Here is a 54800-nt window from a genome sequence, read left to right on the forward strand (position 1 = left end):
GTGGTTGGCCTTAAGCTGCCGTGGACGGCTACACTCATGCGCGGAATCAAGGCCGAAGGCCGCCGCGCATCGCCGGGCCGCCCCCCGGCACGGCGATTTCGCTGCAACCTGCTCTGCGCTCTGATGTTTTTCGGATTTGGCTGAAATAAAGCGCTATAAAACTGTGGTTGGATCGCCGCACCGCGGCCCGTCGATGCGCGGCTCACGGCAACGGCAGCTTCAGGCCAAAACCGCCTCGGCTGACAGGCTTGTGACATGACATTTCAGGCGACCCGGTTACCTTGACCGCGATGTGACACGACCGGAGCCGCCATGCGCCTGATCCCGTTTCTTCTGGCCCTGCTCTGGGCCGCGCATGCGCTTGCGGTGGCCCCCGAAGAGGCCGCCTGTCACGCGGACATTCCCTGCCCGCTTGGAGCGCGATCCTATCATGTCAAGGAACCCGACGATTGGGATGGCACCTCGCCCTTGCCGGTGCTGCTGCACTTTCATGGCTGGATGCGGCAGGGCACGCTGATCGTCAAGCATGGCCGGATCTCCGGGGCGACGCGGCGGCGCGGTGTGCTGCTGCTGGCCCCCAACGGAGAGGGCAAGACCTGGGATTTCTGGAGCGACCGGACCGATGACGTCGCCTTTGCCGCCGCCGTGATCGAGGATGCCGCGAAACGCTATCCCATCGACCGCAGCCGGATCTTTGTCTCGGGCTATTCCTACGGCTCGGCGATGGCCTGGCGCTATGCCTGCGAGAACGGCGACGGGGTCGCGGCGCTTCTCGCCGTTTCCGGCACTCTGCGCCAGTCGGAAACCTGCCCGCAGGCCCCGGCCATGGTGCGTCATGTCCACGGCACCTCTGACAGGGTGATGGATTTCCCCTTCGGCCCGGACGGCCAGACGACTTGGCCGGTCAAGCTCTGGCGCGACCGGATGGGCTGTGCGGGGCGCGGCGCCGGGGCGGGGCAATGGAGCATCACCCGGCATGACACGTTTACCCGTACCACATGGGCCTGTGCCGAGGGCGATGTGACCCTCGACGTGCATCCGCGCGGTCATTTCATCCCGCGCGGCTGGATCGCACGGCAACTTGATGAGTTGCTCGGGCGGGACCCGTCCTATCCCTGAGACATGGCAGGACTCCGGTTCAGATCAGCGCGAAGATGCGCGCCGGGCCGCCGGTGCCGCCGCGATGCTTGGGCGCGCCGATGACCACGGTCGCCCCTGCTGCGGGAACCTTGTCGAGATTGGCCATGCATTCGATGCCGAACCGCCCCGTCGGCAGCCAGGCGTAATGCGTGGCGAAATCTGCCGAGGGTCCGTGGTCGAGCGACAGCGTGTCAGAGGCGATGGAGCGCGCGCCGGTCTCCTCGATCAGCATCAGCGCGGCCTCGACGTGGAAGCCCGGATAATGCTGCGCCTCGCCGTCAAAACCGCGAAAGGCGTCGCCGCCGGTCTTGGCCCCCCAGCCGGAATAGAGCGCCACGCAGGCGCCGTCGGGAATGTCGCCATTGGCCGAAATCCATGCCTTGAGATCGTCGGGGGTGAGCCGCGTATCGGCATCCTCGGCGGCGCGCGCGGCGATATCGACGACACAGAGCGGGGCCACGAGATCACCCACCGGGATTTCATCGACCGAAGCGCCATCGGCGGAGAAATGCAGCGGCGCATCGACATGGGTGCCGGTATGTTCGTTGACCGTCAGCGTGAGCAGGTTGAAGCCGTGATCGGCAAAGTTGAAATTCTGCTCGGTCGAGATGCCGGGCGCACCGAAATAGGTGGGAAAGTCGGCGTCATAGGCGTGGGTCAGATCCTCGACCGTGCTATGGCCATGCGCCATCGCAGGCGATGCGCCCAAGGGCGAGAGCGCAGTGGCGGCCCCGGCCCCGGCGGCGGTGCCAAAGAAGGCGCGGCGCGACAGCATCCTGTCCTTGACCGCATTGATTACGCAGGCGTCACACATGGCATGTCCTTTCCGGTTTCCGTGCATATGGGGTGCAGCCTAGCATGATTCTGCGCTATGCAGGGGTGCGGCTTTGGTCGGTGGACCGGAAATGGGAGAGGGTGGATGCTGGCATTGATGCGATTGCTGATCTTCGGGCTGATCGCTCTGACGGCGCTCTATCTCGGGATTTCCTGGTATTCACGATCCGTGCGGCGCAAGAAAATGGAGCAGGATTGGGAAGAGGCGGGTCGCCCCGGCGACCGGGATGCCTATATAGAGGCTGGGATGGTGCAATATGAGCAATCGTTGCGCAAACGGCTGATCTGGCTGGTCTATATCATTCCGGTGACGCTGATCGGCGTCACCATCTATGTCACGAATTTCATGTAAGGGGGCCACGCATGGTCTATGTCAAATGGGTGTTCTGGGGCGTGTTCTGGACGGTGTTGATCGCCTTTCTGCACTATACTTTGCCGCAGCATGACGTGGTGCGGATCACCGACACCTATGAAAAACGGGTCAATCCGGGCGATAATTCTTTGTTCTGGTCGAATGCCGATACCGGTGAAGACCCCACGGCGACCGAGCGTGACGTGTTCTTCATCCAGACCTTTCGGGCCAATGACAAGCCGATGATCTATCGTAACGAGGATACCGGCTGGGGCTGGCCGCCGTATTTCAAGTTCGACACCGCCAATCTGCAGGCCGAGGCGTCGGACATGATGTCAAAAAAGAACGCCGAGACCGCGCAATGGGTGGTCGTGCGTCATTACGGCTGGCGCAATGAGCTGTTCTCGATCTATCCCAATGCGGTGAGTATCCGTGCAGCCACCGGGCCGGACGAGCAGATCATTCCGTGGGTCAAGATCGTGGTGCTGGTACTGCTGGCGGCGCTGTTCTGGGCCATTCGGGTGCGCTGGATCCGGTTTCGCGAGCGCCGGATCGAGCCGATGGTGGATGAATGGAGTGAGGGCGCCCGGTAGCGCGAGGCGGGCTGATGGCTAGCGTTGCGTGACGGAATTTTTAAAAAATTCCGATCAAGAAAGTTTTGAACTTTCTTGGTCTGAAGCTTGGCCGTCGGTAGACATCCTTGAGGCGCAGGCACCGGTTGTCCGGTCCGGTTCAATCACCACCGCGCAGTCATGCGCGCGGGGTCTCTGCCGCTTGCTCCGCTTCGATGCGCTGCCGTTCGGCATCGCTTTCATAGCTGGCCCAAGGCCGGTCGGTGCCGGTGGGCGGCAGGTCAGCGGGCTTGTGCAGAAGGTGCAGATGCGTCTTGGCGATGAAATGGCCGGTGATGGGTGCTGTCAGGAACAGAAACAGCGTGATCATCAATTCGTGGAACGAGAAATTCCCGACAACAAAGTAGAAGTAAAGCATCGATGCGATCAGCGCGCCACCCACCCCGAGAGTCGTCGCCTTGGTCGGCGCATGCAGACGCATCATCGGATCGGGCAGCTTGATCAGGCCAAACGAGCCCACCAGCCCGAATATGCCGCTGATCACCAGAAAGACGGAAATGAGGATGTCGATGAGCATGATCTTTCCCCCTTATTCGATGATGTCGCCACGCAGCAAAAAGCGCGTGTAGGAGACGGTGGAGATGAAGCCGGTCATGGCGATGATCATCGAGGCTTCGAAATAGACCGTCGTGCCCTTGTGGATGCCATAGAGCGCCAGCAGCGCGATGGCGTTCACCACCATCGTGTCGAGCGCAAGGATACGGTCGCCCACGGCAGGCGCGCTGATCACCCGGTAGATGTTCATCAACAGGCCAAGGCCAAAACAGGCGAAGGCGAAATAGAGCGCATACTCGATCATTCGAAAATCTCCTTCAGCCGGGCCTCGTAGCGCGCCTTGATCTCATCGCGCACCGCGTCCGGGTCTGGCGCGTCGAGGCAATGCACCAGAAGGCTACGCCCGTCGGCGGCGACGTCGCTCGATACGGTGCCGGGGGTCATGGTGATGGTGCCCGCCAGCACGGTGATCGCCTCGGGGGTGCGCAACTCGAGCGGGATAGAAATCCACGCTGGCTTGGTGTTGGCGTTGGTCTTGAACAGGATCACATAGGCGACCTGCACATTGGCCACGCAGATATCCCACAGCACGACCAGCACGTATTCCACGATGCGCGGCGCGCTGCGCAGCTTGGGCCGGTTGGGCCAGTAGGGCGAGGTGATGACCGGGATGATCAGCGCAAGGATGGTGCCGAGCAGCAGGTTGCCGAGGGTCAGCTTGTTGACCAGCATCTGCCAGACCACGATCAGCGTGAGCGTGAGGAAGGGATGGGGCAGCAGTTTGCGGAGCATCGTCTTGTCCCTCCTCAGTTGGTGCCAAGCACGGCGGCGATATAGCCGTCTGGTGCATGCAGTTGCGTGGCCGTGGCCTCGATATAGCCCATCATCGGCCCGGCAAAGACCGAGAGCGCAATGACCGCCCCCAGCATCGCGCAGACCGCCACAATCGGCAATGCGGGCTGCGGGGCGGAGGCCTCTTGCGGGGTGTCATCCGTCACCGGGGCGAGTTTCCAGAACACCATGCTGCCAGCCTGCGCAAATCCCAGCACCGCGACGAGCGAGGTGGCGAGGATCACCGTCCAGATCAGCCAGACCTCCTGCATCTCACGCACCGCGTCGAGCACCAAGAGCTTGCCGATGAAGCCCGAGAGCGGCGGCATGCCCGCCGATGCAATCGCCGCGCCAAAGAACAGCGCCGCGATCAGCCCGTGCTGTGCCATTTTCGGGCCGGGTTGGATCGCGCCGCCCATCTCGCCGCGCCGTTCGCGCACCAGATCGACCACAAGGAACAGAAGCGCCGCCGCAAAAGTGGAATGCAGCATGTAATAGATCGCCGCCGCCGTTGTCTCGGGGCGAAAGCCCGCGATGGCAATCAGCAGCGTGCCCATCGAGCCGATGGAGGCGAAGGCCGCGAGCCGCCCGAGACGCTTGGCGCCCAGAATGCCGATCATCCCCGCCGCGATGGTGATGAGGGCCGCATAGATCATCATATTGTCGATCAGGTCGGCCGTGGCCCCCAGATCGGGGCCGAAGACCAGCGTGTACATCCGCAGGATCGCGTAGGCGCCGACCTTGGTCATGATGGCAAAGAGCGCGGCCACCGGGGCGGGGGCCTCGGCATAGGTTTCGGGCAGCCAGAAATGCAGCGGCAAAAGCGCGGCCTTGATCGCGAAGACCAGGAACAGCAGCATCGCGCCAACGCGCAGGAGTGCGCTGTCCTCGACCGGGATTTCCGCCGCGCGCACCGCCAGATCGGCCATGTTGAGCGTGCCGGTCACCGCATAAAGCGTGCCGAGCGCAAAGAGAAAGAGCGTGGAGCCGAGCAGGTTGTAAATGACATATTGCACCCCCGCCTTGAGCCTGCGCGCCCCGCCTGCGTGGATCATCAGCCCGTAGGAGGCGATCAGCAGCACCTCGAAGAACACAAAGAGGTTGAAGGCGTCGCCGGTCAGGAACGCGCCGAAGATGCCCATCAGTTGGAACTGGAACAGCGCGTGGAAATTGTTGCCGCGCTGATCCCAGCCCGAGCCGATGGCGTAGAGCAGCACCAGCCCGGCAAGCACCGCCGTCAGCAGCACCATCAGCGCCGACAGCCGGTCGAGCACCAGCACGATGCCAAAGGGGGCGGGCCAGTTGCCCAACTCATAGACCTCGATGGCACCCGTGGCCGCGTGCAGCATAAGGCCAAGCGCCACCGCCAGCACCGCCAGCACGCCCGCCAGAGAGAACACCCGCTGCAACAGCGGATGATGCCGCATCGTCAGCGTCAGCACCGCCGCGAGCACCGCCGGGAGGACCACAGGGGCGATAATCCAGTGGTTCATGCCTCATTCTCCTGATCGGGCGCGGTGCCGTCTTCCATGTTCACGCTGTCCTCGCGGCCCGAGAGATAGGCCCCGAGTGCCAGCATCACCACCACAGCCGTCATCCCGAAGGAAATCACGATAGCGGTCAGCACCAGCGCCTGCGGCAGCGGGTCGGTATAGGTCTCGACCCCCTTGCGCAGCACCGGGGGCAGGTTGATCGCCAGCCGCCCCGCGCCGAAGAGAAAAAGGTTGACCGCGTAGGTCAGCAGCGAAATCCCGATGATCACCGGAAAGCTGCGCAGCCGCAGCACGAGGTAGATGCCCGCAGCGGTCAGAAGCCCGATGGCGGTTGCGAACAGAAGTTCCATATCAGACCTCTCCCTCTTTCGGCGCGTCCTCGCGCGCGGGGTTGATATCCATCGGGAAGACGTTGACCGTCTCGCCCGAGCGGCGCGCCATGCTCGACAGGCTGTTGAGCGCCAGCATGACCGCGCCCACCACCGTCAGGAACACGCCCACGTCAAAGGCCATGGCGGTGGCCCATTCGAATTCCTCGATGGGCGGGAAATGCAGATAGCCGTAATCCGAGGTCAGGAACGGCCGCCCGTTCAGCCACGCACCTATGCCCGTGACGGAGGCGACCAGCACACCGAGGCCGATGGTGGCGTGATAGGTCACACGCTGCCGGTCCTCGGCCCAGGCAAAGCCCGAGGCCATGTATTGCATCAGGAACGCGATGGCCACGATCAGACCGGCGATGAAACCGCCACCGGGCTCGTTATGGCCACGCAGGAAGATGAAGGCCCCGACCATCAGCGCAATCGGCATCATCACGCGGGTCGCGACCACCATCATCAGCGGGTGCCGGTCGCCCGCCTCGGCATAGCGATGCGCGTCCCAATTGGCGAGCCAGCGCCCGCCCGGCCCCTTGAGCACGGTCTCGGTCAGCGCGTAGATGACCAGCGCCGCGATGCCCAGAACGATAATCTCGCCATAGGTATCAAAGCCCCGGAAATCCACGAGGATCACGTTGACCACATTGGTGCCGCCGCCGCCCTTGTAGGAATTGGCGAGGTGGAAGGCGGAGATGCTTTCCTGCGCAAAGTCACGCACGAGGATGGCATAGGTCAGGCCGGTGACCGCCACGCCGCCGACAATGGCGATGCCCGCATCACGCAGACGGCGCGCCGGGCTGCTTTCGGCAGGCGTCTCGCGCGGCAGGAAGTTGAGCGCCAGCAACAGAAGGATGATCGTCACGACCTCGACCGAGATCTGCGTGAGCGCGAGATCGGGGGCCGAGAAGTAGACGAAGCCAAGCGAGACCATCAGACCGACGATCCCCATCAGCACCAGCGCGAGGAAGCGGTTGCGGTGGAAGGCCACGAGACAGATCGTCGCCAGCACCAGCAGCAGCCAGCCAATGGCCGGAATGATCGTGATCGGCAGCGCCTCGCGCGTCGGGCCGAGTGCGCTGCCGCCAGACCATGCCAAGGCACCGGCGGCGATCACCGCGACCGAGAAGACGGCGGCGTTGCGCGTCAGCGCGCCGTTGTGGATGCCATCGGTCAGCGTGGTGGACAGGGATGTGGCGGCACGGGTCACCGCGTCGAACATCACCTTGGCCTCTGGGCGCGGCGTGGCGTTCCACATCCGCATCAACGGGCCATGCAAGGCCAGCAGCAACGCACCGCCCAGAACCGCGATCACCGACATCCAGAAGGCGGGCACCAGCCCGTGCCAGTGGTAGATCTTGACGTAAGGATCGGCCTGCGTCACCGCCTGCGCCGTCACCTTCACCAGATCGCCCGCGAAAGTCATCGGCATGAACCCGATCAGCACCACCAGCACGGTCAGGAAGGCAGGCGCCGCCCACATGCCAAAGCCGGGGTCATGCGGCTTGGCGGGGTAATCGTTGCGTTCCTTGCCGAGGAACACATGCGCGATGTAGCGGAACGAATAGGCCACCGAGAAGAGCGCACCAAGCGTCGCCACCGCACCCATCAGCCAATGCGGCCCGATCCAGTGGGTATGCGCCACCTCTTCCAGCATCATTTCCTTGGAGAGGAACCCGTTGAGCGGCGGGATACCCGCCATCGACAGCGCCGCTATGGTGGCGATCGTGAAGGTGATCGGCATCAGGTGGCGCAGCCCGCCCAACCGCTTGATATCGCGGGTATGCGCCTCGTGGTCAATAATGCCCGCGGTCATGAAGAGCGCGGCCTTGAAGGTGGCGTGGTTGATGATGTGGAAGACCGCCACCACCGCCGCCGCCTTGGTGCCAAGGCCAAGGAGCATGGTGATGAGCCCGAGGTGACTGACCGTCGAGAAGGCCAAGAGCGCCTTCAGATCATCCTTGAAGAGCGCGATCTTGGCGGCCATCACCATGGTGATCAGGCCAGTGGACGCCACGATCCAGAACCATTCCGGCGTGCCCGCCAGCACCGGCCACATGCGTGCCATCAGGAACAGCCCCGCCTTCACCATCGTCGCCGAATGCAGATAGGCCGAAACCGGCGTGGGCGCGGCCATCGCATGCGGCAGCCAGAAATGGAACGGGAACTGCGCCGATTTCGTGAAGCAGCCCAAGAGGATCAGGATCAGCGCAGGCAGATAGAGCGGGCTGGCCTGAATCGCCTCCTTCTGCGTCAGGATCACGCTGAGGTCATAGCTACCCGCGATATTGCCGAGGATCAGCATGCCCCCGATCATGGCAAGACCGCCGAGGCCGGTGACGGTAAGCGCCATGCGCGCGCCCTGCCGCCCTTCGGGCAGGTGCTTCCAATACCCGATCAGCAGGAACGAGGACAGCGAGGTCAGTTCCCAGAAGACCAGCAAAAGCAGGATGTTGTCGGAAAGGACGATCCCCACCATCGCGCCCTGAAACAGGAGAAGGTAAGTGTAGAACTGCCCCATCGGGTCCTCTCGCGAGAGATAGAACCGTGCATAGAGGATGATCAAAAGGCCGATCCCGAGGATCAGCCCTGCAAAGAGAAGCCCCAGCCCATCCAGCATGAAATTGACGTTGAGCCCGAGCGAGGGCAGCCAGTCGATGCCAAAGGTCAGCACCTCGCCGCGCATCACGGTGGGGACGCAGAGCAGCAGCAGGATCAGGGCAAGGATGGTGGCCGAAGCCGTAAACGCCGCGCATGTGTTGCGGCCCGCCTGGATCATCAACCCCGGAAAGAGCGCGCCCAAGAATGGCAATGCCGCGATGATCGGCAAAAAGATTGCGGCACTGTCCATGCGTGTTCTGCCCCCTGTCCCGTCCCTGTGTCCCGGTTTGCACCGCCCCCATCACTGGGCACAGGCCGGGCCATCTCGATTAACCATCGGTAATATATTGATGCCCCTGCCCGCAACAACCCGAATCCGGTCGATTTCCGGTTTATGCCTTGCAAAACGCATGCCGATTGCGTGGTCAGCGGGTTTGAGGCTCGCAGGACCCGCCGCTGTAACAGGTTTCGACCCGGCGCAGGCTTTCGGGGGAGGGGTCGGCAAAGCCCATGCCGCCACACGGGTCGAGCGCCAGTAGATAGCCATCCTCGGTACGCTTCAGAAAGGCGAGATAGGAGGTGCCTGGCGCGGCCCCCGCGCACCACGGCCCAAAGCATTGCGCATCGAGGGTGATCGGGCGATCGAACGGCAGGTCGAACCCGGTTTTGGTCAGGGCCTGCCCGGTCATCCGCGCCGGGATCAGGGTATGCGGCGGGGTGGCCGCCTGATCCTGCCAATCGGTGCGGGGCAGGGCGGCGGCGTCGAACTCCAGCCGGGCATGCACCACGATATAGGCCTCTTCCGCCTCGGCGGCCTGCTGATAGGTGCGGGCCACATCCGGGGGCAGACAGGACAGCGCGAGCGCAGGACTGGTGAGCGTGCAAAGCAGTATGATGAGGCCCGCGCGGATCACAACAACGCCCCGAATTCGTCAAGCACGGCACTATAGACGGCGCGCTTGAACGGCACGATACTCGCCACCAGATCAGCGGGCGGCAGCCATCGCCATTCGGAAAATTCCGGGTGATCTGTGGCGATGTTCACGTCATCGTCCTGCCCCAGAAAGCGCATCAGCACCCATTTTTGCTGCTGCCCCCGGTAACGCCCCTTCCAGATGCGCGGCACAAGGTCATGCGGCAGATCGTAGTAAAGCCATCCCTCGGTCTCGGCCTCGATCCGGACCTTGTCGGCGGGGATGCCGGTCTCTTCCCAGAGCTCGCGCAGGGCGGCCTGTTGCGCGGTCTCGCCGGGGTCTATTCCGCCCTGCGGCATCTGCCAGGCGGGGGCGTCATTGTCGATGCGCTGCCCGACAAAGACATGGCCCGCGCGGTTCACGAGCATCACGCCGACACAGGCGCGGTAGGGAAGTTTGGTGATCTCTTCGGGGGTCATGGCGGGCCTTTCATGAACATGCGAACCTTGCGTCGCGTGGCGCGGCGCGTCAAGCCGGTCGCGAGGTGGGTCATGCGATTATCGGGGCGTTCAGGACGGGTTCGAGGTGATGCAACGGCTTGAAACCTTTGTCAAAACGAGCCTCGCCTGGGACAGGGCCGCGTCAGTCGCGTTCGCGGCTGCGCCCGGTCAGGCGACCGATCAGGAAGGACGTGCGCGGCGACCAGATATAGGCGGTGCGGGTCTCGGCGCCGGGGCGCATGCGCATGCGGACAAGGCCGAAAATAACCAATACAGCATGGCCCGCGGCGATCATCACGAACATCGCTGCGGGGCCGTAAACCTCGATCAGGGTGGAGGCCATGAGGGGGGCGGCGATGGCGCCGACGGCGAAGAAGAACATCAGCGCCGCAGACAGCTCCACCCGCTCTGACGCATCGGCGAAATCATGGGCGTGGGCGGCGCTGACCGAGTAGATCGGAAAGGTGGTCATGCCGAAGAAGAACGCCGTCATCAGGATGCCGAAGGTCTCGAGGTTGTGGGTCATGGCGGTGGTGAGGCTCGACAGGATCGCGGCGAGCGACAGGCCGATCAGAACCCACCGGCGATCATAGCGGTCGGCAAGCCAGCCGACGGGGTATTGCGCGACCGCGCCGCCCAGCACGAAGACCGCCAGAAACCCCGCGATCTGGTCGACGGCGAGGCCGACCTGACCGCCGTAGAGCGGCCCCACCATGCGGAACGAGGCCGAGGACAAAGCGGCCACCAGAACGCCTGCCGCAGCGAGGGGCGAACAGGCGATCAGGAGCATCGGGCGCAGGCGCGGGGCGGCGGGGGTTTCGGGCTCTCTGAGGCGCGAGAGGGTGAGCGGCAGAAGCGCCGCGCAGCACAAGAGGGCCAGCAGGTTGTAGGAGACGTAAGACGCTGGTGCCAATACGGAAATCAGCATTTGTGCGGCCAATGAGGCCCCCATGTCCACCACCCGGTAGACGCCCATGGTGCGGCCGCGCGTCTCGTTGGTGACCTTGGCCTGCAACCAGGCCTCGATCACCGTGTAACAGCCCGCCACGCAGAGGCCCGAGGCGACCCGCATCAGCGACCAGGCATAGGGGTCGATCACCAGCATATGGGCCAGCAGACCGATCGCGCCCATGGCGGTGAAGGCGGCAAAGGCGCGGCTGTGACCGATCGAGCCCATGAGGCGCGGGGCGACCCAGCAACCGATGAAAAACCCTACAAAATGGGCCGATCCGAGCAGGCCGATCTGCGCTGTGGAGAAGTCGAGGGCAAGGCCCGAGAGGGCATCGAGCGGGCCCACCCCGCCGGTGGAAAGCTGGAGCAGAATGACCGACAGGAAGAGGGCCGCGAAGGAAATCATCAGGCGCATGGTGCGGCCAGAATGGCAGGATGCGGGGGGCGGGACCACATGTTTTCGACATGGCGGTGTCGGTTTCGGGCCAGGCGCCGCGAATCACGGTTAACGCCCGGAAATCACGGGGTTTTGACGGGCTGTATCACGTCGGTATCGCGTCGGTATTCCGTCGGTGCGGATTTCGGGAGGTGGTGGGGTTAATGGGGCGTGCGGTGGGGGTGGGTTTTCGTGGCCAGACGGGCTTGAGTTCATCAGTCTCGGTTAGGTTACAAGATCAAGTGGCAAGTCGGATATGTCTCTGAGGCGCTTGCCCTCGATCATGGTATCGAGAAGGTCCAGTGTCTCCTCCCGCTCTTGGTCGACGAGTGCCGCGCGCAATTCGTAGAGCGCGAAATGGTAGACGCAATCAATGTCCCCGGTTCCAAGCGCCAGTGAGGCGACGCGACCGGGCGTCGGCTCTCCGGTGATGACGGCGATATGCGGCAGGTGGCCTTTGCGGTTCCGGACGAGGTTGAGCCCTTCGGAGCGGGCATTCTGCGCGCGGTCGCTGCGCAAGGTCCATTTGCAGCTGATCGAAGCGTGCAGGATGTCGAGGGGCTGATTGACCGCACGCAGGCTGGACAGGTGCGCTGTCTCGGCGTCCACCAATGGGCCGTTGGCATTGATCGTCGCGTCGCTCTCGGGTGCGCGGGTGACGACGATATCAGGCTTGATCAGGTAATCCGACCCGATGGCGGTTGCGATTTCACGATTGGCCTTGGCGATAGCTTCAAGCTCATCGAGATGCGCGTACTGATCGAACATCGCGATGCCGCCGCCCTTGTTCACCCGGAAGGTGCCGGGGCGGAGATGGGTCATTCTTTCGAAACACACGCGAACAAAGCTGGCGCAGACGCCTTCGAAATCGGCCCCGGCGGTCTGGCCGGCAAGCTTGGGTGCGGTTGTAGCCGGGCCAAGCCGTTCAAGAATGGCACCCGCGATTTCGCAACTGGGCTTTGATGATTTGTCGGCATTGCTGGGAACGCCGGATGCGCTTTTGGTCAGGATGCCTGCAAGAAGGGTGGCATGGAACTCACGCCGCGCTTGTGTGAGCCATGCCTCACTCATCAGGCGACGACCTGCACAGATCTGCGCACTGAAATCGCGTCTCGTATCTTGAGCGCGACCGCTTCGGCCACGGGCGGGGGGAACGCATTGCCCACTTGCCGATAGGCCGGGGTCTTCTTGCCAGAGAATTGCCAGTCATCCGTGAAGCCTTGGAGCCTTGCGACCATACGTACAGTGAGCCGTGGCATGCCCACAAAATCCCATGCCGGGGCCTCATTGGCAATGCCCATGCCATCAACGCCGAGTGTTGCCCATGCACGTTTGGCCCGCGTTGGCCCCAAGTCGGGACCGCCGTGTTTTTTCGACCCGCCGACAATGGTGGGCGCGATGTCATCGGCTTGTTTCATCCAGCGCTCCACGCCGCGCCATCCGTTTTCCGCCATAAGATCGTGCAGGGTTTTTCCCACGCTCAAAGGCGAAGAGCCGCTGGAAACGGGCCAGGAAAAATTCTCGGACATGTCCTTGCGGATTGCTACGATCACCACGCGGGGGCGCAGTTGCGGAACACCAAAGTCAGACGCGTTGAAGAGGTGCCAGTCAGTTTCGTAGCCAAGCTTGCGGAGTTGGCGTTTGAGCCCCTGACGATAGTCGGCAAACACCGCATCGAGGAAACCGCGCACGTTTTCAATCATCACGGCCTGGGGCCTCATCTCGTCAATAAGGCGCAAGGCATCGGGGAAGAGGTTACGCTCATCCGCATGGCCGAGTTGCTTGCCGGCGACGGAAAAGGGCGGACAAGGAAGTCCCCCCGCGAGTACGTCGATACCCGTGTAGGGACGCCCGTCAAAATTTGCGAGGTCGGCTTGGTCGCCATCGACAACGTTCCATGAGGGGCGGTTGAGCACTAGGGTATCGCGACAGTGTCTGTCGATCTCAACCAGAGCCTGATGGGTGTAACCTGCACGCTCCATGCCCAGAGCCTGACCGCCGGCACCGGCGCATAGTTCGACAGAGGTGAGATTCGACTGCATCAATCGCCCTTTTCTCGGTAGCATAACCTTGTAGGAAAAGCGTTGGAAGTGACCATATATAGTTTTTTACATCGCTTTTGTTCTTGTTATGTACTCATAGTGTGGTTGATTGATCAATAAATAACTTATTCAAAGTTGACGCAAGCTGGTCTGCACACCGATTGGTCGGCCCACCCCCTACCTCTCAATCCGCGCCACGATCCGCAGGTCGATCAGCGGGCCGACGAGGTCGGCGAAGCCGGAGGCGCCGAAGGTGTGGCGGTCGATCTGGCCGGTCAGCAGCACGGTGAGGTGGTCGAGGTCGCGGGCCTGCGCGCCGCGCTGGCGGTAGAGGCCTGCGGTCAGCGTCACCGGGCGGGTCACGCCGCGCAGGGTGAGTTGGCCCTCGACCGTCGCCGCCTGCAGGGTGCCGGTGATGCGGGTGGAGCGGAAGGTGATCACCGGGTGGCGCGCGGTGTCGAGCACCTTCGGCCCGCGCATTGCCTCGGTCGTGAAGAACACGCCCGCGCGGGCCGCGCGCGCGTCGAGCGTGACGGTGACGCGGCTGGCGGGGAGGTTGGCGAGGTCCACCGATATCTCGGCCGCGCGCACCGGCATGGTGCCCGCCGTTTCCGCCTGCCCGAGCCGGTAGGTGAAGCCCACCGAGGAGCGGGTGGTGTCGAGCCGGTAGGCCTCGGGCGCGGCGGCGGCCTGAGTGGCACTGAGGCAGAGGGCGAGGGCGAGCGATCGGATCATGGCCTTGGGTATACGCGCGGGGGCGGGGGGCGGATGTCACGTTTGCTTGAGCGCCCATGCGCCGGGCTGTCCGCTCAGGTGCCATGCGGCGGGCGGGGCGTCGCGGGCGCGGCGGCGTTCGAGATGCCAGCGGTCGGTGTCGAGGTCATGCGCGGGGGCCATGTGCCAGCGGCTCTCGACCCCCGGCGCGCCGCCCTCGCCCGGTGTCAGGATCAGGCCGAGGGGGCGATAGTGGCCGCGCGTCGCGCCTTCCTCGGCGGCGAGATGCAGGCGGCGCACGGGGGTGAGGCCCGGCGGGCCGGGCAGGTCGGCGATGACAAGCGGCGTGGCACCGCTGCGCAGCGCCTCTTCCATGCACCAGAGCAGATCTTCGCGGCGTTGCGGGGTGGCAAAGAGCAGGCGGTCGGGGCCGTTCTCGGGGCCGGTGATGGGGCAGGCACCTTCGGGGTTGAGCCGGTCGGTGGCCCATGCGGGGGCGATCCAGAGCACCGGGCCGCGCGTGGCCCCGATGAGCAGGGCGGCGAGGCTGTGGCGGGCGGGGCCGCAGCCCTCATGCAGGCGGGCCTGGGTGAAGGGCAGCGTGCCGAGCAGGCGCAGGGCCGGGCGCGGGCGGTGCTGCTGGCGGGTGAGGAGCGGGGCGGTCATGCGGGAGAGTGTAGCGTGTTCGCGGAATGTTCTCAAGTTGGGGTGGAGTGTGACCTGAAGTTGACATTGATGTGAGCCGCGCATCGACGGGCCGCGGCGGCCTTCGGCCGCGTTTCGCGCAGGTGCGTCAATCGGATGTCCGATCCAGACCGCCCCCGCCCTAGCGCATCCAGAAGCCGTTGCGCTTGATCATGTTGCGGATCGCCTGTTCGCGGCGGGGCAGGTTGTCCTGGTCGAAGAGCGCGCGCACCTTGGCGCCGCGCCCCTGGTAGATCATCCGCTTGATGGCGTCGTATTCCTTGAGCGCCTTCTTGGTCCGGTGCGGGGCGGTCACCTCTTCGAGCACGGCGATGACGTGGTCGCTCTCGCGGGCGTAGAGCAGGGGCAGGGTGCGGTAATGACAGGTGATGTCGCCGTCGAGCAGCCCCTCGGGCAGGGTGTCGCGCCCGCCGCCAAGGGCGTGGATCACCAGCGGCAGCGCGACCTGATCGAGCCACGGATCGAGCGACTGGCACACCAGTTCGGGGGGCGCGTCGTCGCGGATGGCGAGGGCATAGTCGAGGAAGCGCTGCCCGAAGACCTGCGGACAGGTGTAAAAGAAGAAGCCCGCGTTGAAGTAGAGATAGCGCTTCCAGTACTCGTCGGGTTGCGAGAGGTCGAGCGAGGTTTCGAAATCGAGGCCGAACTTGTCGTAGAGCGCTTTCCAGATCTGCGTGTAGCCGGGGCCGTAAAGTTCCGGCTCGGGCCAGGTGCCGCTGCGGCGCAGCGAGGCGGTGGGCCGGTCGAAATCGAAGGGCACCCGGCCAAGGTCGCCGGTGATCAGCGTGTCGGTGTCAAAGAACACGAAGGGCGCGCCCTCGGGCAGGGCGAAAAGCGCCTCGATCTTGTTGCCGTAAGGGTAGGCATGGCCGAAATGGCGGCTCTCGAAGGGCAGGATCTCGGCCCCCAGATCGTCGAGCCGGGCGCGGACATCGGCGCTTTTCATGCGCGGGTCATTGGGCCAGAGCGGTCCCGGCTGCGGCTCTGCTATGAGGAGCCGTCCGGCAAAGCCCGGGGACATGGCGCGCAGGGAGGCAGCGAAGATCAGCGCCTCGTATTCCAGCCGCCCGCCCTGAGCGACGATCATGATGTTGAAATGCGCCTGTTGCGTGCCGCGTTCGGCCATGCCCGTGCCCCTGCGTTTTGCGCCGCAGTATAGGCGGTTTCAGGCGCGGGCCAAAAGGGGGAAAGTCGGGCAAATCGAATGGGCAAGCTTTTTGGCTTTCTTTTTTCACAAGAAACCGATATAGCTTGCTTATGATATTTGCGGTTCTGACAGGGGATATCGTGGCGTCGACCGATCTTGGTCAGGCGGCGCTTGATGAGACGCTCGTGGCGATTGCGACGGCGGCGGACGAGATCGGCACATGGCCGCAGGTCTCTGTCACGGGGTTTGCGCGCCGTGGCGGGGATGCCTGGCAGATGGCGTTCGACGCGCCCTGGCTGTCGCTGCGCGCGGCGCTCTACGTGCAGGCCTGTTTGCGCCGTCTCGACAAGGCGCGCGCTTCGCGGATTGCCATCGCGACCGGCGCGGGCGAGATGCCGGGCACCGATCCGAACGCGGCGCATGGCGCGGCCTTTACCGCGTCGGGTCGTTTGCTGGACACGCTTCCGGCGGCGCTGTGTCTCGATCATGCGGCGGGCGGGGCCGAGGCCGCGGCAGCGCGGCTTGCCGATCATATCGCGCAGGGCTGGACCGAGGCGCAGGCGCGCGCGCTGGCGCTGCAACTGCCGCCGGGGTCCGGTCCGCGCGCAGAGGCTGCGACGGCGCTGGGGATCAGCCGTCAGGCGGTCAATCAGGCGCTGTGGTCGGCGGGATTTACGGCGATCATTGCAGCGCTGAGCGCGCTGGAGGCCGAGGAATGCAAGTGAAACGGCTTTCTTCATCGCAAAGCAAGCCGGAGGGCCTGTCGTGACGGCACCGATGTTCGAGACCTTCGCGGCCCTGCTGCTGGCGCATGTGCTTGCCGACTTTGTCCTTGCCGGGGCACGGGCGCACGGCGCGCCCGGTCCGTTCGCGGGCCATGTGCTGCTGGTCTTTGCGCTGAGTGCGGCGGCGCTGGGCGGGGTCTGGCCGCTGGCGCTGTTGGTGGCGCTGGCGCATATGATGATCGACCTGCTGGTGATGGTCGGATTGCCCGCGCGGCTGCGCAACGGGTTTGTCGTGTTTCTTGCCGATCAGACGGCGCATCTTTGTGTCCTGATGATCGCGGCGGTCTATATGCCCGAGGCCGCGCGGGCGGGGCTGTGGGGCGCCGCGCTGGGCCCGGTTGTGGTGCCCGCGCTTGTGGTTTCGGGGCTGATCCTGACATTGAGCGCGGGGGCGGAGGCGGTGGGACGGCTTACCGCGCCCTATGCCGAGGAGTTTCGCGCCCAGGGCCTGCCGCGCGCGGGCCAGATGATCGGCTACCTGGAGCGCGGGGTGATCTTTCTGCTGTTGTGGATCGGACAGCCCGCCGGGATCGGGTTTCTGATTGCCGCCAAGTCGCTGCTGCGGCTGGAGGCGGCCAAGGAACAACGGGCCAGTGAATATGTCATCATCGGAACGCTGGCCTCGTTCGGCTGGGCGCTGGCGATGGGGAGTGCCACGCTGGCCGTGATCGAGGCCGCAATCGCGGCACGGTAGTAGCGGTCGGAGGTGGAGGGAAAAGTGGTGGGCGACCTAGGAATCGAACCTAGCGTGCGTCTCCGCGAGGGAGTTACAGTCCCCTGCCACACCTTGCGGCCTGTCGCCCACTTGCCCGGTGCCGCGCACCTGACGTGGAGCGCTGATTACTAGCGGCCCGCGCAGGCGTCAACCGGAAAATCGCTTGCACATGCGCGCGCTCCGGTGCAGGGTCGCGCGCCTGAAAAGAGGGGTATGAACCCGATGAAAAAACCCCGTTGGGTGATTGAAAAGGAACAGGCGCGGCGGGCCTCTGCAGCCGAGACCGTGTGGCTGTTCGGTCTGCATGCGGTGCGCGATGCGCTGGAGAATCCGCGCCGCGAAAAGCTGCGGCTGATCGTGACGCGCAATGCCGCCGACAAGCTCTCGGAGGCGATTGCGGCGAGCGGGCTGGAGCCGGAAATGGCCGATCCGCGCAAGTTTCCTGCGCCGCTTGATCCCGGCTCGGTGCATCAGGGGGCGGCGCTGGAAGTGAAGCCGCTGGACTGGGGGCCTTTGTCAGAGGTCTGTCTGGGCGATGGCGCGCAGGCGCCGCGCGTGGTGCTGCTCGACCGGGTGACCGATCCGCATAACGTCGGCGCGATCCTGCGCTCGGCCGAGGTGTTCGGTGCGCGGGCGGTGATCGCGCCGCGCCACCATGCCGCCCCCGAAACCGGGGCGCTGGCCAAGACCGCGAGCGGCGCGCTGGAACGCCAGCCCTATCTGCGGGTGCGCAATCTGGCTGATGCGATCACCGAGTTGCAGGCCATGGGCTATGTCGTGCTGGGGCTGGCCGGTGAGGCCGAGGCGAGCATCGAGAGCGCGCTGGAGGGCCGGCGCGACCGGCCCGTGGCGCTGGTGCTGGGGGCCGAGGGGCCGGGGCTGCGCCCGCGCACGCGTGAGACTGTCGATGCGTTGGTGCACATCGGGTTCGCTAGCGATTTCGGCTCGCTCAACGTGTCGAACGCGGCGGCGGTGGCGCTTTACGCTGCGCGCGGCTGAGCGCGGGCGGCGGCATCCTCGAACACCGGCAGAAAACGGCCCTTGATCATCCAACTGAGGCCGAAGGCGATCAGGCCTGTCGCCTCGAACACGAAGGTCAGGCGCAGGCTGTCCCAGAGCGCGGCGAGGTTCTGCGCGGTGCCGTCGGGGAGGATGCCCTGCAGGAGCAGCGCCTTGATCCCGAGCACGACGACCACCGCGAAGATCAACTTGCCCAGCACGCGATACCACGCGTTGCGCCGGTCCTTGCGGTTGCCCGCGACCAGCGAGGCGGTGGAATTGGGCCGGGTGAAGACATAGGCCGAGAAATAGCCCAGGATCAGGAACATCACCCCCGCCGCGCCGAAATGCGCCGTTTGCAGCAAAAGCGGCACATCGGCCCCGATCGGGGCGAAGCTGGCCCAGAAATCATAGCTGATCGTGCCGGTGACGGTGCCGCCCGGCGGGTGAAAGCCCTGTGAGCCCGCCGCATCGGTGAGAAAGACGCGTGCGACCTCGCCGGTATATGTGCAGCCCGAGCCGGTGGTCGGCACGAAGGCCACCACGACGCTGGCCGCGCCTGCGAGTTTCAGCAGCATCACGTCATACCAGTGCCAGCCGAGACAGCCTTCGCGCCCCGGTGCGCGGAAGCTGTAGAAGAACATCAGCAGCAGGCCGATGAAGCTGAGCGCGCCGACGAGGATGTCGCCGCCGAGGCGGCTGTAATAATAGTGGCTGATCGAGGCGTTGAAACAGGTGTTGGTCAGCACCGAGATCACGGCGAGCGAGAGCGGCAGGCCGAGCGCCACGTAGCCGACGCCGAGATTGATCCGGCGCAGGTCGATATCAAACGGCAGGTCGCGCGGGGCTGTGGGCGGCGCGGGCGGATCTGGCTGGTCGGTCATCGGGTGAAATCCTTTTGTGGAAATGCCGCAACCCTACCATGTATCGGGGTGCCGGGCGACGGTTTCGTGGGGCGGGCCCTTGGAAATCCCCGTCAATTGACCGATATGGGGCGCATGGGTCACAAGATCGCCACTTGCAGTTACTGCGGCACGCGCGCGGCGCTGGTGCTGGACCGGGACCGGCATGAGCTGGCCTGTTCAAGCTGTGGCGCGCCGCTGCATGACATGAAGGCGATGCCCAAGGCCAAGGTTGCACGACCCCGCGCCAAGACCCGCCCGATGCCGCTGCCCCGGCAGGAGTATCGCGACGACCGCGCCCCTGCGCGCGGCAGGAAAAAGCCCAAGCGGCGCAAGGGTCTGGGGCGGCGGGTGCTGGAGGAGATCTGGGATGTGGTCGAGGATATCTTTGACTGAATGTCCGACGTCACCGGTAGTCACAGCTATATTACAATCCCTTTATATCCTGAGAATCGGACCTACATCTGTCCCAGAGACGTCGATACGGAACCTCGGCGTCTCATATCACTGTCCCTCGTTCCGCGACTGGCGCCCAAGTGTTTACTTGGGCGCTTTTTTCTTGCCGCGCTTCGTGCTTGAGTGGTCGCCATGAGCGAAGATTACAGTGATTCCCATCTGCGCGAGATCCTGACCCGCACGCGGCGCGTGGCGGTGGTGGGTGTGTCGATGAACCCGGTGCGCCCGTCCTATTACGTGGCACGCTACCTGAGCCTGAAGAAATACGAGGTGGTGCCGGTCAATCCGGGCCATGCCGGGCAGATGCTGTTCGGGCAACGGGTGGTCGCGTCGCTGTCGGACATCGAGGGCGGGGTCGATATGGTCGATCTCTTTCGCCGGTCGGAGCATGTGCCGCCGATTGTCGACGAGGCGCTGGAGATGTTTCCCGCGTTGCAGACGGTCTGGATGCAGATCGGGGTGGAGCACGCCGAGGCCGCCGCACGCGCGCGGGCGCGCGGGGTGGATGTGGTGATGAACCGCTGCCCGAAGATCGAGTATCAGCGGCTTTTCGGCGAGTTGCGGATGGGGGGCTTCAACACCGGGGTGATCTCGTCGAAACTGTGAGCGGGCATTTGAGTATTTATGGCAAGATGAAGCAGGGCAACGGGCTGGCCTTGGGCGGGGCTTGTGATAGCTAAGGGCAATGACGCTCCATTCCGCCACACCCGATTTCATCGACGGCCTGCGCGCAGGCCTGTCCGACGCGAGTTTTCGCGAGGCCGCGCCGCGGTATCTGGAAGAGCCGCGCGGGCGCTGGCAGGGGCAGGGCGTGGTGGTGGCGCCTGACTCGGTGGAGGGCGTGGCGCATGTGGTGCGCGCCTGTGCGGCGGCGGGGGTGCCGGTGGTGCCCTATGGCGGGGGCACGGGGCTGGTGGGCGGACAGATCGCGCCCGACGGCCCGGTGCCGGTGATCCTGAGCCTTGAGCGGATGCGCGCGGTGCGCGGGATCTGGCCCGAGGAAAACGTGATGGTCGTCGAGGCCGGCACGATCCTGCAGGATATTCACGAGGCGGCGGAGGCTGCCGGGCGGCTCTTTCCGCTGTCGATCGCCGCCAAGGGATCGGCGCGGTTGGGCGGCCTTTTGGGGACCAATGCGGGCGGGGTCAACGTGCTGCGCTATGGCAATGCGCGCGATCTGTGCCTGGGGCTGGAGGCGGTGCTGCCCGATGGGCAGATCTGGCACGGGCTGAAGCGGCTGCGCAAGGACAATACCGGGTACGATCTGCGCAATCTGCTGGTGGGATCGGAGGGCACGCTGGGGGTGATCACGGCCGCCGCGCTCAAGCTATATCCGCGTGCCCATGGCGAGGGTACGGCGCTGATGGTGGTGGAGGGGCCGCGCGCGGCGCTCGATCTGCTGGCCTTGGCGCGCGATCATCTGGGCGAGGGGGTGAGCGCCTTCGAGATCATGCACCGGCAGGGGCTGGAATTTCTCGCCGAGACGCTACCGGAGATCCGTCAGCCGTTCGACGAGATGCCCGAGTGGTTCGTGCTCATTGATGTGGGGCTGGCGCGGGGGCTTGATCCGGCGGCGGCGCTGGAGGCGCTTTTTGGCGAGGCGTTCGAGGCGGGGCTGGTGAGCGATGGCATGATCGCGCAATCCGAAGCGCAGCGGCATGCGTTCTGGGAGGTGCGCGAGCAGATCCCCGAGGCGAACCGGCGGATCGGATCGGTGAGTTCGCATGACATATCATTGCCGATGTCGGAAATTCCTGCGTTCATCGCGCGAGGGTCAGGCGTGATCGCCGGGATCGGCGAGTTCCGGATCAACTGTTTCGGGCATCTGGGCGACGGCAACCTGCATTACAACGTCTTTCCCATGCCCGGGCGCGCCCGCGCCGATCATGTGGCCGAGCGAGACGCGATCAAGCGCGCGGTGCATGATCTGGTGCACGAGATGGGCGGGTCGGTCAGTGCCGAACACGGGATCGGGCGGCTCAAGGTCGGGGATCTGGAGCGCTATGGCGATCCGGTGAAACTGCATGCGATGCGCAGCATCAAGGCGGCGCTCGATCCGCAGGGGATCATGAACCCGGGGGCGGTGCTGGCGGGTTACGTGCGCCGTTGATGTGGTAGATGACCCGCGAAGACAACGGGTAGTCTTGTAATCTTCGATGAAGCGAGCAAAGCGAAGTGTCTCTGCCTTGCTCGGTGAGCTTAGGAACTCAGCCAAGTTCCTTGCCAAGTTGAACAGGAATTGTCCGGCAGGGTGGACGTTGGTTCACCTTGCCGGAATAAATGCAACAACAGAGATGTCGGTCACGCATGCCTCGAACATGGTAAAAGTCAAAGCCTGCTTTTGTTGCGCTGCTTGCGTGATACCAGCCGCAGAGCACCGACGGCAGTCAACAGGAGGGGAAGGCCCGCCGGAACTGGTACCGGGACCGTCGTGTCATCCCCCGTGAACGTGCCGCTGAAGCCATTCTGACCGATTGCCAGGCTGAAATCTGTGGGGTCAATTCCGAGGACGGATACCGAAATTTCCTCTGGCGTGTCAAAGATCGCCGCATTGCCTGTGATGTTGAAAAAGTCGAACTCGTCCCCTGACTGCGGTGTGAAGCCATCAAGAAAAGTTATCGCGATGGACAGGCCGTTCGGAGTGAGCATGTCGCCAGTCACGAACAACTGGTCGAATGTCCCAGCGTCGGTCCCTCCGACTTCGAACTCCAGCAAACCATTTAGAACCTCGAGGTTTCCTTCAATCGTCATGGTGCCGGGCGATGCGCCTGGAGCGATTGTACCGCCGTTCAGGATAACATTCGCGGCCACGGTTCCGCCATCACCTGAGAGTACGCCGCCGTCATTCACGCGAATATTCGTTGCCTCAACGCGTCCACCGGATTCTACGACCAGAAAGCCGGTGCCGGTTTCGTCGGAAACTGAAATTTCGATGTCCTTGGTGGTCGAAACAAGCGCGCCGTTGCTAACCGTTATATCCGCTGTCGAAGGTCCAAAGAGCGGTTTGGTAGAATCACCATTGTCGAAGCCTGTGAAGACATCGCCCGCACCAATGCTGATGTTTCGCGTGGCCGAGACCGTCGATGCTGCGCCATCGACAAGCATGGAGGATTCGCCTAACGCCGAGCCGAGCGAGATTCCGAAAAACGCGTCAGGATCACGGTTAAAAAAGGCCGCTGCTGCTTCAATGTCGCCAGTCTCGTTCTGACGAATTGCCCCGCCATCGGTCACGACAATGCGATTGTTACCGGAACTCGTGAACAGCGACGAGGAAAACACAAGCTCCGAGCCCGTTCCGGCGATGGTCAGAGTGTCCAGAGCCTGATTCATCCCAAACTCGAAATCGCCGCCAATAGACACCGAGCCTCGCGTGTTCTCGCTCGGATCGCTCGCCGCTGCAGCACGTTCGGCGAAGTCGTCGGGTTCCTTAACGACAACGCGTGCACCGTTCGAGATCGTCATGTCATCAGATCCCAAGCCGTTGTTGAAACCAAGTTCGAGACGACCGTTGATTTCGAAATAGGATCCAGGGCCTGTTACCGTGGTAGTGGTGTTGCCGGTCCCTGGTATGAAGTCGGCGAAGCTGCCGATAATAACGGTTCCCCCCCTTCCGGTGGGAGGGGACGAATAAATGATTTCTCCACCATTTTCGATTGAAAGAGAAGAATCAGCGTTCGCGTTGAGGCGGAAATCATCTTGGACCTCGACACGGGCAGACCCTGCCGTTCCGTCTCCAACAACGCGGAGCGAGCCGGTGGCGTTCCGCGTCCCGACCCTAAGATCATCCACGTTTGTAATTGTTGTCACGGTATTTGGTGAATTGTCCGCGTTTACTTCGAGCGTGCCGCTCGAGGAACCCGAGCCAATGCTCAAATCGCCACCAGCAAGATCACCGGTAGACGTTATGTCGACAAAGCTGCCGCTAGAGTTGCCTGCAAACAATGAACCCGTCCGAATGGTTGCGGGATATGCTGTGCTGGCTGCAAGCATCGCAGCAGTTGTCAACGCAAAGAGTTTGATTTTCATACTTTTTACCTTTCAAATGACACGCTTGTTTTGTCTGAGTCTCACAGTATTGCCATATTTAATCTTTATTTATGACAAGATTTCTTCAACTGCGATGCGCAACAATAGGAAACAGTCTGTTTCCTGGTCTGGTTGAGGCATTACGGGGGGAGTTCTGCATTTGTCCGGGCAAATTCCAGGCGAGGCCGATTTGCGTGAGTCAACTGTTCCCGGTCGGCCGCAGGATGATGCAGGTGGTGGAGCCGGTGGCGTAGAGCTTGCCATCCTCGACCCCGCGCAACTCGCCGGTGGCCACACCGGTGGAGCGGCCGCGATGCTGCACGGTGCCGATGGCGCGGACCGCGCGGCCGAGGGCCAGGGCGCGGGTGATGTTGGTCTTGAATTCGAGTGTCGTGTAAATCTCGCCGCGCGCCAGTTCGGTCATCACTGCGCAGCCCATGCAACTGTCGAGGATCGCGCCATACCAGCCGCCATGCACCCCGCGCATCGGGTTGAGCGCGGCGAAGGTCGGCGTGCCTTCGAACACGACGCAGCCCGGCTCGGCCACAACGGGGTGAAAGCCCAGGGTCGCGCCGATGGGCGGGCCGGGCAGGGTGCCCGCGATCATGTCGCGCATGAAGTCGAGCCCGGAGCGCGACAGGAGTGCTGTCATGTCGGGCAGATCGTCGAGCGTTGTGGCGTGATCCGGCATGATGGTCCCCCGTGGCGCGGTACGCGGGCAGGCTATTCCGCGCCGCGCCGAGGGGCAAGCCGTCAGGCCACGTCGCGCAGCGTGACGCGGGGCGTGACGCCGAGGGCGTGGCACACGTCGCGGGTCAGTTCGGGGCGGTTGAGCGTGTAGAAATGCAGGTCTTCGACGCCGCCCTCGATCAGGTCGCTGCAGAGTTCCGTGGCGAGCGCCGTTGCAAGCAGATCGTGACGGTCATCGCGGATCGCCTTGTCGAAGGCATCATCGAGCCATGCGGGGATCTGCGTGCCGCAGGAGGTGGCGAATTTGCGCGCGCCGGTCCAGTTCTCGATCGGCAGGATGCCGGGGATGATCGGGGCGTCGATGCCCGCCGCGACGCAGGCATCGCGGAACCGAAAGAAGGTGTCGGCCTCGAAGAAGAACTGCGTGATCGCCTCGGTCGCACCGGCGTCGATCTTGCGCTTGAGCCAGTCGATATCGGCGCGGCTGTCGGCGGCCTCGGGGTGTTTCTCGGGGTAGGCGCCGACGCGGATGGTGAACTTGCCGGTGTCGGCGAGGGCCGAAATCAGCTCGCAGCTGTCAGCGAAGCCCTGCGGGTGCGGGGTGAAGCCGTTCGAGCCCTTGGGCGGGTCGCCGCGCAGGGCCACGAGTTCCGTGACACCGGCGGCGGCGAACTGATCGGCGATCTCGAGCGTTTCCTCGCGGCTGGCATCGACGCAGGTCAGGTGGGCGGCGACATTTAGGCCGGTGGCCTTGTGCAGCGTGCCCACGGCCTCGCGCGTGAGTTCACGCGTGGTGCCGCCCGCGCCGTAGGTGACCGAGACGAAGCGCGGATCGAGCGGCGAAAGGGTGTGAACCGTGTCCCAGAGGCGGAACGACGCCTCGAGCGTCTTGGGCGGGAAGAATTCGAAGGAAATGCGCGGCGTTTTCATCGGGGTCATCCTGTGAGAAAGCTGTCTCTGTCCCCCTCTTGTTGCAGGCGCAGCATTGTGAGACAACTTCATTAAATTCATGGTTTGAATGAGGCGCGCTAATATATGCATATCGAGTTTCGGCATCTCAGGACGATCCGGGCCATTCATCAGGCGGGCGGATTGGCGCGGGCGGCTGACTTGCTGCACATCACGCAATCCGCCCTCAGCCACCAGATCAAGGGGCTGGAGGATCAGGCGGGGGTGGAGCTTTTCGTGAGGCGGTCCAAGCCCTTGCGCCTGTCGGCTGCGGGGCAGCGCCTGCTGCGGCTGGCCGAGAAGATCCTGCCCGAGATCGAAGCGCTGGAGCATGAATTCGAAGGGCTGCGCGAGGGCAGCGCGGGGCGGATGCATATCGCCATCGAGTGCCACGCCTGTTTCGAATGGCTGTTTCCGGTGCTGGAGCGGTTTCGCAAGACATGGGGCGAGGTGGATGTGGATATCCGGCCTGGCCTCGCCTTTGACGCGCTGCCCGCGTTGCAAAAGGAAGAGGTCGATCTGGTGGTGTCCTCGGACCCCGAGGATTTGCCGGGGATCACGTTCAAGCCGCTTTTCGATTACGAGCCGGTCTTCGTGGCCTCGAGCCAGCATCCCTTGGCGCAGAAGGACTATGTCGAGGCCGGCGATTTTCGCGACGAGGTGCTGATCACCTACCCGGTGGACCGCTCGCGGCTGGATGTGTTCACCGAATTGCTGACGCCCGCCAAGGTGGAGCCGCGCAGCATACGGCAGGTGGAGCTGACGGCGGTGATCCTGCTGCTGGTGGCGTCCAACCGGGGGGTGGCGGTGCTGCCCGACTGGGTGGTGCGCGAGGTCAAGACGAGCACCGATTACGTGACGCGGCCGCTGACCGCAGAGGGCAAGACCAAGCGGCTCTATGCGGCGATCCGCGATGAGGATGCGGACAAGCCCTACATGGCGCATCTCATTCGTCTGGCGCGGGAGATTCCGGTGCGGTTGCAGCGGGGGTAGGGTGGGTGTTGGCCTTGAGCCGACATTGCCGTGAGCCGCGCATCGACGGGCCGCGGTGCGGCGATCCTACCTCAGTTGTTTAGCGCTTTATATCAGCCAAGCCCGAAGAACATCAGAGCACAGAGCAGGTTGCAGCCAAATCGCCGTGCCGGGGGGCGGCCCGGCGATGCGCGGCGGGCTTCGCCCTTGATTCCGCGCAGGGGCATAACGGCAACGACCGCTCCAGCCCCTTCGCGTCGGTCCATGCAGCCCGTTACATATCTCCCTAGCCGACCTCGTCGCGCAGGGCGCGCAGGTGGTCGGGCAGGGCGCGGGCGCTGATCGCTGCCTCGCGCAGCAGCCCGTCGAAATGCTGCGTCATCGCCTGCACCCGCTCGGTATCGCGAAACACAAGGTAGTTGCGCCCAAGATAGAGCACCGCGAGGAGCGGGCCGAAAATCGTGACCGGCGCGGAATAGAGGCGGCGGGCGTCAAATAGGTAGAGCCGCAGGCCGGGATAGAGTTGGGAGGTCACGGCGATGAAATGGTCAAGCTGGGCGCGACGGACGTCCTCGGGCAGGTCGCGGTAATATCCCTCGCCGCGTGCGAAACTCTCGATCTCGAAGAGCGGCACGGCGATCTCGTAATCCGAGCGCGCGGCGCGCATCCACGCCATGCGATCCTCGGAGGCCCCGATGGCCTGATCGGTGGAGCGGCCAAGGTGGGGCGCGTATTCCCATTCGAGCATCGCCCGGGTCTTGAGCATGTCGGGCAGACCGGCGGGGACGTGGCGGATCTTGTAGCCCGCCGCCTCCTTGTGCCAGGCGAATATCTGTTCATCGACCAGCGCGCGGGGGGCCTCGGTCAGCGAGAGGGTGTTGGCGAGCATGTCGGCGGCGGTTTCGGGCCGGTCGGTGAGGCCCAGAAGCCAGTCGGCGGAGACCCCGAGCGCGCCTGCGCATTCGCCCACCACCTGCGCATTGGGCAGGCGCGCGCCTGTGCCGGTCATCAGTTGCGAGACGGTGGAGCGATCCACCCCGATGGCGCGGGCGAGCGCGCTTTGATTGGTGTCGCGCAGGCGCATCGCCTCGGCCAGTCGGGTGCGAAACAGGGTGGCGCGCAAGCGTTTGTCGAGTTTTTCATTCATATGGTAATTTATATCACGAATGCGGAAAAATGTTAACCATTTCCGAAATGGCCGGTCAATCAATTCGCAAGCATTCTCTGCGCATCGTTCAATCAAATGGAGGGAATATGGAGACGCGATTGCGCAGCATCGTGAAGGCGGTGATCTGGAACCTGATCGGGCTTACGGTCATGGCGGTGGTGGGGTTGATCGTCACCGGCTCGCTGACGGCCGGCGGGCTGATGGCGGTGATCAACACCGCGATCGGTTTTACGACCTATGTGCTCTACGAGCGGGTCTGGTCGCGCATCGGGTGGGGCCGCTGCCATGGATGAGGCGCGCCGTCCCGCTGTGGAATGGCCCACGCTGCTGTTGCTGATCGCCTGCTACGGGGTTTGGCTGATTGGCACGACATGGGGTGCTGCGGTCTGGCTGCCGATGGGGATCGGTGTCACCGGGCTGGCGATCGCGCTGCAGTCGTCGCTGTGCCACGAGGCGCTGCACGGTCACCCGTTCAGGTCGCGCGTCTGGAACGAGGCGGTGGTCTTTCCCTGTCTGTGCCTGTTGGTCCCCTATCGGCGGTTTCGCGATACCCATCTGGCGCATCACCGGGATGAACATCTGACCGATCCTTACGACGACCCGGAATCGAACTACCTGGACCCGAGGGTGTGGGACCGGCTGCCGGGCTGGGGGCGGGCCGTTCTGCGGGCCAACAACACGCTGGCGGGGCGGATGATCCTGGGACCGTTCATCGGGCAATGGGCGTTTCTGCGGGCCGACTGGCAGGCGATCCGCGCCGGGGATCGGCGCGTGCTGGAGGCATGGCTGTGGCATGTGCCGCAGGTGGCGGTGGTGCTGGCCTGGGTCTGGGTGGCACCGATGCCGCTATGGGGCTATCTGCTGGCGGTGTGGCTGGGGATTGCGCTGTTGAAGATCCGCACCTTTCTGGAGCATCGCGCACATGCGCGGGCGAGCGGGCGCACGGTCATCGTCGAGGACCGGGGGCCGCTGGCGTTGCTGTTTCTGAACAACAACCTGCATGTGGTGCATCACATGCACCCCGAGGTGCCGTGGTACCGGCTGCCGGGGCTTTATGCGGCGCGGCGCGAGCATTACCGGCGGCGCAATGATGGCTATGTCTACCGGTCTTATTGGCAGATCTTTCGTGACTACCTGTGGCGGTCCAAGGACCCGGTGGCGCATCCGCTGTGGCCGTGGCGGCGGGGATAGGAGGCGTGGTCTTGAGCGTACCTTGCACTCCGCCAGAAGGTGCTGCGTGATCGCAGGGCCGGGGACTGGCGATGCAACACCGGTGGCGGGCGCTTTATGCCAGCCAAGTCATTGTAACCTCAACACGGTGCGCGACCTTCCAAATCGCCAGGCCGCGGGACGGCCCGGCGATCGCGCGGCACCTTTGGTGCGTTTCGCGCGGGACGCTGCAAAGGCAGCTTTAACCCAATATTCTACCCCCCCTCCTCAGCCGGCCCGGGCATTCTGCGGCAGGATGTAGGGCCGGTTGCCGGGCGGGGGCACGCTGACCGTCAGATCGCAGCCATAGACCGCCGAGAGCGTTTCGGAGGTGATCACCGTCTCGGGTGTGCCCTCGGCCACCACGCGGCCCGATTGCATCATCACCACGTGGTCGGCGAACATCGAGGTGAGGTTGAGATCGTGCATCACCGCCACCACCCCGCCGCCGCGCGCGGCGAAATCGCGGGCGAGGCGCATCACGCCCAGTTGATGACCGATATCGAGGCTGGAGACCGGCTCGTCCAGAAAGAGCCAGTTGGGGCCGTCGGGACCCAAAGGCTCCCATATCTGCGCCAGCACGCGCGCGAGGTGCACGCGCTGCTGTTCGCCGCCCGACAGGTCCTGGTAGGTGCGGCTGGCCAGGTGGCGCAGCCCGACATGATCCAATGCGCGCAGCGGCAGGTCGGGCCGGTGGGCAAAGCGGCCCGCGCCATGGCCGATGCGCACCACCTCGATCACGGTGAAGGGAAAGGCCAGCCGGGCGGCCTGCGGCAGCACGCCCCGGCGCGGGGCGAGGGCCATGGCGTGGCGCGGATGCACGGGCAGGCCACCCATGGTGATCGTGCCTTGGGCGGCAATCTCGCCGGTCAGCGCGCGCAACAGCGTGGTCTTGCCCGAGCCGTTGGGGCCTGCGATGGCGGTAAGCTGGCCTGCGCGCGCTGAGAGGCTGACATCGTGCAGGATGGGCGTGGCGCCGAGGCGCAGCGAGACATGATCGGCGTGCAGCATCAGAGATCCACCAGGCCGCGCCGCCGCAGCAATATCCACAGGAACACCGGCGCGCCGAGCACGGCGGTGACGATGCCGATGGGCAACTCAGCGGGCGCGATGATCAGGCGGCTGAGGATATCGGCACCCAGAAGCAGGCTTGCGCCGAGAAGGGCGCTGTTGATCAGCAGGGGGCCGTGATCCGGCCCGGTGGCAAGCCGCAGCAGATGCGGCACCACGATGCCGACAAAGCCGATGCCGCCCGAGACCGCGACCGCAGCACCCGTGGCCCCGGCGACGGTGAGAATGGCGAGGGTCTTGGTGCGCTGCACCGGGATGCCGAGATGCAGCGCCGTCGCCTCGCCCAATGCCAGCCCGTTGAGGCCGCGCCCGAGGGTGGTGGCGGCAATGAGAGCGAGCGCGATGATCGGCGCGGCGGTGGCAAGCTTGGCCCATGTCGCCCCGGCGAGCGAGCCGAGGCCCCAGAAGGTGAGATCGCGCAATTGCTGATCGTCGGCGGCATAGACCAGAAGCCCCGAGACCGCGCCGGAGAGTGCCCCGAGCGCGATGCCCGCCAGCAGCATCGTCGCGACCGAGGTGCGTCCGCCGCGCGTGGCGACCCCGTAGAGCAGCAGCACCGAGCCCCAGCCGCCGAAAAAGGCGGCGAGCGGCACGGTGTAGATGCCGATGAGGGACTGGAGCGCCGGGGGCAGCAGCCCGCCCAGCACGATGGCGGTGATCGCGCCCAAGCCTGCGCCCGCGCTGACGCCAACGATGCCGGGATCGGCGAGCGGGTTGCGAAAGAGCCCCTGCATCACCGCGCCCGACACGGCGAGTGCGGCACCGACAAGCGCGCCCATGGCGATGCGGGGCAGGCGCACCTCCCACAGGATGATGCGGGCGAGGGTGTCGTCCTCTGCGCTGCCGGTGACGAGGCCGAGGAGCGAGACGCCCGAGGCACCGCTTTCAAGGCTGATCGCGCAGATGGCAATGAGCAGCAGCCCGAGCCAGAGATGCGCCTGTCGCGCGGTGGCGCGGCGGTCGCGGGGGGGCACCTCGATCCTCTCAGCTTGGGTCAGTGTCATCGTCGGGCTGCGTCGTTGCGTAGATGGCGCTGTGCAGGTCGCGGGCGGCCTGCGCGGTGCGCGGACCAAAGCCCAGAAGGTAGAGCCCCTGCATGCGGATCACTGCGCCGGTCTCGGCGGCGGGGGTGGTGCGGATCGCGGGCATGGACAAGAGCACCTCGTCCTCGATGGCGTGATCGCCGCCGCGATCCATCATCAGGATCACGTCGGGGGCGCTGCTGCTCACGGCCTCGTCGGTCAGCTGCTTGTAGCCCTCGAATGCGTCCACGGCGTTGACTGCGCCCGCCATCTCGATGATGCCCGCCGCCTGTGTGCCGGTGCCACCGGCGAGGATGCGCCCGCCTTGCAGGCTGAGGATGAAGAGCACGCGCCGCGACTCGCCGGGGGCGATCTGCGCGGTCATGCGGGCTGTCGCGTCGAGCGCGGCGCGGGTCTCGGCGATGAGGGTTTCGGCGCGGTCGGGCAGGCCGAGGGCCTGGCCCACTACGGCGATCTTTTCAAGGATGCCGGGGCCGTCACTGGCCTCGGGCACGGTGGTGAACGGCAGGCCGGAGGCCTTGAGCACGTTGATCGTCTCGGGCGGGCCCGCGCCCTCGATCGCGAGGATATGGTCGGGCGCGACCGAGAGCACGCCTTCGGGGCTGAGCGCGCGGGCGTATCCCACATCGGGCAGGTCGGTCACCTCGGGCGGGTAGGTGGAGGTGGTGTCGCGCGCGACGAGCCGGTCGCCCGCGCCGAGCGCGTGGACGATCTCGGTCACCGACCCGCCGATGGTAAGCAGGCGATCCCGGGACTGGCCGAAGGCGGGCAGGGCGCAAAGCGCGGTGGCCTGCGCAAGCATGGTGCGGCGGGTGAGACGGGTCATGCGGGCACCTCTGCATCGGCGTGGTCGGGCAGGGCCGCGACATGCGCGCCGAAGGCCGGGCGGTGATCGCGATCCTCCTTGCGCAGGCCGAAGATCTGCAGGATCAGCCCGCCTTCGGCATCGAAGGCCTCGACCGAGATGGCGGGGCCGCGCTGGGTGGGTTTCTCGACCGCCCAGACCTCGGCGATATGGTCGCGGCGGAGATGCAGGTTGAAGCCGGGATCGAGCACGTTCTGCCACGGGCCCATGGCTTTGAGCGTGTTGACCGGGCCGGAATGGATCTGGATGCAGCCGCGATTGCCGACGAAGATCATCGCCTCGGTGGCGTCCTCGGCGAGGCGGGTGAGGAGTGTGTCCACTGCCGTGGGTGCGAGTGCACGCACGAAGGGGGCGCCCGCGATGCGGTAGGCGCCGAGGCGGTTCATCCGCAGTTTCGACGTGAGCCGCAGAAACTGATGGGTGTCGGTCAGGCGCTGCCATTCCTCGCGCAGGATATCGGCCTTGTCGGGGTTGGATTTGGCGGGTTCGGTGGGCTGACGCGGGGCCACGTCGAGCGTCTGGTCCTGATCGGGCAAGGCCTGCGACAGGCGCAGTGCGTCCCATGCCGCGAGCGAGGAGCCGTCGCGCAGGAAGATCTTGTGCACCGCGTCGCCTGCGGCGTCGAAGACCTGAAGGCTGCGGCGGGGGCCGGTCTCGGCCACGGTCTCGACCATGAAGGCGTGGCACCAATGGCTGGGAAAGAGGCGCAGATCGATCTCGGGGGTGAGGATCATCGCGGCGTGTTTGCCGCTGTGGTAGTTGTCGTAGCGCCCGACCTTTTCATGCACGCAGGAGGGGTTGCGGGTGAGCGCCATCACCTCGCCGAGTTTCTGGGCCGCCGCCATCACCTGATCGGGATGCGCCGGGATGCGCGTGGCACCCGCGCCGGTGGAGGCGGCGACAAGCTGGGCCTCGGAGATCCCGAGGCTGTCGGCCTGATCGCGGCTGCGCATTTTCGGGTTCTCGGCCTGAAAGGCGCGGATTGTTTCGGGGGTTATGGGGGCGGTCTGAGCCATGCCTACCTCTCGTGTGGTTCGATTGGATGGCTGCATCGCGCTGCTGCGGATGTGGCTGCGGAGCGCGGGGCTGATCCCGCGCCGTGAATGTTGAGTCTTTTACTCGATAATGCCTGTCTGACGCAAGAGAGCGGTCAAGATAAACTTGACTGTAACACTCCACTATTCTAACAGGCCGCATCGCCACCTAATCGCGCCGCATACCCGGCCAGGCAGCTACCGATCAAACGGTCATCTGCGGGAAGGGAAAGATATGGCGTTTTTCAATCATTGGCGAAACGGGGCCGGTGCGGGCCTTGGCTGCGTGTTGGCGGTGCAGGCCGGATTTGCGGCGGCACAGGAGGGCGAGGCGGCGACGCAGGACACGTTCCGCCTGCCCGATATCGTGATCTTCGGGGCCGCGCGGGACGAGCGCGCGCTGCTCGACACGCCCAATGCGGCGAGTGTGGTGGACGAAGAGGAAATCCGCCGCCGCCAGCCCTCGACCTATGCCGAGATGCTCGACGATGTGCCGGGGCTGAGCATCGAGGGCGGCCCGCGCGGGGTGAGCCAGGAGATCAACATTCGCGGCTTTCAGGACGAGCAGGTGGTGCTGCGTCTGGATGGCGGACGGCAAAATTTCAACCTCGCGCATCGCGGGCGGTTCTTTACCGATCCGATGATCCTCAAGCAGGTTGAGGTGTTGCGCGGCGGGGCCTCGACGCTGTTTGGCTCGGGCGCGCTGGGCGGGGTGGTCTTTACCGACACCAAGGATGCGCGCGATGTGATCGACCCGGATAAATCCGTCGGCGGCGAGGTGAGCCTTGGCTACAACTCCAATGGCGACGAGTGGAAATACGGGGCCACCGGCGCGGTACAGCACGGCGCGTTCGATGCGCTGATCTTTCTTTCGGGGCGCGACCGGGGCAGCGATATCGAGGATGGCAGCGGTGCCGATATTGTCGACAGCCAGATCGACAGCGAGAATTACCTGCTGAAATTCGGGCTGGAGCCCGCCGAGGGCCTGCGGCTGGAGACCAGCTATCAGCGCTACGAGGACGCGGGCGTCACCCCGCCCAACACCAATGCGCAGGGCACGCCCACGACCAGTGTGAATCGCGACCTGACGCATGAGGCGTTCCGGGCTGGGATCGAGTGGGACCCCTCGGGCAATTCGCTGGTCAATCTTAATGCGCTGTTTTTCTACAACAATACCGAGGTACGCGAGGACCGGATTTTCGACGGGCGGTTCGATACCACGGATTTCGAAACGGTGGGCTTCGAGATCACCAATGTGTCGGAGTTCGACATGGGCGTGCCAGTGTCGCTGTCTTATGGGTTCGAGATCTTCGAGGACACCCAGACCGGCACCCGCGACGGTGCGCCGCGCGCGCAGACACCGGATGCGCAACAGCAATTCTACGCCGCCTTCGCGCAGGCCGATGTCACGGTCGCCCCGGCGCTGACCCTGACGGCGGGTTTGCGCTATGACGTGATCGACACCGACCCCGAGGGCGGGTTTGCCAGCCGGTCGGACGAGGAGTTTTCACCCAAGCTGGCGCTGTCCTGGCGGCCGAGCGAGCGCACGCAGGTCTTTGCGTCGGCGTCGCGGTCGTTCCGCGCGGCCTCGTTGACCGAGATGTTCCCGCAAGGGGTGCATTTCATCGCCGGGCCGGGCTTTCCGCTGGGCGGTCCGGGATCGCCGTTCTTCACCGGGGTGAACGAATTCCTGCCCTCGCCCAACCTGGCGCCCGAGATCGCCGACCAGATCGAGATTGGTGTGCGGCACTGGATCGACGGGTTGTTGCGGCAGGGTGACCGGCTCGATCTGTCGGGCAACATCTACTATGCCGAGGTGGATGATTTCATTGACACGGTCGTGACGTTCATCGACCCCGCGACCACCGGGTTCAATCCTGTGACCGGGCGGCTGGAGGTGACCGGCTCCACCACCTCGCGCAATATCGACGCGCGGCTTTACGGGCTGGAACTGAGCGCCGATTATGACGCGGGGGCGTGGTTCGGGCGCGCCTCGCTGTCGGTGCCGCGCGGCGAGGGGCGGAACGGCGGGGATGAACTTGGTTCGATCCCGCAGGACCGGCTGGTGCTGACCGGCGGGCTGCGTCCGGCACCGGGCTGGGAGATCGGCGCGCGCGCCACCTTCCTGCGCGAGTTGGACGCCGGTGATCTGCCCGACGAAACGCAGCCGGTGGAGGGGGCGGAGATCTTGGATATCTTCGCCAATTGGCAGCCGCAGCGCGGTGCGCTGGAGGGGACGGTGATCAGCGCGGGGATCGACAACGTGTTCGACCGCCGCTACCGGGTGCATCCCAACGGGCTCAACAATCCGGGGCTGACCGCCAAGCTCTCGCTGTCACGTCGATTCTGACGGGGCCTGTGTCCCCGGTCATGCGCCGGGGACAAGCCCGCGATACAGATCGACCACCGGGTCGGGGCCAAGCGTCACGTCATCGAAGCTGAGCACCGCGCCGCGTGCCACGTCGCGGGTCATCGCCACGCCATGCGCAAGGCCAATGGGCAGGGCGTTGCCTGCGCGGGCAATGGGCTGCGCCTTGCCCCAGACGGTATAGCCGCCCTCGCCGTCGAGCACTTCGCCCGCCTTGAGGTCGCGCTTGGCCACCGCTGCCACAGTGCCGCGCATCTCGCGCGACTGGCCGGTGGGCTCGTGGCGCAGGGCGGCGCTCAGGACCGAGACCGACAGTTCCAGCCCGATCAGGTGAAAGGGCTTGTACATCGAGGCAAAGCGCCCGGTGGAATCGGTGGGCAACCCGTATTGTTTGAAACAGGCGGCGGCGTAGTCATTGGGGGCCTCGAGCACCACGTAGACGCCCCATCGCAGATCGCGGAACACCGGGCGGCCGTCGCGTTCGAGCGAGGAGACGGTTTCGGCGATGCCGCGCCGGTCAAGCTGGCCGCCCAACTCGCGCGGGCGCAGCACATGGGCGAGGTCATCGACGCCGCAGGGCGGGAAGGCGAGGCCCGCCTCGGGCACGTCGAGACCGCAGGCATTGGCGATGGCGACCATCTCGATCGCGCTCTTGGTGCCGTCGAGGAAGGAGTTGAACATCTGCGGGTTCATGCCCGCCGCTGCGGCCTCTTGCGCCGTCAGCCCGTAATGCGACCAGACGTCATCGGGGGTCACCTCGTGATAGGCGGGCAGGTACTTGGTGCCCTTGCCTGCGGCGGTGACGTGAAAGCCGGTGGCGCGCGCCCAGTCGACCATTTCCGAGACAAGTGCTGGTTGATCGCCGTAGGCCATGGAATAGACCACGCCCGCCGCGCGCGCCTCGGACGCCAGCGCGGGACCGGCGAGCACGTCGGCCTCGACATTGACCATGACGATGTGCTTGCCCGCCGCGATGGCGGCGCGGGCATGGGTGATGCCGACGCGCGGATTGCCGGTGGCCTCGATCACCACGTCGACATCGTCGCGCGCGGCCAGTGCCGCGCCGTCCTCGAGATAGGCGGTGGCGGCGATGCGGTTCTCGTCCCAGCCTACGGCGGCGCAGGCGCTGCGGGCGCGGTCGGGCGAGAGATCGGCGATGGCGCTGACCTCGAGCCCGGCGATGGTCGGCACCTGGCTGAGAAACATCGAGCCGAATTTGCCCGCGCCGATGAGGCCCGCGCGCACCGGTGTGCCGCGCGCCCCTGCCTCTGCTGCCAATCTTGCCAGGTTCATGTCTGTCTCCTCCGCTTGCGTTTCGGGCGCAGGACACTCTGGCCCGGGGAAGAGTGCAAGCGGATTTTGACGGATCGGGCGCGGGTCAGGCCCCACCCGCGCGGTGTGCGCGGAAGGCGGGAGAGATGGCGTTGGCGGTGTCCTGCAGCTTGGGCAGGATGTCGCTGACGATGCGCTCGCGTGTCCAGGTATGGGCGGAGACCGAGCATTGCACGGCGGCGAAGGCGCGCCCGTCATGGCCGATGATCGGGCTGGCGACGCCAATCTCGTTGAGAATCATCTGCCCGGTGGAGACGGCGAATCCATCGCGGGCGGCCTCTGCGATGCTGGTGGCGATCTTTGCGCGGTCGAGCGTGGTGCTGGGGGTGAAGGGGGTGATCGGCCATGTCTCGATGGCGTGGCGGCGTTCGTCCTCGGGGAAGGTGGCAAGCATCGCGCGCCCGCCGGAGGTGGAGAGCGCGGGCAGGCGACGCCCGATGATGGTGGCCGCGAAATAGGTGCGTTTGCAGGGCAGGCGGCTGACATAGATAATGTGATCGCCCGAGATTTCGGCAAGGTTCACGGTCTCGCCCAAGTCCTGGCTGAGGTTGATCAGCTTGGGCATGGCCTGACCGATCAACGGGTCGGACCAGTAATAGGCATAGGCCATTTGCAGCCAGGCATGCGAGGGGCGAAAGCGGCGCGTGACCGGGTCCTTGTCGAGCATGCCCTCGACATGCAGGGTGTTGGCGAGGCGTTGTGTGGCGCTCTTGTCGAGCCCGGTGCGCTGCGCGAGTTCACCGAGCGACAGGTCGGTATGGCCCTCGTCGAAGGCGCGCAGCAGGCGCAACCCCTTGGCGAGCGATCCGACGTAGAGGGTATCCTGCTTTGTTTTCATGCATCTCTCGTAAAATGTGGCCGGATGTCGCAACCCGGGCTTGACGTGGTGAAGGATGTTCGCATTAATGGATCATATGGCGATTATATGTATCATAATATGATACGTCAACGAAAAGCCAACATCACGCGCCTCGCCATATCGGCGCGCGACCAACATAGGGAGAGAGACATGAAACAGTCCTCTTTGAGACATGCAATTGCCGGTCTGGCGATCGTCGCGGCGTCTGGTGCGGCTTATGCCGACAAGGCCAATGACACGCTGCGCGTGGCCTTTACCAAGGAGCTGGAAAACGTCGACAGCTACTTCAACTCCTCGCGTGAGGGTGTCGTGCTGCAGCGCGCGGTCTGGGACGGGTTGATCTACCGCGATCCGGCCACCAACGAATACAAGGGCAACCTTGCCACCTCCTGGGAGTGGATCGACGACCTGACGCTTGAATTCAAGCTGCGCGAGGGCGTGACCTTTCACAATGGCGAGCCGTTCAACGCAGATGACGTTGTCTATACCGTCAACTTCGTTTCCAAGGAAGAAAACGGCGTCAAGACGCAGCGCAACGTCAACTGGATGAAGTCGGCCGAGAAGATCGACGAGTATACCGTGCGCATCCATCTCAAGGACAAGTTCCCGGCGGCGATCGAATTCCTGTCCGGTCCGGTGTCGATGTATCCCAACGAGTATTACGCCGAGGCGGGCCCGTCGGGAATGGGTCTGGAGCCGGTGGGCACCGGCCCCTACAAGGTTGTGTCGGTCACGCCGGGGCAGCATTTCGTTCTGGAGAAGAACGAGAATTACCATGACAGCCCCAAGGGTCAGCCCGAGATCACCAATGTCGATATCCGCACCATTCCGGACGTCAACACGCAGATGGCCGAACTGTTCAGCGGCTCGCTTGACCTGATCTGGCAGGTGCCTGCGGATCAGGCCGAGAAGCTGGCCGAGATGGATCAGTTCACCGTCACCAACGAGTCGACCATGCGGGTGGGGTATCTGTCGATGGATGCCGCCGGGCGCTCGGGCGACACGCCGTTCACCAACCTCAAAGTGCGCCAAGCGGTCAACCACGCGATCAACCGCGAAGAGCTGGTGGCGGCGCTGCTCAAGGGTAAATCAAAGGTCGTCTGGACGCCGTGTTTCCCCAGCCAGTTCGGCTGCGTGGAAGAGGCCGCGACACAGTATGAATACGACCCCGAGAAGGCAAAGACGCTCCTGGCTGAGGCAGGCTATCCCGATGGTTTCACGACCGAGTTTTATGCTTACCGTGACCGCGAATACGCGGAAGCGATCCTGAGCTATCTGAACGCGGTTGGCATCAAGTCAGACTTCAAGTTCCTGCAGTATTCCGCGCTGCGCGAGTTGAACATGACCGGCGATGTGCCGCTGGCGTTTCTGACCTGGGGCAGCTTCTCGGTCAACGATGCGTCGGCGATGGTGAGCCAGTTCTTCAAGCACGGCTCGCTTGACGATGCGCGTGATGATCAGGTGCTGGCCGATCTCGAGGTGGCCGACAGCGCGACCAATCCCGACACTCGGGTGGAGCATTACACCAAGGCGATCGAGCGGATCACCGAGCAGGCCTATTGGGCGCCGATGTTCTCGTACAACACCAACTACGTGTCCACCAACGAGGTGGAATACACGCCGACCGCCGACGAGGTGCTTCGGTTCACCACGATGGAGTGGAAGTGATCCACAAGATCTGAACAGAGGGCCGTGCGCGGCCCTCTGACACCCCCATCGCCCGCGCATCCAGCGACCTGCCAGAAAACGAGGGGCTCTTGCCGTGCTCTTATTCATTCTCAAACGACTTGGCCTTGCCGTTCTGGTGGCCTTTACCGTGTCCTTCATCAGCTTCAGCCTGCTGTTCATGGCAGGCGATCCGGCCGCTGCGCTGGCGGGCGAGACCGCGAGCGGCGAGGATATTGAATCGATCCGCAAGCTTTATGGCTTTGATCGCCCGATGCTGGTGCAATATGGCGATTGGCTGATTTCGGCGCTGCAGTTCAATTTCGGGGAAAGCTATTATTTCCGCCTGCCGGTGTCGTCGCTGATCGTGGACCGGCTGGGCGTGACGATGACGCTGGGCGTCTGCGGGATCACCTTTGCTCTCTTGACCGCCGTGCCGCTGGGCGTGGCCGCCGCGATCCGGCCGAATTCGATCATCGACCGGGTGGCGTTGTTTCTTTCGGTGGCCGGGCAGGCGATGCCAAGCTTTTGGTTCGGCCTGATCCTGATCGTGATCTTTGCGATTCAACTGGGATGGCTGCCGCCGTCGGGTGCCTCGAGCCCTGCGCATTTCATCATGCCGACCATCGTGCTGGGCTATTACGCGATGCCCGCGATCATGCGCCTGACGCGGGCTGGCATGCTGGATGTGCTGTCGTCGGATTATATCCGCACCGCGCGGGCCAAGGGTGCGCCGGAGGGGCGGGTGCTATTCCGCCACGCGCTGCGCAACGCAATCATCCCGGTGGTGTCGCTGGCGGCGGTGCAGATGGGCTTCATGCTGGGTGGCTCGATCGTGGTCGAGTCGATCTTTGCGCTGCATGGCGCGGGATTCCTTGCGTGGGAGAGTATCGCGCGCAACGACCTGCCGACGGTGCAGGCGCTGATCCTCGTCTTTTCGATGTTCTACATCGTCTTCACCTTTCTGGCCGATGTGCTGAATGCCTGGCTCGACCCCCGTATGCGGAGCAGCTGAGATGACCCAAGTTGAAACTCACGATCCGATTCTGGCAGAGATCACTGGCCCGACGCCGGGGCAGATGCTGCGCAAGCGCGTATTCGGCCATCAGGGGTTGATGATCGGCGTGGTGGTGCTGGTGATCCTGACGCTGGTCGCGATCTTTGCGCCGCTGCTGGCCCCGCATGACCCTTATGCCCAAAGCCTGATGACGCGGATGGAGCCGCCGGTGTTTCTGGGCGGCGACTGGGAGCATCCGCTGGGCACCGACCATCTGGGGCGCGATTACCTGTCGCGGCTGATCTACGGCGCGCGGGTGTCGCTGATGATCGGGGTGATCGCGGCGCTGATCTCGGGCGTGATCGGCACCGCGATGGGCGTGGCTGCCGGGTATTTCGGCGGGCGCGTGGACATGGTGGTCACGTTTCTCATCAACGTGCGGCTGGCGATGCCGGTGGTCCTGGTGGCGCTTGCGGTGGTGGCCATCCTTGGCGGCTCGTTGCAGGTGGTGATCGTGGTTCTGGGGCTGCTGTTGTGGGACCGGTTCGCGGTGGTGATGCGCGCCTCGACCTTGCAGGTGCGGGGCCGCGAATATGTGGCCGCCGCGCGGGCGATCGGTGCCTCGACCCCGCGGGTGATCCTGTCCGAGATCATGCCCAACATCGCGAATAACCTGATCGTCGTGGTGACGCTGGAAATGGCGCATGCGATCCTGCTGGAGGCGGCTCTGTCGTTCCTCGGGCTCGGCGTGCAGCCGCCGACCCCAAGCTGGGGTCTGATGGTGTCGGAGGGCAAGAACATGATGCTGTTCGAGCCGTGGATGGTGCTCATTCCCGGGGCCGTGCTGTTCATCCTCGTGCTGGCGATCAACCTGATGGGCGACGGTCTGCGCGACGTCACCGCCCCCGAAAACCGGAGCTGAGACCATGGAGAAACCCCTGCTGAGCGTGCGCAACCTGACGCTGGATATTCCCGTGGGTGGCGGCACATTGCACGCGGTGCGCGGTATTGATTTCGACCTGATGCGCGGCGAGACGCTGTGCATCGTGGGCGAGTCTGGGTCTGGCAAGTCGCTGACCTCGCTGGCGCTGATGGGCCTGTTGGGCAAGACCATCCGGCGCAGCGCCGACCGGATGGATTTCGATGGCACGGACATCCTGACCGCCAAGCCGCGCGCCATGCGCGCGCTGCGCGGTGACCGCATGGCGATGATCTTTCAGGAGCCGATGACCTCGCTCAACCCGGCCTATACGATTGGCGATCAGCTGACCGAGGCGCTGCTGTTGCACAAATCCGTCAGCCGCGAGGCGGCGCGGGATCGTGCGGTGGAACTGTTGGAAAAGGTCGGGATCACCGCCGCGCGCAGCCGTCTGGGGCAATATCCGCATCAATTGTCGGGCGGGTTGCGGCAGCGGGTGATGATCGCCATGGCGCTGATGTGCGAGCCGGAACTGATCATCGCGGACGAACCCACCACCGCGCTCGACGTCACCATTCAGGCGCAGATCCTGCGGCTGCTCTACGATTTGGGGCGCGAGATGAACATGGCGATGATCCTGATCACTCATGATCTGGGCGTGGTTGCGCGCGTCGCTGACAAGGTGGCGGTGATGTATGCGGGCGAGTTGGTGGAGACCGGCCCGGCGACCGACGTGTTCAACACGCCGTCGCACCCCTATACGCGCGGATTGCTGCGCTGCATTCCGCAGCCGGGCAAGACCGAGCGGGGCAGCACGCTGGGCACCATTCCGGGCATCGTGCCGTCGCTGATCGGCGATGTGCAGGGCTGCGCGTTTCGCACGCGCTGCCCCTTTGCGCAGGCGGAATGCAAGGCCGATATCCCGCGTCGGGAAGAGGGCACGCATATGTTCCGCTGCATTCATCCCGATGGCAAACGCCATGCCGAAGAGGAGGTCACCGCATGAGCAACGCATCTGCATCCGCCGTTCTGGAATTGCGCGGCGTGACCAAGACCTATCACGTCAAGCAGGGCCTCTTTGGCACCGCGCGGCCGCTGACGGCGGTCAACGACGTGTCGCTCTCGCTGCCGCGCGGCGAGGTGCTGGGGCTGGTGGGCGAGTCGGGCTGCGGCAAGTCCACGCTGGCCAAGATCCTCTTGGGGCTGGAGGCCCCCACGGCGGGGCAGGTTCTGGTCGATGGCGAAGAGATCGGCGCGCAGGACCGCATGACGCTGGCGCGGCGGATTCAGCCGATCTTTCAGGATCCCTATTCGTCTCTCAATCCGCGCAAGAGCATCTTTGACATCGTGTCACTGCCCTTGCGGGTGCATGGCATCGGCGATCGCGCGCATTGGGAAAAGGAAGTGCGCACGATCCTCGATATCGTGGGGCTGCCCGCGCGGGTGATGAACACCTTTCCCAGCCAGATGTCGGGCGGGCAGCGGCAGCGCGTGGCGATTGCGCGGGCGCTGATCATGAAGCCCGAGATCGTGATCTGCGACGAGCCGACTTCGGCGCTGGATGTGTCGGTGCAGAGCCAGATTTTGAACCTGCTGGGCGATCTGCGCCGCGAGTTCGGGCTGACCTACCTGTTCATCAGCCATGATCTGGCCGTGGTAGAGCACTTGGCGACGCGGGTTGCGGTGATGTATCTGGGACGCATCGTCGAGGAGGCGGGTGTCGCGGGGCTGTTTGACGAGGCGGCGCATCCTTATACGCAGGCTTTGTTGAAATCGGTTCTGACGCCGGAGCCGGGGCTGGGCGTGCCCGATACGCAGCTTGGCATGGCCTATCCCAACCCCATCGACCCGCCCTCGGGCTGTCATTTCCATCCGCGCTGTCCTATGGCGACGGACCTGTGCAAGACCACCGCTCCGCGCCCCGTCGAGACCTCGGGCGGGCGCGTGGAGTGCCACCTGCACGACCCGCAAAGCCCGATGCACAATCCGAAGGCGGCGTGACATGTCGGTGAACCTGTCGCGCACGGCGACCACGACCAAGACCGTGATCGAGACCGAATATGGCATCGTCGCCGCGCAGCACCGGCTGGCCGCGCAGGCGGGGGCGGATGTGCTGGCGGCGGGGGGTGACGCGGTGGATGCCGCGATTGCCACCTCCTTTGCCGTGGGCGTGCTGGAGCCGTGGATGAGCGGCCCGGCGGGGGGCGGTGCGCTGATGCTGTGGCGTGCCGATGAGGGACAGGCCGAGGCGCTGGATTACGGGATGCGCGCGCCGACGGCACTTGATCCCGCCGATTATCCGCTGACCGGCAAGGGGGTGGCGGGCGATCTTTTCCCATGGGAGCAGGTCGAGGGCGACCGCAACGTGCAAGGTGCCACCGCCGTGGCGGTGCCGGGGCTGGTTGATGGCATGGGCCGGATGCATGCGCGCTATGGCCGGATGCCCTGGGCCGACCTGCTGGCCCCTGCCATCGCCCATGCGCGCGAGGGGATGCTGGTCGATTGGTATGCCGCGCTGATCATCGCCTCGACCACGCGGGAACTGGCCAAGGATGCCGATGCCGCCGCCCTCTTTCTGGAGGACGGGCAGTGGCCGACGATCTCGGGCTGGACGGCGCTGGCGGAGAAGCGGCTGGATCAGGCGCGGATGGCCGACAGTCTGGAGCAGATCGCGCGGCATGGCGCGCGGGCGCTTTACGATGGTGATCTGGGGGCGGCGATGGCTGCCGATATTCAGGCCAAGGGCGGCAGTCTGAGCCATGACGATCTGCGCGCCTATGAGGCGGTGTTTCGCGACCCGCTGCGCGTCGATTATCGCGGTGCGCGGTTCGATGTGTTGCCGGGGCTGACCGCCGGGCCGACCTTTGCCGATGCCCTGCGGGTGATGGAGGGCCGCGAGATGGGGGCCGCGCCCGGTGCCGACGGCTTTGCCGCCTACGCGGACGGGTTGAACGCGGCCTATGCTGACCGGCTGTCCACGATGGGCGACACCGGCGAGAGCGAGACGCATGCAGGCTGCACCACGCATTTCTCGGTGGTGGACCGGCAGGGCAACATGGTGGCGCAGACGCAGACCTTGTTGTCGATTTTCGGGTCGCGGGTGGTGTCGCCCTCGACCGGGTTCACGATGAACAACGGGATCATGTGGTTCGACCCGGTGCCGGGGCGGCCCAATTCGCTGGCCCCCGGCAAGCGCTGCCTGATGAATGTCTGCCCGATCCTGGGCGAGGCCGGCGGGGCGCGGTTTGCCTTTGGTGCCTCGGGCGGGCGCAAGATCGTCTCGGCGATGGTGCAGATGGCGTCTTTTGTTGCCGATTATGGGATGGAGATCGGCGCGGCCTTTCATCATCCGCGCATCGACGTGTCGGGCGGGGCGGCGGTGGTCGCTGATGAGACCCTGCCCGATGCGGTGCTGGCGCGGCTGAGCGCCGAGCACGCCGTGCATACCACCCGGCGCAGCCCGTTCCCCTATGCCTTTGCCTGCCCTGCGGGGGTGATGCGGCGGGGCGCGGTGAACACCGGCTGCACCGAGATCATGTCACCCTGGGGTGACGCCGTTTCAGAAGAACAGACAGGACTATCATGACCAGAGATGCCGCGATCACCACGATTTCCGATTATTTCGACGAAGGCCGGTTTCAGACCGACCTGGCCGATCTGGTGGCCTATGAGACCGAGAGCCAGAACCCCGATCAGGCCCCGGAACTGCTGCGCTATCTGCAAGAGGCGATGCTGCCACGGCTAACGGGCATGGGGTTTGCCTGTGCCATCCACGATAATCCCGCGCCGGGGGCGGGGCCGCTGCTGGTCGGTGAGCGGCATGAGGGCGACGACCTGCCGACGATCCTGAGTTACGGGCATGGCGATGTCATTCGCGCGCAGACCGATCAGTGGCGCGAGGGGCTGCATCCGTTCAAACTGGTCGAGGAGGGGGACCGGCTCTATGGGCGCGGCACCGCCGACAACAAGGGGCAGCACCTGATCAATATCGCGGCGATGGAGGCGGTGATCGCGGCGCGCGGGCAGTTGGGCTTCAACTGCCGGATCGTGATCGAGACCGGCGAGGAGACCGGATCGCCGGGGCTGCATGAGTTCTTTGCGGCCCACAAGGATGCGCTTTCGGCGGATGTGCTCATTGCCTCGGACGGGCCGCGGTTGCAGCCCGAGACGCCGACCATGTTCATGGGCTCGCGCGGGGGGGTGACGTTCGATCTGGTGGTCGATCTGCGCGAAGGGGCGCATCATTCGGGCAATTGGGGCGGGTTGCTGGCCGATCCGGCGATGATCCTGGCGCAGGCGCTCTCATCCATCACCGATGCGCGCGGGCAAATCCGTATTCCCGAGTGGCGGCCTGACAGCCTGAGCAACAGCGTGCGGGCGGCGCTTGGCGGGTTGCCGATCGAGGGCGGTGACGGCCCGGCGATCAATCCTGATTGGGGCGAGGAAAGCCTGACGCCCACCGAGCGCGCCTATGGCTGGAACAGCTTTGCCATCCTCGCAATGAAGAGCGGCGTGCCGGAGGCCCCGGTCAATGCCATTTCGGCGCATGCGCGCGCGACCTGTCAGTTGCGCTATGTGGTGGGCACCACGCCCGAGGATATCCTGCCCGCGCTGCGGCGGCATCTGGATGCGCAGGGGTTCGAGGGGGTGCAGATCGTGCCGCATGATCGCGGGTTCTTCCGCGCCACCCGGCTTGATCCCGATCACCCTTGGGTGAAATTCACCGCCGCCTCGCTGGAGCGGACATCGGGGCAGGCGCCGCATGTGCTGCCCAATCTGGCGGGGTCGCTGCCCAATGACGCCTTTGCCGAGATCCTCGAGTTACCCACGGTCTGGGTGCCGCATTCCTATCGCGGCTGTTCGCAGCACGCGCCCGACGAGCATGTCCTGAAACCCGTGTGCCGCGATGCGCTGCGGCTGATGGCGGGGCTGTTCTGGGATATCGGCGCGGGCGAGGGGCTGCCTGCGGTTCAGGGCTGAGCGCCCGTTCTGGACGCTCTTGTCCTGCAAGTGGTCGCAAAGGATTGCGCCACAGTCGTTTTCCCACGTCAATGTCGGGGCAGGTGCGTTTGCCCCGGCCCATGCCTGTTGTCGGCGCATGTCCGGGTGCGGCTCAGAGAGAGTTCCCGAATGAACGACAGACAAGGGCTTGATGCGGCCGATATTCGCATTCTCAGCGCGGTTCAGAAACATGGGCAGATCAGCAAGACCAAGCTGGCCGAGATCGTGAACCTGTCGCCGACGCCGTGCTGGGCGCGGCTGACGCGGCTGCGCGCGGCGGGGTATATTCGCGGCTATCACGCCGATATCGCGCTGGAGCGGATCACCGATGTCACGCAGGTGATCGTCACCGTGTCGCTGACCCATCACCGGCGCGCGGATTTCGAACGCTTCGAGAGCCATGTTCGCGGTGTTGACGAGATCACCGATTGCATCGCGACCGGGGGCGGGATGGATTACGTGATGAGCGTGTTCGTGCCCAGCCTTGCGCAGTTTCAGGCGCTGATGGATGACCTGTTGTCGGCGGAGTTGAACATCGACCGCTACATCACCTATTTCGCGACGCGTCAGGTGAAGCGCAGCACGCCGAATCTGGCCAAGCTGGTCCATCGACCGGCGCGATAGGCGCACGCGACCATTCAGTCTTTCGCATGGCTCGAAATCGGGACGAGAGGTCTCGTTTCGGGCCGTTTTTCGGAACACATGACGTCGCGACAAGCGTTAGACACGGCCCATCGGACACACAGGTCTCAGCGGGTGCTGGGACCAGCGCATGGGAGGAATGACATGACGCAACCGCATGATTTCGGCTTTGGCACGCAGATCCGCAAGTCGCCTTATTTCGACGCCACCGTGCGTTGGGGTGCAGAGGGATTTTCGGTTTACAATCATATGTATATCCCGCGCGATTTCGGTGATCCGGAGCAGAATTTCTGGAACCTCGTGAATGACGCGATCCTGTGCGACGTGGGCGTCGAGCGGCAGGTGGAGATCACCGGGCCGGACGCCGCCAAGTTCACCCAGATGCTGACGCCGCGCGACCTGTCGAACATGGCGGTGGGCCAGTGCAAATACGTGCTGATCACCAACGCCGAGGGCGGTATCCTGAACGATCCGATCTGCCTGCGGCTGGGCGAGAACCATTTCTGGCTGTCGCTGGCCGATAGCGATATCCTGCTCTGGGCGCAGGGTGTGGCGGTGCATTCGGGCCTAGATGTGACGATCGCCGAGCCGGACGTCTCACCGCTGCAATTGCAGGGCCCCAACTCGGGCGAGATCATGCGCGCGCTCTTTGGCGACGAGATCATGGACCTGCGCTATTACTGGCTGCGCGAAGTCGAGCTGGACGGCATTCCGCTGATCGTGTCGCGGACCGGCTGGTCGAGCGAGCTGGGCTATGAGCTCTACCTGCGCGACGGCAGCCGCGGCGATGCGCTGTGGGAGCGGATCATGACGGCGGGCCTGCCCTTCGGGCTGAAGCCGGGCCATACCTCGACCATTCGCCGGATCGAGGGCGGCATGCTGAGCTATCACGCCGATGCCGATATCCACACCAACCCGTTCGAGCTGGGTATGGACCGTCTGGTCAATGTCGACATGGAGGCAGAGTTCATCGGCAAGTTCGCGTTGCAGCGCATCCGCGACAACGGTGTGACCCGCAAGCAGGTCGGTCTGATCATTGATGGCGAGCCGATGACCGGCCCCAACACCGCCTTCTGGACGATCAACCACGAGGGCGAAACCGTGGGCAAGGTGACCTCGGCGGTCTACTCGCCGCGCCTGAAAAAGAACATCGCGCTGGCGATGGTAGCGGTTGAAGCGGCTGAACTGGGAACCGAGCTGGACATCATGACGTATAGCGGTGAAACCACCGCCACCGTTGTGGAGAAGCCGTTCTTCGACCCGCGCAAGCAGCTGGCCGCGACCGGCGCGACCAAACCTGCCCAAGCCACCGCGTAAAGGGCCGTTACATGTCGGATCTTGCTATCGAGCTGCATTGGCAGCGCGCCGAGCCTGTATTGCAGACCGGCCGTTATTCGAACGCGCATACCGTGCAATACAACCGCGCGTATGACGTGCAGGTGGACGCCGCCCCCGACTGGGGCGGCGATCCGGAACATACCAACCCCGAACAGGCGCTCGCCTCGGCGCTGTCGAGTTGCCACATGATGACGTTCCTGGCGCTGTCGGCCAAGGCGGGCTGGCCGGTGGCGAGCTATCACGACTACGCGGTCGCCCATCTGGGCAAGAACGCGCGCGGGCAGATGTCGGTCACGCGGATCGACCTCAACCCGGTGGTACGGTTCGATACCGGCTTTGCGGTCGATGCCGAGAGCTTGGCCGAGATGCAGGATCGGGCGCATCGCTATTGCTTTATCGCCAACACGCTCGCCGAGAGCGTGGAGATCAACATTCTCTGACCCTTCCCAAGGAGGTGATCCGTGCAAGACAGTGGTGACATTCTGCTGCGAGAGCTGGGCAATGACGGCGTTCTGCGCCTGACCCTGAATGACGTGGCGCGGCGCAATGCGCTGTCGGAGGCGATGCTGGCCGAACTGGGCCGGACATTTGCCGAGGCGGGCAAGGACGCGGCGGTGCGGGTGATCGTGCTGGCCGCGAACGGCCCGGCGTTTTGCGCGGGCCATGACCTTAAGGAGATGACTGCCGGGCGCGATGCGCCGGACCGGGGGCGGGCCTATTTCGCGCGGGTCATGGCGCAGTGTTCGGGCGTGATGCAGGCCATCGTGAATTGCCCCAAGCCGGTGATCGCCGAGGTGACGGGGGTCGCCACGGCGGCGGGCTGTCAGCTGGTGGCAAGCTGTGATCTGGCGGTGGCGGCGGAAAGCGCGCGGTTCAGCACGCCGGGGGTGCATATCGGCCTCTTTTGTTCGACCCCGATGGTGGCGCTGTCGCGCAACGTGGGCGACAAGCACGCGATGGAAATGCTGCTGACCGGCGACATGACCCCGGTGGCGCGCGCCGCCGAGATCGGGCTGGTCAATCGGGCGGTGGCGGATGACGCGCTGAGCGAGGTCACGATGGAAATGGCGCGCAAGGTCGCCTCGAAATCCAGCATGACACTCGCCACCGGCAAGCGCGCCTATTACGCGCAGCGCGAGATGCCGCTGGCGGAGGCCTATGATTATGCCTCGACCGTGATGGTCGACAACATGCTGGCGCATGATGCCGAAGAGGGCATCGGCGCCTTTATCGAGAAACGCGCGCCCGCGTGGCAGGACAGGTGATCGACGAAATGGAGAACCCCTATAACACCGGCCTCGACCGCAACCCGGCGAATTATCAGCCGCTGACCCCGCTGAGCTTTCTGGAGCGGGCGTCGAGCGTGTATCCGGAGCACACGGCGATTGTGCACGGGGGCCTGCGGCGCAGCTATGCGGAGTTCTACGCGCGGTCGCGGCAACTGGCTTCGGCCTTGTCGCGCACCGGGATCGGGCGGGGCGATACCGTCTCGGCGCTCTTGGCGAATACACCTGCGATGCTGGAATGCCATTACGGGGTGCCGATGTGCGGCGCGGTGCTGCATTCGATCAACACCCGTCTTGATGCGGCGATCATCGCCTTTCAGCTGGATCACGCGATGGCGCGGGTGGTGATCGTCGACCGCGAATTCATGGGGCTGATGCAGGAGGCGCTGGCGCTGGCGCGGGTGGAGCCGCTGGTCATTCAGTATGACGATCCGGAATTCACCGGGGCGGGCGGCTGTGACGATGTTCTGGATTACGAGTGGTTCGTCTCGGAGGGCGATCCCGATTTTGCATGGCTCATGCCAGAGGACGAGTGGGACGCGATTTCGATCAACTACACCTCGGGAACGACGGGCGATCCCAAGGGTGTGGTGTCGCATCATCGCGGCGCGTATCTCCTGGCGCAGGGAAATGCGCTGACCACCTCAATGGCGAAACACAGCGTCTATCTGTGGACGCTGCCGATGTTTCACTGCAACGGCTGGTGTTTCCCGTGGACGCTGTCGGCGATCATCGGCACGCATGTCTGCCTGCGGCAGGTGCGGGCAGAGCCGATCTGGGCGGCGCTGGCCGACGAGGGGGTGACGCATCTGTGCGGCGCGCCCATCGTGATGTCGCTGCTGATTTCGGCCCCCGAAGGCGAAAAGCGGGCGCTGGCGCGAGAGGTGCAGTTCTTTACCGCCGCAGCACCGCCGCCCGAAAAGCTGCTGGCGGACATGCAGGCGGCGGGGTTTGGCGTGACGCATCTATACGGGCTAACCGAGACCTATGGCCCGGCGGTGGTCAACGAATGGCACGGCGCGTGGTCCGATCTGCCTGCGCCCGAGCAGGCACGGCTGAAATCCCGTCAGGGGGTGCGCTACCTGCCGCTCGAGGGGTTGCAGGTAATGGACCCCGAAACCATGACCCCGGTGGCGCGCGATGGCGAGACCATGGGCGAGGTGATGTTTCGCGGCAACGTGGTGATGAAGGGCTATTTCCGCAATCCGCAGGCGACGGAGAAGGCGTTTGCCGGGGGCTGGTTCCACTCGGGCGATCTGGGCGTGGTGCATGCTGATGGCTATATCCAGCTCAAGGACCGGTCCAAGGATGTGATCATCTCGGGCGGCGAGAATATCTCGTCGATCGAGGTCGAGGAGGCGCTTTACCGGCATCCCGCGGTGGCGGTCGCCGCCGTGGTCGCCATGCCGCACGAGAAATGGGGCGAGACGCCCTGTGCCTTTGTCGAACTGGCCGAGGGGCAGGCGGTGGAGGCCGAGGCGCTGCGCGTCTGGTGCCGCGATCACCTGGCCCCCTACAAGGTGCCCGGAAAGGTCGTGTTCACGGATATCCCCCGCACCTCGACCGGCAAGATCCAGAAATTCGTGCTGCGGGATCAGGCCCGCGATCTGGCGCTGCACCCGGTGGCGTGACGCGCCGCGCTCAGGCCGCCGCGTAGCTGGTGAACACCTCGGTGGTGCCGTCGTGGCGGATCAGGAACACGTCATAGGCCTCGCGCCGGTCCTCGGGGCCCATGCCGGGAGAGCCATAGGGCATATCCGGCACGGCGAGGCCCACGGCCTGTGGCCGCTCTGACAGAAGGCGGCGGATGTCGGCGGGGGGCACGTGGCCCTCGATCATGTAGCCGTCAATGTCGCCGGTGTGGCAGGACATCATGGCCTGCGGAATCCCGGCCTCCATCTTGTGGCGGATCAGGGCGGTTCCGAGGCTGTTTTCGGTCGTCACCTCAAAGCCGTCGCTGCGCAGGATGCGCACCCATGCCTCGCAGCAGCCGCAATTGGGATCCTTGAGGACGTGAAGCGGTGGCATGGCCCCGGCCGCGGCGAGGTGAGGGGCGGCAAACGACAGGCTGGCGGCCCCGAGGATCAGGCTGCGGCGGGTGAGATGGGACATGGCGCTCTCCTATTCTGGTCGCCCGAATATCATGGCAAGCGGCGCGGCATGCAATGGCTGGCCGGGTCAGCTGCGGCGATATGCCTGCATGGATCGCGCGCTGGTGCAGGATGGCCCGTCCCGGCCGGGCCGGGGATTGTGCCTTGACCTCGGGGCCTCCGCCTTTACGTTCAGCGCTGATCATCCGCACCCTTCGTTCCTGACAGGGCTGCGCGGCGACGGGACCTGCTGACCGTGGTCCGTCGAAACAAAAAAATAAAGGTATCTTTCCATGTTGCGACAGTTGGCGAGCGTTCTCGTATCCCTCTTTCTTGTGTTCGGCGCGGCGCACGCGCAGGACGGCAGTGGGGTCTCCGCCGAGAACACCGGGCAGAGGACGAGCGTCGATCTGTTGCTCGATGTCATCGAGGATGACGCGGCGCGTGCCGAGTTGATCGAGCGGTTGCGCGGGGCGGATGCGGTGCCGCCCGACGCGCCCGGTGACGTGATCGTGGAGACGCTGTCGGATGGGGTGGCCCCGCCGGAGGACGCCTCATTCGGGCGGCGTATCGCGCTGGTCACGCAACAGGCGGCCGAGGATGTCGTGGACTGGGGCATGCGGTTCTGGGGGCAGTTGACGCGCGCGCCGGAGGTGTTCGGCGGGCTGAGCGGTGGCGAGGCCGGTGTTCTGGCCGAGGCGCTGAGGGATCTGGCGCTGGTGATCGCGGGCACGGTCGTGGTGTTCTTTGCGCTGCGATGGCTGGGCAAATCGCTATATGCCAACATGAGCGCGTCGGCGCGGGACGGAGGTGTGGCGCGCACGGCGGTGCTCTTTACCGCCTCTGCGGTGATCGACGCGGTGATCGTCATCCTGGCCTGGGGTGCGGGCTATGCGCTGGCCATTCTGGCGCTGGGCGAGTTCGGGCAGATCGGGATCAGGCAGACGCTCTATCTCAACGCTTTCCTGCTGGTGGAGATGGCCAAGGTGGCGGTGCGGCTGGTGTTGTCACCCTCGGCGACGGCGCTGCGGCCCTTGCCGATCGGCGACCGCGCGGCGTCTTACCTGTCGTCGCGGATCAACCTGATCGTCGGGGTGGTGGGCTATGGCCAGTTGCTGGTGGTGCCGATCATCAACAGCAATGTCTCCTTCGCGGCAGGGCGGGCGGTCTCGGCGCTGATCGCGGTTGCGGTGCTGGGCTTTGCGATCTGGTTGGTGCTGCGCAATCGCCGGGCGGTCACGGAGTGGCTGTTGGGCGGTGACGCGGGCAACCGGCCCGTAGCCCCCGAGGCGGCGGCTGATCCCGCGCCTGTCCGGGGGCGCCGGGCCCGGGGCGCGCTGGCCTACCTCGCGCGGCACTGGCACTGGCCGGCACTGGCCTATCTGCTGGCGCTGTTCGTCATCGTGATGCTGCGACCCGGCGATGCGGTGTTTCAGACCTTTCTTGCCTCGGGGCAGGTTCTGGTCGTGGGGCTGCTCGGGTTCGCCGCCTCGGGCTTTATCAGCCGGGCGATGGTGCGCGGCGTGAGCCTGCCTGCGCGCCTCTCGGACCGGGTGCCGCTGTTGCAGGGGCGGCTCAATGCGTTTGTGCCCCGGATGCTGTTCGTCTTGCGGGTGGTGATCTTTGCGGGCGTCGTGCTTTTGGCGTTCAACGCGATCGGGCTGATCGACCTGCGCGGCTGGATGGTCAGCCAGTTCGGGTTGCGCCTCACGGGCATGATCCTGTCGGTGTCGCTGGTGCTCCTGGTGTCGTTCGGGCTGTGGCTGGCGCTGACGTCCTGGGTGGATTACCGGCTCAACCCCGAGTTCGGCAGCGTCGCGACGGCGCGCGAGCAAACGCTTCTGACGCTGTTGCGCAACGCCGCGACGATCGCGCTGGTGATCATCACTTTGATGTTCGTGCTGGCCGAGATCGGGCTTGATATCGCGCCGCTGCTGGCCTCGGCCGGGGTGCTGGGCCTTGCCATCGGTTTCGGCGCGCAAAAGATGGTGCAGGACATCATCACCGGCATTTTCATCCAGTTCGAGAACGCGATGAACGTGGGCGATGTGGTGACGGTGGGCGGTGTCACCGGGACGGTGGAGCGGTTGACGATCCGCTCGGTCAGCCTGCGTGATCTGCACGGGGTGTTTCACATCATTCCGTTCTCGTCCGTCGACATGGTGTCGAATTACGTCAAGGATTACGGCTATTTCGTCTGTGACATGGGCGTTGCCTATCGCGAGGACGTGGAGGAGGCGAAACAGGCGATGCTCGATGCCTTTGCCGAGTTGAAGGGTGATCCCGATCAGGCCGACGGTATTCTCGATGAGCTTGAATGGTTTGGTGTGAACAGCTTTGGCGACAGCGCGGTGATGCTGCGCGCCCGGATCAAATGCGTGCCGGGGCGGCAATGGGGCATCGGGCGGGCCTATAACGGGGTGCTCAAGACCGTGTTCGACGCGCGCAATATCGAGATCCCGTTCCCGCATCAGACCGTCTATTTCGGCGAAACGAAGGACGGCCGGACGCAGAGCGTCAAGGTGGATATGGAGACGCCGACCGCCCCGGCCTGACGGGCCGGGGGACGGTGGTCAAGGCCGGGCAGTCGTCAGGAAATCGTCGAGCACGGCATGAAACAACGCGGGTTTTTCAAGGTGCACCGCGTGGGCCGTGCCGGGGATCACGGCGAGGGCGGCATCGGGAAGGCCTTGCCAGAGCAGTTCCACCTGCGGCCAGCGATAGGATTTGTCGCCGTCGCCCCAGAGCACAAGGGTCGGCATGGTCAGCCGGGCAAGCGCGCCGCGCCCGTCCCAATGGCTCATCGCGTCGAGCCCGGCGAGGGCGGCGGCCTCGCTGGCCTGTGCGCCGAGGTCTGCGACGATGCCGAAGCCCTGGGCCGCCGTGCCCTCGCGGAACCATGTTGCGCCGATGCGGCGAATGGTTTGCGCCACGCCATCGCAGCGGACCCGGTCGCGCGAGGTGTCGAGCGGCTCGAACCGGTCGGGCATGAGGCCGAGCGGCCCGGTGCCGTAGAGGATCAGCCGGGCGATGCGGTCGGGATGGGTGGCAGCCATGTCCTGCACGATCATGCCGCCCATGGAGTGGCCCAAGAGGATGATCTGCGCCAGCCCCAGTTCGTCCAGCAGATCGACCACCACCGCCGCGAATTGTGCGATGCGGTCGGCGGGGGGCAGCGCGGCGGACCCGGCATAGCCCGGCAGGTCGGGGGCAATCACGTCGAAGCGGTCGGCGAAGTGGTCGATCTCGGCCTGCCACT

The 54800-nt window shown here is 64.9% G+C and carries 55 protein-coding genes and 1 tRNA gene (1 of these 56 running past the window's edge); 27 read left to right on the forward strand and 29 right to left on the reverse strand.

Annotated features, from left to right (window positions below; all coding sequences use genetic code 11):
- Positions 1–312: 312 nt before the first annotated feature.
- Positions 313–1119, forward strand: a complete 807-nt coding sequence (locus RID11_RS19310; protein ID WP_350141914.1) for a CE1 family esterase — start codon at positions 313–315, stop codon at positions 1117–1119.
- A gap of 19 nt (positions 1120–1138) precedes the next feature.
- Here RID11_RS19310 and RID11_RS19315 read toward each other — a convergent pair whose 3' ends face one another.
- A complete protein-coding gene (locus tag RID11_RS19315) occupies positions 1139–1954 on the reverse strand; it encodes a cyclase family protein (RefSeq protein ID WP_350141915.1) in 816 nt (271 codons plus the stop codon).
- 105 nt (positions 1955–2059) lie between these two features.
- On the opposite strand from RID11_RS19315, the gene RID11_RS19320 reads away from it, so the two are divergent.
- Positions 2060–2326: a hypothetical protein gene (locus RID11_RS19320; RefSeq protein ID WP_350141916.1), complete on the forward strand. Its 267-nt coding sequence runs from the start codon at positions 2060–2062 to the stop codon at positions 2324–2326.
- An 11-nt stretch (positions 2327–2337) separates the two neighbouring features.
- Positions 2338–2919: a DUF1523 family protein gene (locus tag RID11_RS19325; RefSeq protein WP_350141917.1), complete on the forward strand. Its 582-nt coding sequence runs from the start codon at positions 2338–2340 to the stop codon at positions 2917–2919.
- Between the two features lie 157 nt (positions 2920–3076).
- Here RID11_RS19325 and RID11_RS19330 read toward each other — a convergent pair whose 3' ends face one another.
- The 14 genes from RID11_RS19330 to RID11_RS19395 all read right to left on the reverse strand — a co-directional run bounded on the left by RID11_RS19330 (position 3077) and on the right by RID11_RS19395 (position 16140).
- Positions 3077–3475 (reverse strand): Na+/H+ antiporter subunit G, encoded by a 399-nt coding sequence (locus RID11_RS19330; RefSeq protein ID WP_350141918.1) that lies wholly within the window; start codon positions 3473–3475, stop codon positions 3077–3079.
- Between the two features lie 12 nt (positions 3476–3487).
- The gene (locus tag RID11_RS19335) at positions 3488–3757 is read right to left on the reverse strand and encodes a K+/H+ antiporter subunit F (RefSeq protein ID WP_050663755.1); all 270 of its coding nucleotides are present in this window, start codon (positions 3755–3757) and stop codon (positions 3488–3490) included.
- On the reverse strand, positions 3754–4245 hold the full coding sequence (locus tag RID11_RS19340; RefSeq protein ID WP_350141919.1) for a Na+/H+ antiporter subunit E: 492 nt from the start codon (positions 4243–4245) through the stop codon (positions 3754–3756). The genes RID11_RS19335 and RID11_RS19340 overlap by 4 nt, the downstream gene beginning before the upstream one ends.
- A 14-nt stretch (positions 4246–4259) precedes the next feature.
- Positions 4260–5777, reverse strand: coding sequence for a monovalent cation/H+ antiporter subunit D (locus tag RID11_RS19345; protein WP_350141921.1), 1518 nt, complete (start codon positions 5775–5777; stop codon positions 4260–4262).
- Positions 5774–6127: a Na+/H+ antiporter subunit C gene (locus tag RID11_RS19350; RefSeq protein ID WP_350141922.1), complete on the reverse strand. Its 354-nt coding sequence runs from the start codon at positions 6125–6127 to the stop codon at positions 5774–5776. The genes RID11_RS19345 and RID11_RS19350 overlap by 4 nt, the downstream gene beginning before the upstream one ends.
- Before the next feature lies 1 nt (position 6128).
- Positions 6129–9002 carry a monovalent cation/H+ antiporter subunit A gene (locus RID11_RS19355; protein ID WP_502949367.1) on the reverse strand — a complete coding sequence of 958 codons (2874 nt, stop codon included), beginning with the start codon at positions 9000–9002 and terminating at the stop codon, positions 6129–6131.
- 175 nt (positions 9003–9177) lie between these two features.
- The gene (locus tag RID11_RS19360; RefSeq protein WP_350141923.1) at positions 9178–9666 is read right to left on the reverse strand and encodes a hypothetical protein; all 489 of its coding nucleotides are present in this window, start codon (positions 9664–9666) and stop codon (positions 9178–9180) included.
- Positions 9663–10145 carry an RNA pyrophosphohydrolase gene (locus RID11_RS19365; protein WP_350141925.1) on the reverse strand — a complete coding sequence of 161 codons (483 nt, stop codon included), beginning with the start codon at positions 10143–10145 and terminating at the stop codon, positions 9663–9665. The genes RID11_RS19360 and RID11_RS19365 overlap by 4 nt, the downstream gene beginning before the upstream one ends.
- A gap of 163 nt (positions 10146–10308) precedes the next feature.
- Positions 10309–11532, reverse strand: a complete 1224-nt coding sequence (locus RID11_RS19370; protein ID WP_350141926.1) for an MFS transporter — start codon at positions 11530–11532, stop codon at positions 10309–10311.
- 246 nt (positions 11533–11778) lie between these two features.
- A complete protein-coding gene (locus RID11_RS19375) occupies positions 11779–12624 on the reverse strand; it encodes an NgoMIV family type II restriction endonuclease (RefSeq protein WP_350141927.1) in 846 nt (281 codons plus the stop codon).
- Positions 12624–13595, reverse strand: coding sequence for a DNA cytosine methyltransferase (locus RID11_RS19380; protein WP_350141928.1), 972 nt, complete (start codon positions 13593–13595; stop codon positions 12624–12626). The genes RID11_RS19375 and RID11_RS19380 overlap by 1 nt, the downstream gene beginning before the upstream one ends.
- Positions 13596–13772: 177 nt before the next feature.
- A complete protein-coding gene (locus RID11_RS19385; protein WP_350141929.1) occupies positions 13773–14330 on the reverse strand; it encodes a YceI family protein in 558 nt (185 codons plus the stop codon).
- Between the two features lie 36 nt (positions 14331–14366).
- A complete protein-coding gene (locus RID11_RS19390) occupies positions 14367–14975 on the reverse strand; it encodes an ImuA family protein (RefSeq protein WP_350141931.1) in 609 nt (202 codons plus the stop codon).
- A 160-nt stretch (positions 14976–15135) separates the two neighbouring features.
- On the reverse strand, positions 15136–16140 hold the full coding sequence (locus tag RID11_RS19395; RefSeq protein ID WP_350141932.1) for a GT-B fold glycosyltransferase domain-containing protein: 1005 nt from the start codon (positions 16138–16140) through the stop codon (positions 15136–15138).
- A 131-nt stretch (positions 16141–16271) separates the two neighbouring features.
- Between RID11_RS19395 and RID11_RS19400 the strand changes: the two genes are divergently transcribed.
- Positions 16272–16886 carry a MarR family transcriptional regulator gene (locus tag RID11_RS19400; protein WP_350141934.1) on the forward strand — a complete coding sequence of 205 codons (615 nt, stop codon included), beginning with the start codon at positions 16272–16274 and terminating at the stop codon, positions 16884–16886.
- Positions 16887–16926: 40 nt separating this feature from the next.
- Positions 16927–17640: a DUF3307 domain-containing protein gene (locus RID11_RS19405; RefSeq protein WP_350141935.1), complete on the forward strand. Its 714-nt coding sequence runs from the start codon at positions 16927–16929 to the stop codon at positions 17638–17640.
- 25 nt (positions 17641–17665) lie between these two features.
- Here the strand turns inward: RID11_RS19405 and RID11_RS19410 are convergent.
- Positions 17666–17749, reverse strand: a tRNA-Tyr gene (locus RID11_RS19410).
- Positions 17750–17883: 134 nt separating this feature from the next.
- Between RID11_RS19410 and rlmB the strand changes: the two genes are divergently transcribed.
- Positions 17884–18660 (forward strand): 23S rRNA (guanosine(2251)-2'-O)-methyltransferase RlmB, encoded by a 777-nt coding sequence (rlmB, locus tag RID11_RS19415; RefSeq protein ID WP_350141936.1) that lies wholly within the window; start codon positions 17884–17886, stop codon positions 18658–18660.
- On the opposite strand, the gene RID11_RS19420 is transcribed toward rlmB, so the two are convergent.
- Positions 18642–19544, reverse strand: a complete 903-nt coding sequence (locus tag RID11_RS19420) for a hypothetical protein (RefSeq protein ID WP_350141937.1) — start codon at positions 19542–19544, stop codon at positions 18642–18644. The two genes, rlmB and RID11_RS19420, sit on opposite strands and share 19 nt — an antisense overlap.
- A gap of 114 nt (positions 19545–19658) precedes the next feature.
- Here RID11_RS19420 and RID11_RS19425 point away from each other — a divergent pair, with 114 nt between their 5' ends.
- The 3 genes from RID11_RS19425 to RID11_RS19435 all read left to right on the forward strand — a co-directional run bounded on the left by RID11_RS19425 (position 19659) and on the right by RID11_RS19435 (position 22128).
- The gene (locus tag RID11_RS19425) at positions 19659–19958 is read left to right on the forward strand and encodes a hypothetical protein (protein WP_350141938.1); all 300 of its coding nucleotides are present in this window, start codon (positions 19659–19661) and stop codon (positions 19956–19958) included.
- Positions 19959–20150: 192 nt separating this feature from the next.
- Positions 20151–20624, forward strand: a complete 474-nt coding sequence (locus RID11_RS19430) for a CoA-binding protein (protein WP_350141939.1) — start codon at positions 20151–20153, stop codon at positions 20622–20624.
- A 79-nt stretch (positions 20625–20703) separates the two neighbouring features.
- On the forward strand, positions 20704–22128 hold the full coding sequence (locus tag RID11_RS19435; RefSeq protein WP_350141940.1) for an FAD-binding oxidoreductase: 1425 nt from the start codon (positions 20704–20706) through the stop codon (positions 22126–22128).
- A gap of 218 nt (positions 22129–22346) precedes the next feature.
- Here the strand turns inward: RID11_RS19435 and RID11_RS19440 are convergent, their stop codons facing one another.
- The 3 genes from RID11_RS19440 to metF form a co-directional block, all read right to left on the reverse strand.
- Positions 22347–24044, reverse strand: coding sequence for a VPLPA-CTERM sorting domain-containing protein (locus RID11_RS19440; RefSeq protein ID WP_350141941.1), 1698 nt, complete (start codon positions 24042–24044; stop codon positions 22347–22349).
- 199 nt (positions 24045–24243) lie between these two features.
- Positions 24244–24735 (reverse strand): PaaI family thioesterase, encoded by a 492-nt coding sequence (locus tag RID11_RS19445; protein ID WP_350141942.1) that lies wholly within the window; start codon positions 24733–24735, stop codon positions 24244–24246.
- 62 nt (positions 24736–24797) lie between these two features.
- The gene (gene metF, locus RID11_RS19450; RefSeq protein ID WP_350141943.1) at positions 24798–25664 is read right to left on the reverse strand and encodes a methylenetetrahydrofolate reductase [NAD(P)H]; all 867 of its coding nucleotides are present in this window, start codon (positions 25662–25664) and stop codon (positions 24798–24800) included.
- Between the two features lie 105 nt (positions 25665–25769).
- On the opposite strand from metF, the gene RID11_RS19455 reads away from it, so the two are divergent.
- A complete protein-coding gene (locus RID11_RS19455) occupies positions 25770–26675 on the forward strand; it encodes a LysR family transcriptional regulator (protein ID WP_350141944.1) in 906 nt (301 codons plus the stop codon).
- Between the two features lie 265 nt (positions 26676–26940).
- Here the strand turns inward: RID11_RS19455 and RID11_RS19460 are convergent, their stop codons facing one another.
- Entirely contained in the window at positions 26941–27801 is an 861-nt protein-coding gene (locus tag RID11_RS19460) for a helix-turn-helix domain-containing protein (RefSeq protein ID WP_350141945.1), read from the reverse strand.
- A 107-nt stretch (positions 27802–27908) separates the two neighbouring features.
- Between RID11_RS19460 and RID11_RS19465 the strand changes: the two genes are divergently transcribed.
- Both RID11_RS19465 and RID11_RS19470 read left to right on the forward strand, forming a co-directional pair.
- Positions 27909–28115, forward strand: coding sequence for a DUF2061 domain-containing protein (locus RID11_RS19465; protein ID WP_050662979.1), 207 nt, complete (start codon positions 27909–27911; stop codon positions 28113–28115).
- A complete protein-coding gene (locus RID11_RS19470) occupies positions 28108–29013 on the forward strand; it encodes a fatty acid desaturase (protein ID WP_350141946.1) in 906 nt (301 codons plus the stop codon). Before RID11_RS19465 ends, RID11_RS19470 begins: the two co-directional genes overlap by 8 nt.
- Positions 29014–29259: 246 nt before the next feature.
- Here RID11_RS19470 and RID11_RS19475 read toward each other — a convergent pair whose 3' ends face one another.
- Genes RID11_RS19475 through RID11_RS19490 form a run of 4 tightly spaced genes read right to left on the reverse strand, consistent with a single transcriptional unit; the run spans position 29260 to position 33026 of the window.
- Positions 29260–30042, reverse strand: a complete 783-nt coding sequence (locus RID11_RS19475) for a heme ABC transporter ATP-binding protein (RefSeq protein ID WP_350141947.1) — start codon at positions 30040–30042, stop codon at positions 29260–29262.
- Positions 30042–31106, reverse strand: a complete 1065-nt coding sequence (locus RID11_RS19480; protein WP_350141948.1) for a FecCD family ABC transporter permease — start codon at positions 31104–31106, stop codon at positions 30042–30044. The genes RID11_RS19475 and RID11_RS19480 overlap by 1 nt, the downstream gene beginning before the upstream one ends.
- Entirely contained in the window at positions 31087–31971 is an 885-nt protein-coding gene (locus RID11_RS19485; RefSeq protein ID WP_350141950.1) for a heme/hemin ABC transporter substrate-binding protein, read from the reverse strand. The genes RID11_RS19480 and RID11_RS19485 overlap by 20 nt, the downstream gene beginning before the upstream one ends.
- Positions 31968–33026 carry a hemin-degrading factor gene (locus RID11_RS19490; RefSeq protein WP_350141951.1) on the reverse strand — a complete coding sequence of 353 codons (1059 nt, stop codon included), beginning with the start codon at positions 33024–33026 and terminating at the stop codon, positions 31968–31970. Before RID11_RS19490 ends, RID11_RS19485 begins: the two co-directional genes overlap by 4 nt.
- Before the next feature lie 253 nt (positions 33027–33279).
- On the opposite strand from RID11_RS19490, the gene RID11_RS19495 reads away from it, so the two are divergent.
- Positions 33280–35394, forward strand: a complete 2115-nt coding sequence (locus tag RID11_RS19495; RefSeq protein WP_350141952.1) for a TonB-dependent receptor domain-containing protein — start codon at positions 33280–33282, stop codon at positions 35392–35394.
- A gap of 18 nt (positions 35395–35412) precedes the next feature.
- On the opposite strand, the gene RID11_RS19500 is transcribed toward RID11_RS19495, so the two are convergent.
- Together RID11_RS19500 and RID11_RS19505 are read right to left on the reverse strand one after the other, a co-directional pair.
- Positions 35413–36705: an NAD(P)H-dependent oxidoreductase gene (locus tag RID11_RS19500; RefSeq protein ID WP_350141953.1), complete on the reverse strand. Its 1293-nt coding sequence runs from the start codon at positions 36703–36705 to the stop codon at positions 35413–35415.
- 85 nt (positions 36706–36790) lie between these two features.
- A complete protein-coding gene (locus RID11_RS19505; protein WP_350141954.1) occupies positions 36791–37582 on the reverse strand; it encodes an IclR family transcriptional regulator in 792 nt (263 codons plus the stop codon).
- 171 nt (positions 37583–37753) lie between these two features.
- Between RID11_RS19505 and RID11_RS19510 the strand changes: the two genes are divergently transcribed.
- From RID11_RS19510 to RID11_RS19565, 12 genes are all read left to right on the forward strand, one after another.
- A complete protein-coding gene (locus RID11_RS19510) occupies positions 37754–39271 on the forward strand; it encodes an ABC transporter substrate-binding protein (RefSeq protein ID WP_350141955.1) in 1518 nt (505 codons plus the stop codon).
- A gap of 94 nt (positions 39272–39365) precedes the next feature.
- A complete protein-coding gene (locus tag RID11_RS19515; RefSeq protein WP_350141957.1) occupies positions 39366–40283 on the forward strand; it encodes an ABC transporter permease in 918 nt (305 codons plus the stop codon).
- A 1-nt stretch (position 40284) separates the two neighbouring features.
- The gene (locus tag RID11_RS19520) at positions 40285–41187 is read left to right on the forward strand and encodes an ABC transporter permease (protein WP_350141958.1); all 903 of its coding nucleotides are present in this window, start codon (positions 40285–40287) and stop codon (positions 41185–41187) included.
- 4 nt (positions 41188–41191) lie between these two features.
- Entirely contained in the window at positions 41192–42190 is a 999-nt protein-coding gene (locus RID11_RS19525) for an ABC transporter ATP-binding protein (RefSeq protein ID WP_350141959.1), read from the forward strand.
- Positions 42187–43185 carry an ABC transporter ATP-binding protein gene (locus tag RID11_RS19530; RefSeq protein WP_350141960.1) on the forward strand — a complete coding sequence of 333 codons (999 nt, stop codon included), beginning with the start codon at positions 42187–42189 and terminating at the stop codon, positions 43183–43185. Before RID11_RS19525 ends, RID11_RS19530 begins: the two co-directional genes overlap by 4 nt.
- A 1-nt stretch (position 43186) precedes the next feature.
- The gene (locus RID11_RS19535; protein ID WP_350141961.1) at positions 43187–44770 is read left to right on the forward strand and encodes a gamma-glutamyltransferase; all 1584 of its coding nucleotides are present in this window, start codon (positions 43187–43189) and stop codon (positions 44768–44770) included.
- Entirely contained in the window at positions 44767–46164 is a 1398-nt protein-coding gene (locus RID11_RS19540; RefSeq protein WP_350141962.1) for a M20 family metallopeptidase, read from the forward strand. The genes RID11_RS19535 and RID11_RS19540 overlap by 4 nt, the downstream gene beginning before the upstream one ends.
- A gap of 150 nt (positions 46165–46314) precedes the next feature.
- The gene (locus tag RID11_RS19545) at positions 46315–46809 is read left to right on the forward strand and encodes an Lrp/AsnC family transcriptional regulator (protein WP_350141963.1); all 495 of its coding nucleotides are present in this window, start codon (positions 46315–46317) and stop codon (positions 46807–46809) included.
- Positions 46810–46971: 162 nt separating this feature from the next.
- Complete coding sequence (locus tag RID11_RS19550; RefSeq protein ID WP_350141964.1) at positions 46972–48144, forward strand: glycine cleavage T C-terminal barrel domain-containing protein; 1173 nt, start codon at positions 46972–46974, stop codon at positions 48142–48144.
- 11 nt (positions 48145–48155) lie between these two features.
- On the forward strand, positions 48156–48605 hold the full coding sequence (locus tag RID11_RS19555) for an OsmC family protein (protein WP_350141965.1): 450 nt from the start codon (positions 48156–48158) through the stop codon (positions 48603–48605).
- A gap of 21 nt (positions 48606–48626) precedes the next feature.
- A complete protein-coding gene (locus RID11_RS19560) occupies positions 48627–49430 on the forward strand; it encodes an enoyl-CoA hydratase (RefSeq protein ID WP_350141966.1) in 804 nt (267 codons plus the stop codon).
- Positions 49431–49438: 8 nt separating this feature from the next.
- On the forward strand, positions 49439–51082 hold the full coding sequence (locus RID11_RS19565) for an acyl-CoA synthetase (RefSeq protein ID WP_350142022.1): 1644 nt from the start codon (positions 49439–49441) through the stop codon (positions 51080–51082).
- A 10-nt stretch (positions 51083–51092) separates the two neighbouring features.
- Here RID11_RS19565 and RID11_RS19570 read toward each other — a convergent pair whose 3' ends face one another.
- Complete coding sequence (locus RID11_RS19570; protein WP_350141968.1) at positions 51093–51563, reverse strand: DUF411 domain-containing protein; 471 nt, start codon at positions 51561–51563, stop codon at positions 51093–51095.
- On the opposite strand from RID11_RS19570, the gene RID11_RS19575 reads away from it, so the two are divergent.
- Both RID11_RS19575 and RID11_RS19580 read left to right on the forward strand, forming a co-directional pair.
- On the forward strand, positions 51562–51795 hold the full coding sequence (locus RID11_RS19575; protein ID WP_350141969.1) for a hypothetical protein: 234 nt from the start codon (positions 51562–51564) through the stop codon (positions 51793–51795). The genes RID11_RS19570 and RID11_RS19575 overlap by 2 nt on opposite strands.
- A gap of 39 nt (positions 51796–51834) precedes the next feature.
- Complete coding sequence (locus tag RID11_RS19580; protein WP_350141970.1) at positions 51835–54096, forward strand: mechanosensitive ion channel domain-containing protein; 2262 nt, start codon at positions 51835–51837, stop codon at positions 54094–54096.
- An 18-nt stretch (positions 54097–54114) separates the two neighbouring features.
- Here RID11_RS19580 and RID11_RS19585 read toward each other — a convergent pair whose 3' ends face one another.
- Positions 54115–54800: the 3' portion of an alpha/beta fold hydrolase gene (locus tag RID11_RS19585; RefSeq protein ID WP_350141973.1), read on the reverse strand. Its footprint extends 109 nt past the window's final position; 686 of the gene's 795 nt are visible here — the last part of the coding sequence; the start codon falls outside the window, past its right edge; its stop codon occupies positions 54115–54117.

This window comes from Roseovarius sp. (assembly GCF_040219995.1).
Classification (GTDB): Bacteria; Pseudomonadota; Alphaproteobacteria; order Rhodobacterales; family Rhodobacteraceae; genus Roseovarius.

What these genes read in the sequence shown, in the direction of transcription:
- RID11_RS19370 (WP_350141926.1), bottom strand. Translation starts at nt 11,532, where the DNA reads ATGCGCCTGATGATTTCCTTCGCGGCCCTCTTCCTGTCGGTCATTCTG.
- RID11_RS19460 (WP_350141945.1), bottom strand. Translation starts at nt 27,801, where the DNA reads ATGAATGAAAAACTCGACAAACGCTTGCGCGCCACCCTGTTTCGCACC.
- RID11_RS19540 (WP_350141962.1), top strand. Translation starts at nt 44,767, where the DNA reads ATGACCAGAGATGCCGCGATCACCACGATTTCCGATTATTTCGACGAA.
- RID11_RS19570 (WP_350141968.1), bottom strand. Translation starts at nt 51,563, where the DNA reads ATGTCCCATCTCACCCGCCGCAGCCTGATCCTCGGGGCCGCCAGCCTG.
- RID11_RS19435 (WP_350141940.1), top strand. Translation starts at nt 20,704, where the DNA reads ATGACGCTCCATTCCGCCACACCCGATTTCATCGACGGCCTGCGCGCA.
- RID11_RS19525 (WP_350141959.1), top strand. Translation starts at nt 41,192, where the DNA reads ATGGAGAAACCCCTGCTGAGCGTGCGCAACCTGACGCTGGATATTCCC.
- RID11_RS19445 (WP_350141942.1), bottom strand. Translation starts at nt 24,735, where the DNA reads ATGCCGGATCACGCCACAACGCTCGACGATCTGCCCGACATGACAGCA.
- RID11_RS19495 (WP_350141952.1), top strand. Translation starts at nt 33,280, where the DNA reads ATGGCGTTTTTCAATCATTGGCGAAACGGGGCCGGTGCGGGCCTTGGC.
- RID11_RS19485 (WP_350141950.1), bottom strand. Translation starts at nt 31,971, where the DNA reads ATGACCCGTCTCACCCGCCGCACCATGCTTGCGCAGGCCACCGCGCTT.
- RID11_RS19480 (WP_350141948.1), bottom strand. Translation starts at nt 31,106, where the DNA reads ATGACACTGACCCAAGCTGAGAGGATCGAGGTGCCCCCCCGCGACCGC.
- RID11_RS19555 (WP_350141965.1), top strand. Translation starts at nt 48,156, where the DNA reads ATGTCGGATCTTGCTATCGAGCTGCATTGGCAGCGCGCCGAGCCTGTA.
- RID11_RS19315 (WP_350141915.1), bottom strand. Translation starts at nt 1,954, where the DNA reads ATGTGTGACGCCTGCGTAATCAATGCGGTCAAGGACAGGATGCTGTCG.
- RID11_RS19380 (WP_350141928.1), bottom strand. Translation starts at nt 13,595, where the DNA reads ATGCAGTCGAATCTCACCTCTGTCGAACTATGCGCCGGTGCCGGCGGT.
- RID11_RS19375 (WP_350141927.1), bottom strand. Translation starts at nt 12,624, where the DNA reads ATGAGTGAGGCATGGCTCACACAAGCGCGGCGTGAGTTCCATGCCACC.
- RID11_RS19390 (WP_350141931.1), bottom strand. Translation starts at nt 14,975, where the DNA reads ATGACCGCCCCGCTCCTCACCCGCCAGCAGCACCGCCCGCGCCCGGCC.
- RID11_RS19520 (WP_350141958.1), top strand. Translation starts at nt 40,285, where the DNA reads ATGACCCAAGTTGAAACTCACGATCCGATTCTGGCAGAGATCACTGGC.
- RID11_RS19580 (WP_350141970.1), top strand. Translation starts at nt 51,835, where the DNA reads ATGTTGCGACAGTTGGCGAGCGTTCTCGTATCCCTCTTTCTTGTGTTC.
- RID11_RS19505 (WP_350141954.1), bottom strand. Translation starts at nt 37,582, where the DNA reads ATGAAAACAAAGCAGGATACCCTCTACGTCGGATCGCTCGCCAAGGGG.
- RID11_RS19490 (WP_350141951.1), bottom strand. Translation starts at nt 33,026, where the DNA reads ATGGCTCAGACCGCCCCCATAACCCCCGAAACAATCCGCGCCTTTCAG.
- RID11_RS19545 (WP_350141963.1), top strand. Translation starts at nt 46,315, where the DNA reads ATGAACGACAGACAAGGGCTTGATGCGGCCGATATTCGCATTCTCAGC.
- RID11_RS19425 (WP_350141938.1), top strand. Translation starts at nt 19,659, where the DNA reads ATGGGTCACAAGATCGCCACTTGCAGTTACTGCGGCACGCGCGCGGCG.
- RID11_RS19575 (WP_350141969.1), top strand. Translation starts at nt 51,562, where the DNA reads ATGGCGCTCTCCTATTCTGGTCGCCCGAATATCATGGCAAGCGGCGCG.
- rlmB (WP_350141936.1), top strand. Translation starts at nt 17,884, where the DNA reads ATGAAAAAACCCCGTTGGGTGATTGAAAAGGAACAGGCGCGGCGGGCC.
- RID11_RS19320 (WP_350141916.1), top strand. Translation starts at nt 2,060, where the DNA reads ATGCTGGCATTGATGCGATTGCTGATCTTCGGGCTGATCGCTCTGACG.
- RID11_RS19465 (WP_050662979.1), top strand. Translation starts at nt 27,909, where the DNA reads ATGGAGACGCGATTGCGCAGCATCGTGAAGGCGGTGATCTGGAACCTG.
- metF (WP_350141943.1), bottom strand. Translation starts at nt 25,664, where the DNA reads ATGAAAACGCCGCGCATTTCCTTCGAATTCTTCCCGCCCAAGACGCTC.
- RID11_RS19335 (WP_050663755.1), bottom strand. Translation starts at nt 3,757, where the DNA reads ATGATCGAGTATGCGCTCTATTTCGCCTTCGCCTGTTTTGGCCTTGGC.
- RID11_RS19455 (WP_350141944.1), top strand. Translation starts at nt 25,770, where the DNA reads ATGCATATCGAGTTTCGGCATCTCAGGACGATCCGGGCCATTCATCAG.
- RID11_RS19325 (WP_350141917.1), top strand. Translation starts at nt 2,338, where the DNA reads ATGGTCTATGTCAAATGGGTGTTCTGGGGCGTGTTCTGGACGGTGTTG.
- RID11_RS19530 (WP_350141960.1), top strand. Translation starts at nt 42,187, where the DNA reads ATGAGCAACGCATCTGCATCCGCCGTTCTGGAATTGCGCGGCGTGACC.
- RID11_RS19355 (WP_502949367.1), bottom strand. Translation starts at nt 9,002, where the DNA reads ATGGACAGTGCCGCAATCTTTTTGCCGATCATCGCGGCATTGCCATTC.
- RID11_RS19510 (WP_350141955.1), top strand. Translation starts at nt 37,754, where the DNA reads ATGAAACAGTCCTCTTTGAGACATGCAATTGCCGGTCTGGCGATCGTC.
- RID11_RS19395 (WP_350141932.1), bottom strand. Translation starts at nt 16,140, where the DNA reads ATGGCCGAACGCGGCACGCAACAGGCGCATTTCAACATCATGATCGTC.
- RID11_RS19440 (WP_350141941.1), bottom strand. Translation starts at nt 24,044, where the DNA reads ATGAAAATCAAACTCTTTGCGTTGACAACTGCTGCGATGCTTGCAGCC.
- RID11_RS19550 (WP_350141964.1), top strand. Translation starts at nt 46,972, where the DNA reads ATGACGCAACCGCATGATTTCGGCTTTGGCACGCAGATCCGCAAGTCG.
- RID11_RS19365 (WP_350141925.1), bottom strand. Translation starts at nt 10,145, where the DNA reads ATGACCCCCGAAGAGATCACCAAACTTCCCTACCGCGCCTGTGTCGGC.
- RID11_RS19385 (WP_350141929.1), bottom strand. Translation starts at nt 14,330, where the DNA reads ATGATCCGATCGCTCGCCCTCGCCCTCTGCCTCAGTGCCACTCAGGCC.
- RID11_RS19475 (WP_350141947.1), bottom strand. Translation starts at nt 30,042, where the DNA reads ATGCTGCACGCCGATCATGTCTCGCTGCGCCTCGGCGCCACGCCCATC.
- RID11_RS19500 (WP_350141953.1), bottom strand. Translation starts at nt 36,705, where the DNA reads ATGAACCTGGCAAGATTGGCAGCAGAGGCAGGGGCGCGCGGCACACCG.
- RID11_RS19535 (WP_350141961.1), top strand. Translation starts at nt 43,187, where the DNA reads ATGTCGGTGAACCTGTCGCGCACGGCGACCACGACCAAGACCGTGATC.
- RID11_RS19430 (WP_350141939.1), top strand. Translation starts at nt 20,151, where the DNA reads ATGAGCGAAGATTACAGTGATTCCCATCTGCGCGAGATCCTGACCCGC.
- RID11_RS19470 (WP_350141946.1), top strand. Translation starts at nt 28,108, where the DNA reads ATGGATGAGGCGCGCCGTCCCGCTGTGGAATGGCCCACGCTGCTGTTG.
- RID11_RS19400 (WP_350141934.1), top strand. Translation starts at nt 16,272, where the DNA reads ATGATATTTGCGGTTCTGACAGGGGATATCGTGGCGTCGACCGATCTT.
- RID11_RS19565 (WP_350142022.1), top strand. Translation starts at nt 49,439, where the DNA reads ATGGAGAACCCCTATAACACCGGCCTCGACCGCAACCCGGCGAATTAT.
- RID11_RS19420 (WP_350141937.1), bottom strand. Translation starts at nt 19,544, where the DNA reads ATGACCGACCAGCCAGATCCGCCCGCGCCGCCCACAGCCCCGCGCGAC.
- RID11_RS19350 (WP_350141922.1), bottom strand. Translation starts at nt 6,127, where the DNA reads ATGGAACTTCTGTTCGCAACCGCCATCGGGCTTCTGACCGCTGCGGGC.
- RID11_RS19330 (WP_350141918.1), bottom strand. Translation starts at nt 3,475, where the DNA reads ATGCTCATCGACATCCTCATTTCCGTCTTTCTGGTGATCAGCGGCATA.
- RID11_RS19310 (WP_350141914.1), top strand. Translation starts at nt 313, where the DNA reads ATGCGCCTGATCCCGTTTCTTCTGGCCCTGCTCTGGGCCGCGCATGCG.
- RID11_RS19345 (WP_350141921.1), bottom strand. Translation starts at nt 5,777, where the DNA reads ATGAACCACTGGATTATCGCCCCTGTGGTCCTCCCGGCGGTGCTCGCG.
- RID11_RS19340 (WP_350141919.1), bottom strand. Translation starts at nt 4,245, where the DNA reads ATGCTCCGCAAACTGCTGCCCCATCCCTTCCTCACGCTCACGCTGATC.